The sequence below is a fragment of the Pseudomonas sp. GW821-FHT03C07 genome, from assembly GCF_059420925.1.
On sequence record NZ_JBWKUQ010000003.1, the window covers coordinates 229724 to 284629 of the forward strand.

At 61.8% G+C, this 54906-nt stretch carries 55 protein-coding genes, 1 tRNA gene and 1 pseudogene (1 of these 57 running past the window's edge); 20 read left to right on the forward strand and 37 right to left on the reverse strand.

Going from position 1 to position 54906, the window contains the following annotated elements; all coding sequences use genetic code 11:
- Both AC07VG_RS07235 and AC07VG_RS07240 read right to left on the reverse strand, forming a co-directional pair.
- Positions 1 to 532 carry the 5' portion of an FMN-dependent NADH-azoreductase gene (locus AC07VG_RS07235; protein ID WP_494999699.1) on the reverse strand. Its footprint begins 68 nt before the window's first position, so 532 of the gene's 600 nt are visible here — the first part of the coding sequence; it begins with the start codon at positions 530 to 532; its stop codon lies beyond the left edge, outside the window.
- 148 nt (positions 533 to 680) lie between these two features.
- Positions 681 to 995 carry a 3-phosphoglycerate kinase gene (locus AC07VG_RS07240; RefSeq protein WP_494999698.1) on the reverse strand — a complete coding sequence of 105 codons (315 nt, stop codon included), beginning with the start codon at positions 993 to 995 and terminating at the stop codon, positions 681 to 683.
- A 49-nt stretch (positions 996 to 1044) separates the two neighbouring features.
- Here AC07VG_RS07240 and AC07VG_RS07245 point away from each other — a divergent pair, with 49 nt between their 5' ends.
- The 4 genes from AC07VG_RS07245 (at position 1045) to AC07VG_RS07260 (ending at position 5274) form a co-directional block, all read left to right on the forward strand.
- On the forward strand, positions 1045 to 1968 hold the full coding sequence (locus AC07VG_RS07245; protein ID WP_040065166.1) for a PA3225 family LysR-type transcriptional regulator: 924 nt from the start codon (positions 1045 to 1047) through the stop codon (positions 1966 to 1968).
- Positions 1969 to 1982: 14 nt separating this feature from the next.
- Complete coding sequence (locus AC07VG_RS07250) at positions 1983 to 2786, forward strand: alpha/beta fold hydrolase (protein ID WP_494999697.1); 804 nt, start codon at positions 1983 to 1985, stop codon at positions 2784 to 2786.
- A gap of 3 nt (positions 2787 to 2789) precedes the next feature.
- Positions 2790 to 3356, forward strand: a complete 567-nt coding sequence (locus AC07VG_RS07255; protein WP_494999696.1) for a peptidylprolyl isomerase — start codon at positions 2790 to 2792, stop codon at positions 3354 to 3356.
- A gap of 85 nt (positions 3357 to 3441) precedes the next feature.
- A complete protein-coding gene (locus AC07VG_RS07260) occupies positions 3442 to 5274 on the forward strand; it encodes an ABC transporter ATP-binding protein (RefSeq protein WP_494999695.1) in 1833 nt (610 codons plus the stop codon).
- Between the two features lie 33 nt (positions 5275 to 5307).
- On the opposite strand, the gene AC07VG_RS07265 is transcribed toward AC07VG_RS07260, so the two are convergent.
- The 7 genes from AC07VG_RS07265 to aceK form a co-directional block, all read right to left on the reverse strand.
- The gene (locus tag AC07VG_RS07265; protein WP_494999694.1) at positions 5308 to 6432 is read right to left on the reverse strand and encodes a GNAT family N-acetyltransferase; all 1125 of its coding nucleotides are present in this window, start codon (positions 6430 to 6432) and stop codon (positions 5308 to 5310) included.
- A gap of 464 nt (positions 6433 to 6896) precedes the next feature.
- Positions 6897 to 8267 (reverse strand): OprD family porin, encoded by a 1371-nt coding sequence (locus AC07VG_RS07270; protein ID WP_494999693.1) that lies wholly within the window; start codon positions 8265 to 8267, stop codon positions 6897 to 6899.
- A gap of 246 nt (positions 8268 to 8513) precedes the next feature.
- Complete coding sequence (locus AC07VG_RS07275) at positions 8514 to 8753, reverse strand: anti-sigma factor family protein (protein ID WP_494999692.1); 240 nt, start codon at positions 8751 to 8753, stop codon at positions 8514 to 8516.
- Positions 8747 to 9358, reverse strand: coding sequence for an RNA polymerase sigma factor (locus tag AC07VG_RS07280; protein WP_494999691.1), 612 nt, complete (start codon positions 9356 to 9358; stop codon positions 8747 to 8749). Before AC07VG_RS07280 ends, AC07VG_RS07275 begins: the two co-directional genes overlap by 7 nt.
- A 207-nt stretch (positions 9359 to 9565) precedes the next feature.
- Positions 9566 to 10687: a beta-ketoacyl-ACP synthase III gene (locus tag AC07VG_RS07285; RefSeq protein WP_494999690.1), complete on the reverse strand. Its 1122-nt coding sequence runs from the start codon at positions 10685 to 10687 to the stop codon at positions 9566 to 9568.
- Positions 10688 to 10939: 252 nt separating this feature from the next.
- Positions 10940 to 14851 carry an ATP-dependent RNA helicase HrpA gene (hrpA, locus tag AC07VG_RS07290; protein WP_494999689.1) on the reverse strand — a complete coding sequence of 1304 codons (3912 nt, stop codon included), beginning with the start codon at positions 14849 to 14851 and terminating at the stop codon, positions 10940 to 10942.
- Between the two features lie 96 nt (positions 14852 to 14947).
- Positions 14948 to 16669, reverse strand: a complete 1722-nt coding sequence (aceK, locus tag AC07VG_RS07295) for a bifunctional isocitrate dehydrogenase kinase/phosphatase (protein WP_494999688.1) — start codon at positions 16667 to 16669, stop codon at positions 14948 to 14950.
- Between the two features lie 142 nt (positions 16670 to 16811).
- Between aceK and AC07VG_RS07300 the strand changes: the two genes are divergently transcribed.
- A complete protein-coding gene (locus tag AC07VG_RS07300; RefSeq protein ID WP_494999687.1) occupies positions 16812 to 17723 on the forward strand; it encodes a DMT family transporter in 912 nt (303 codons plus the stop codon).
- A gap of 166 nt (positions 17724 to 17889) precedes the next feature.
- On the opposite strand, the gene AC07VG_RS07305 is transcribed toward AC07VG_RS07300, so the two are convergent.
- The 3 genes from AC07VG_RS07305 to cysK all read right to left on the reverse strand — a co-directional run bounded on the left by AC07VG_RS07305 (position 17890) and on the right by cysK (position 21313).
- Positions 17890 to 18753 (reverse strand): DMT family transporter, encoded by an 864-nt coding sequence (locus AC07VG_RS07305; protein ID WP_495020748.1) that lies wholly within the window; start codon positions 18751 to 18753, stop codon positions 17890 to 17892.
- A 348-nt stretch (positions 18754 to 19101) separates the two neighbouring features.
- A complete protein-coding gene (locus AC07VG_RS07310; RefSeq protein WP_494999685.1) occupies positions 19102 to 20040 on the reverse strand; it encodes an aspartyl/asparaginyl beta-hydroxylase domain-containing protein in 939 nt (312 codons plus the stop codon).
- Between the two features lie 301 nt (positions 20041 to 20341).
- Positions 20342 to 21313, reverse strand: coding sequence for a cysteine synthase A (cysK, locus tag AC07VG_RS07315; RefSeq protein WP_494999684.1), 972 nt, complete (start codon positions 21311 to 21313; stop codon positions 20342 to 20344).
- A gap of 244 nt (positions 21314 to 21557) precedes the next feature.
- Between cysK and AC07VG_RS07320 the strand changes: the two genes are divergently transcribed.
- Positions 21558 to 22403, forward strand: a complete 846-nt coding sequence (locus AC07VG_RS07320) for an AAA family ATPase (RefSeq protein ID WP_494999683.1) — start codon at positions 21558 to 21560, stop codon at positions 22401 to 22403.
- A gap of 35 nt (positions 22404 to 22438) precedes the next feature.
- On the forward strand, positions 22439 to 23617 hold the full coding sequence (locus AC07VG_RS07325) for a vWA domain-containing protein (RefSeq protein ID WP_494999682.1): 1179 nt from the start codon (positions 22439 to 22441) through the stop codon (positions 23615 to 23617).
- A 144-nt stretch (positions 23618 to 23761) separates the two neighbouring features.
- On the opposite strand, the gene AC07VG_RS07330 is transcribed toward AC07VG_RS07325, so the two are convergent.
- From AC07VG_RS07330 to AC07VG_RS07345, 4 genes are all read right to left on the reverse strand, one after another.
- Positions 23762 to 24679 (reverse strand): 5-oxoprolinase subunit C family protein, encoded by a 918-nt coding sequence (locus AC07VG_RS07330; protein ID WP_494999681.1) that lies wholly within the window; start codon positions 24677 to 24679, stop codon positions 23762 to 23764.
- Positions 24676 to 25380, reverse strand: coding sequence for a 5-oxoprolinase subunit B family protein (locus AC07VG_RS07335; protein WP_495020749.1), 705 nt, complete (start codon positions 25378 to 25380; stop codon positions 24676 to 24678). The genes AC07VG_RS07330 and AC07VG_RS07335 overlap by 4 nt, the downstream gene beginning before the upstream one ends.
- Complete coding sequence (locus AC07VG_RS07340) at positions 25377 to 26129, reverse strand: 5-oxoprolinase subunit PxpA (protein WP_494999679.1); 753 nt, start codon at positions 26127 to 26129, stop codon at positions 25377 to 25379. Before AC07VG_RS07340 ends, AC07VG_RS07335 begins: the two co-directional genes overlap by 4 nt.
- 63 nt (positions 26130 to 26192) lie before the next feature.
- Positions 26193 to 27479 carry an MFS transporter gene (locus tag AC07VG_RS07345; protein WP_494999678.1) on the reverse strand — a complete coding sequence of 429 codons (1287 nt, stop codon included), beginning with the start codon at positions 27477 to 27479 and terminating at the stop codon, positions 26193 to 26195.
- A 157-nt stretch (positions 27480 to 27636) separates the two neighbouring features.
- On the opposite strand from AC07VG_RS07345, the gene AC07VG_RS07350 reads away from it, so the two are divergent.
- Positions 27637 to 28569 carry a LysR family transcriptional regulator gene (locus AC07VG_RS07350; RefSeq protein ID WP_494999677.1) on the forward strand — a complete coding sequence of 311 codons (933 nt, stop codon included), beginning with the start codon at positions 27637 to 27639 and terminating at the stop codon, positions 28567 to 28569.
- On the opposite strand, the gene AC07VG_RS07355 is transcribed toward AC07VG_RS07350, so the two are convergent.
- The 3 genes from AC07VG_RS07355 to AC07VG_RS07365 are packed head-to-tail and all read right to left on the reverse strand — an operon-like array spanning position 28563 to position 30489.
- Positions 28563 to 29096, reverse strand: a complete 534-nt coding sequence (locus AC07VG_RS07355; protein ID WP_494999676.1) for a DUF2937 family protein — start codon at positions 29094 to 29096, stop codon at positions 28563 to 28565. The genes AC07VG_RS07350 and AC07VG_RS07355 overlap by 7 nt on opposite strands.
- Before the next feature lie 11 nt (positions 29097 to 29107).
- A complete protein-coding gene (locus AC07VG_RS07360) occupies positions 29108 to 29884 on the reverse strand; it encodes a class II glutamine amidotransferase (protein WP_494999675.1) in 777 nt (258 codons plus the stop codon).
- A 32-nt stretch (positions 29885 to 29916) separates the two neighbouring features.
- Positions 29917 to 30489 carry an MFS transporter gene (locus AC07VG_RS07365; RefSeq protein ID WP_494999876.1) on the reverse strand — a complete coding sequence of 191 codons (573 nt, stop codon included), beginning with the start codon at positions 30487 to 30489 and terminating at the stop codon, positions 29917 to 29919.
- Positions 30490 to 30509: 20 nt separating this feature from the next.
- Between AC07VG_RS07365 and AC07VG_RS07370 the strand changes: the two genes are divergently transcribed.
- Complete coding sequence (locus AC07VG_RS07370) at positions 30510 to 32561, forward strand: S9 family peptidase (RefSeq protein ID WP_495020750.1); 2052 nt, start codon at positions 30510 to 30512, stop codon at positions 32559 to 32561.
- A gap of 91 nt (positions 32562 to 32652) precedes the next feature.
- Entirely contained in the window at positions 32653 to 33126 is a 474-nt protein-coding gene (locus tag AC07VG_RS07375) for a cyclic nucleotide-binding domain-containing protein (protein WP_495020751.1), read from the forward strand.
- Here AC07VG_RS07375 and AC07VG_RS07380 read toward each other — a convergent pair.
- On the reverse strand, positions 33123 to 33404 hold the full coding sequence (locus tag AC07VG_RS07380) for a hypothetical protein (protein WP_494999672.1): 282 nt from the start codon (positions 33402 to 33404) through the stop codon (positions 33123 to 33125). The genes AC07VG_RS07375 and AC07VG_RS07380 overlap by 4 nt on opposite strands.
- Positions 33405 to 33486: 82 nt before the next feature.
- Between AC07VG_RS07380 and AC07VG_RS07385 the strand changes: the two genes are divergently transcribed.
- Together AC07VG_RS07385 and AC07VG_RS07390 are read left to right on the forward strand one after the other, a co-directional pair.
- The gene (locus AC07VG_RS07385; protein WP_494999671.1) at positions 33487 to 34173 is read left to right on the forward strand and encodes a spermidine synthase; all 687 of its coding nucleotides are present in this window, start codon (positions 33487 to 33489) and stop codon (positions 34171 to 34173) included.
- A gap of 50 nt (positions 34174 to 34223) precedes the next feature.
- Positions 34224 to 34598 carry a YajD family HNH nuclease gene (locus tag AC07VG_RS07390; RefSeq protein ID WP_017124556.1) on the forward strand — a complete coding sequence of 125 codons (375 nt, stop codon included), beginning with the start codon at positions 34224 to 34226 and terminating at the stop codon, positions 34596 to 34598.
- Positions 34599 to 34601: 3 nt separating this feature from the next.
- Here AC07VG_RS07390 and AC07VG_RS07395 read toward each other — a convergent pair whose 3' ends face one another.
- Together AC07VG_RS07395 and AC07VG_RS07400 are read right to left on the reverse strand one after the other, a co-directional pair.
- Positions 34602 to 35483, reverse strand: a complete 882-nt coding sequence (locus AC07VG_RS07395) for a methyl-accepting chemotaxis protein (protein WP_495020902.1) — start codon at positions 35481 to 35483, stop codon at positions 34602 to 34604.
- Positions 35457 to 36605: pseudogene (locus tag AC07VG_RS07400) on the reverse strand (methyl-accepting chemotaxis protein); the annotation flags it as partial. The gene AC07VG_RS07395 and the pseudogene AC07VG_RS07400, both read right to left, overlap by 27 nt.
- Positions 36606 to 36739: 134 nt before the next feature.
- Here AC07VG_RS07400 and AC07VG_RS07405 point away from each other — a divergent pair.
- Complete coding sequence (locus AC07VG_RS07405; protein WP_495020752.1) at positions 36740 to 37657, forward strand: HD-GYP domain-containing protein; 918 nt, start codon at positions 36740 to 36742, stop codon at positions 37655 to 37657.
- Between the two features lie 39 nt (positions 37658 to 37696).
- Here AC07VG_RS07405 and AC07VG_RS07410 read toward each other — a convergent pair whose 3' ends face one another.
- Positions 37697 to 38278, reverse strand: a complete 582-nt coding sequence (locus AC07VG_RS07410) for a TetR/AcrR family transcriptional regulator (RefSeq protein WP_494999669.1) — start codon at positions 38276 to 38278, stop codon at positions 37697 to 37699.
- 125 nt (positions 38279 to 38403) lie between these two features.
- Here AC07VG_RS07410 and AC07VG_RS07415 point away from each other — a divergent pair, with 125 nt between their 5' ends.
- Together AC07VG_RS07415 and AC07VG_RS07420 are read left to right on the forward strand one after the other, a co-directional pair.
- A complete protein-coding gene (locus AC07VG_RS07415; protein ID WP_494999668.1) occupies positions 38404 to 39111 on the forward strand; it encodes a glutathione S-transferase family protein in 708 nt (235 codons plus the stop codon).
- A gap of 48 nt (positions 39112 to 39159) precedes the next feature.
- The gene (locus AC07VG_RS07420) at positions 39160 to 39627 is read left to right on the forward strand and encodes an RNA methyltransferase (protein ID WP_007926908.1); all 468 of its coding nucleotides are present in this window, start codon (positions 39160 to 39162) and stop codon (positions 39625 to 39627) included.
- A gap of 131 nt (positions 39628 to 39758) precedes the next feature.
- Here the strand turns inward: AC07VG_RS07420 and AC07VG_RS07425 are convergent, their stop codons facing one another.
- On the reverse strand, positions 39759 to 40997 hold the full coding sequence (locus AC07VG_RS07425) for a hypothetical protein (RefSeq protein WP_495020753.1): 1239 nt from the start codon (positions 40995 to 40997) through the stop codon (positions 39759 to 39761).
- A 24-nt stretch (positions 40998 to 41021) separates the two neighbouring features.
- Positions 41022 to 41471: a YcgN family cysteine cluster protein gene (locus AC07VG_RS07430; protein WP_494999666.1), complete on the reverse strand. Its 450-nt coding sequence runs from the start codon at positions 41469 to 41471 to the stop codon at positions 41022 to 41024.
- Between the two features lie 154 nt (positions 41472 to 41625).
- Between AC07VG_RS07430 and AC07VG_RS07435 the strand changes: the two genes are divergently transcribed.
- Complete coding sequence (locus AC07VG_RS07435) at positions 41626 to 42219, forward strand: nitroreductase family protein (RefSeq protein ID WP_494999665.1); 594 nt, start codon at positions 41626 to 41628, stop codon at positions 42217 to 42219.
- A 148-nt stretch (positions 42220 to 42367) separates the two neighbouring features.
- Here the strand turns inward: AC07VG_RS07435 and AC07VG_RS07440 are convergent, their stop codons facing one another.
- The 5 genes from AC07VG_RS07440 to cynR all read right to left on the reverse strand — a co-directional run bounded on the left by AC07VG_RS07440 (position 42368) and on the right by cynR (position 46769).
- Positions 42368 to 43300 (reverse strand): D-2-hydroxyacid dehydrogenase, encoded by a 933-nt coding sequence (locus tag AC07VG_RS07440; RefSeq protein ID WP_494999664.1) that lies wholly within the window; start codon positions 43298 to 43300, stop codon positions 42368 to 42370.
- A 126-nt stretch (positions 43301 to 43426) separates the two neighbouring features.
- Positions 43427 to 43720, reverse strand: a complete 294-nt coding sequence (locus AC07VG_RS07445; RefSeq protein ID WP_494999663.1) for a YcgL domain-containing protein — start codon at positions 43718 to 43720, stop codon at positions 43427 to 43429.
- Entirely contained in the window at positions 43717 to 44850 is a 1134-nt protein-coding gene (rnd, locus tag AC07VG_RS07450) for a ribonuclease D (protein ID WP_494999662.1), read from the reverse strand. Before rnd ends, AC07VG_RS07445 begins: the two co-directional genes overlap by 4 nt.
- A gap of 141 nt (positions 44851 to 44991) precedes the next feature.
- Positions 44992 to 45669 carry a class I SAM-dependent methyltransferase gene (locus AC07VG_RS07455; protein WP_494999661.1) on the reverse strand — a complete coding sequence of 226 codons (678 nt, stop codon included), beginning with the start codon at positions 45667 to 45669 and terminating at the stop codon, positions 44992 to 44994.
- A 221-nt stretch (positions 45670 to 45890) separates the two neighbouring features.
- Positions 45891 to 46769, reverse strand: coding sequence for a transcriptional regulator CynR (gene cynR, locus AC07VG_RS07460; protein WP_494999660.1), 879 nt, complete (start codon positions 46767 to 46769; stop codon positions 45891 to 45893).
- 111 nt (positions 46770 to 46880) lie between these two features.
- Between cynR and AC07VG_RS07465 the strand changes: the two genes are divergently transcribed.
- Complete coding sequence (locus AC07VG_RS07465; protein ID WP_494999659.1) at positions 46881 to 47540, forward strand: carbonic anhydrase; 660 nt, start codon at positions 46881 to 46883, stop codon at positions 47538 to 47540.
- 34 nt (positions 47541 to 47574) lie between these two features.
- Entirely contained in the window at positions 47575 to 48045 is a 471-nt protein-coding gene (gene cynS / locus AC07VG_RS07470) for a cyanase (protein ID WP_494999658.1), read from the forward strand.
- 152 nt (positions 48046 to 48197) lie between these two features.
- Here cynS and AC07VG_RS07475 read toward each other — a convergent pair whose 3' ends face one another.
- Positions 48198 to 48557 carry a 5-carboxymethyl-2-hydroxymuconate Delta-isomerase gene (locus AC07VG_RS07475; protein WP_495020754.1) on the reverse strand — a complete coding sequence of 120 codons (360 nt, stop codon included), beginning with the start codon at positions 48555 to 48557 and terminating at the stop codon, positions 48198 to 48200.
- Between the two features lie 271 nt (positions 48558 to 48828).
- On the opposite strand from AC07VG_RS07475, the gene AC07VG_RS07480 reads away from it, so the two are divergent.
- A complete protein-coding gene (locus tag AC07VG_RS07480) occupies positions 48829 to 49050 on the forward strand; it encodes a type II toxin-antitoxin system RelE/ParE family toxin (protein ID WP_494999656.1) in 222 nt (73 codons plus the stop codon).
- Positions 49047 to 49328, forward strand: a complete 282-nt coding sequence (locus AC07VG_RS07485) for an addiction module antidote protein (protein ID WP_100938869.1) — start codon at positions 49047 to 49049, stop codon at positions 49326 to 49328. The genes AC07VG_RS07480 and AC07VG_RS07485 overlap by 4 nt, the downstream gene beginning before the upstream one ends.
- Before the next feature lie 34 nt (positions 49329 to 49362).
- Here the strand turns inward: AC07VG_RS07485 and AC07VG_RS07490 are convergent, their stop codons facing one another.
- The 6 genes from AC07VG_RS07490 to dapA form a co-directional block, all read right to left on the reverse strand.
- A complete protein-coding gene (locus AC07VG_RS07490) occupies positions 49363 to 50283 on the reverse strand; it encodes a LysR family transcriptional regulator (protein ID WP_494999655.1) in 921 nt (306 codons plus the stop codon).
- Positions 50284 to 51150: 867 nt separating this feature from the next.
- Positions 51151 to 51240: transfer RNA gene (locus AC07VG_RS07495), tRNA-Ser, on the reverse strand.
- Positions 51241 to 51324: 84 nt separating this feature from the next.
- The gene (gene purC / locus AC07VG_RS07500) at positions 51325 to 52035 is read right to left on the reverse strand and encodes a phosphoribosylaminoimidazolesuccinocarboxamide synthase (RefSeq protein WP_248745063.1); all 711 of its coding nucleotides are present in this window, start codon (positions 52033 to 52035) and stop codon (positions 51325 to 51327) included.
- Positions 52022 to 52822, reverse strand: a complete 801-nt coding sequence (locus tag AC07VG_RS07505) for an MBL fold metallo-hydrolase (protein ID WP_177099987.1) — start codon at positions 52820 to 52822, stop codon at positions 52022 to 52024. Before AC07VG_RS07505 ends, purC begins: the two co-directional genes overlap by 14 nt.
- 4 nt (positions 52823 to 52826) lie before the next feature.
- Positions 52827 to 53930 (reverse strand): NlpB/DapX family lipoprotein, encoded by a 1104-nt coding sequence (bamC, locus tag AC07VG_RS07510; RefSeq protein WP_494999654.1) that lies wholly within the window; start codon positions 53928 to 53930, stop codon positions 52827 to 52829.
- 17 nt (positions 53931 to 53947) lie between these two features.
- Entirely contained in the window at positions 53948 to 54826 is an 879-nt protein-coding gene (gene dapA / locus AC07VG_RS07515; RefSeq protein ID WP_494999653.1) for a 4-hydroxy-tetrahydrodipicolinate synthase, read from the reverse strand.
- Between the last annotated feature and the right edge of the window lie 80 nt (positions 54827 to 54906).

Sequence of the window (54906 nt, forward strand, 5' to 3'; positions counted from 1 at the left end):
TCAGGCCTTCGGCGTGAATGAAGGTGACGTCGTGGATACCGATAAACGCCAGCACCTGGCGCAGGTAGGGTTCCTGATGATCGTTGGTGCCACCGGCATACAACCCGCCCCGCGCGGTCAGGACATAGGCTCGCTTGCCAACCAGCAGACCTTGTGGGCCGGTGTCGGTGTACTTGAAGGTCAGGCCGGCCCGCAGCACATGGTCGAGCCAGGCCTTGAGGGTGCTCGGGATCGCGAAGTTGTACATCGGCGCGGCCAGCACCAGCACGTCCGCCGCCAGCAGCTCGTCGGTCAGGTGGTTGGAGCGCTCCAGCGCCGCCTTCTCGATGGCCGTGCGCTGCTCGGCAGGCTTCATCCAGCCGCCCAGCAAGTGGCTATCCAGATGCGGCACCGGATCGCTCGCCAGGTCACGGACGCTGATCGGATCGCTCGGGTGGGCGGCCTGCCATTGACCGATGAACTGCTGGGTCAACTGACGGGAAACCGAGTCTTGCTGGCGGGCGCTGCTTTCGATGATCAGTACGCGGGACATGGGATGTAGGCTCCATCGCTAAGGGTTGTAAGTCGATGGAGTGAAGATTAAACAGCACTTAGCCGATAAAAAAGCCGAAAAAATGACTACAACCTATCTATAAATTTGTTGATAGGCGGAGCATGCTTGGCAGAGTGCTCCTCCGGTTTCATTTCGCCGTGCAGGTCAGGTCCAGGCGCAGCCGGATAATGCTGCGGGTGAATTTGACGCTGGCATTCTTGCTCTGCCCGGCCGCCAGGTCGAGCTTACGGGTCCGCGGGGCTTCGGGCCCATTGCGGAAGACCACCGTGCACAGGGCATCGGTTTTCCCGTAGTTGTTCACCTCAATGGTGCCGATATCCGTATCGGTATCGAAGGTCTTGTAGTCGATAGCGAGACCGTTGAGTTGTTTTTCGACTTCGATGGGATAAGCCCATGCCGTCAAAGGCAGCATGGCCAGCAACACACAACAGATTTTTCTCATTCGGCAGTCTCCATTAAGGACCGCCAGCTTAGGACAAGAGGAGCCCAACTTGAAAGCGCCCCGCGTGACCCTTGATCAATGGCGAACGCTGCAGGCCGTGGTCGATCACGGTGGCTTCGCCCAGGCCGCCGAAGCCCTGCACCGTTCGCAGTCGTCCGTCAGCTACACCGTGGCCCGCATGCAGGATCAGCTCGGCGTGCCGCTGCTGCGCATCGACGGGCGCAAGGCCGTGCTCACCGAGGCCGGCGGCGTGCTGCTGCGACGCTCCCGGCAACTGGTGAAACAGGCCAGCCAGCTGGAAGACCTGGCCCACCATATGGAACAGGGCTGGGAAGCCGAAGTACGCCTGGTGGTGGACGCCGCCTACCCCAATGCCCGCCTGGTCCGGGCGCTGACCGCGTTCATGCCGCAGAGCCGTGGCTGCCGCGTGCGCTTGCGCGAAGAAGTGCTGTCGGGGGTGGAGGAAGTCCTGCTCGAAGGCGTCGCCGACCTGGCCATCAGCGGCTTCAATATCCCCGGCTACCTGGGCACCGAGATGAGCGCGGTGGAATTCGTCGCCGTCGCCCACCCGGAACATGCCCTGCATCGCCTGCAACGTACGCTGACCTTCCAGGACCTGGAAAGTCAGCTGCAGGTGGTAATCCGTGACTCCGGCCGCCAGCAACCGCGCGATGTCGGCTGGCTCGGCGCCGAGCAGCGCTGGACCGTCGGCAGCCTGGCCACCGCCGCCACCTTTATCGGCAACGGCCTGGGCTTCGCCTGGCTGCCCCGACACATGATCGAACGGGAAATCCGGGAAGGCCTGCTCAAGGTGCTACCGTTGGATCAGGGCGGCAGCCGCCACCCGACGTTCTATCTGTACTCGAACAAGGACAAACCCCTGGGGCCGGCCACGCAGATTCTTGTCGAACTGCTGCGCACCTTCGACACCGCGCCGCTGGACGCCCCCTTCGCCGCTCCCCAGCAAGCCTGACAGGACATTGACCGATGGCCTATTTCGAACATGAAGGTTGCACGCTGCATTATGAGGAGTACGGCCAGGGCACGCCGGTGCTGCTGATACATGGTCTCGGCTCCAGCACCGAGGACTGGGAAATGCAGGTGCCGGCACTGGCCGCGCAGCACCGGGTGATCGTCATGGACATGCGCGGCCACGGTCGCTCCGACAAGCCCCGCCAGCGCTACAGCATCGCCGGGTTCAGCGCTGATGTAATAGCCCTGATCGAACACCTGCAGCTGGATCATCCGCACTTGGTGGGCCTGTCCATGGGCGGAATGATCAGTTTCCAGCTGGCGGTGGATCAGCCGCACATGTTCAAGAGCTTGTGCGTGGTCAACAGCGCGCCCGAGGTCAAGGTCCGCAAGCCCGGCGACTACCTGCAATGGGCCAAGCGCTGGAGCCTGGCCCGGCTGCTGGGCCCGAAGCGCATCGGCAAGGCCTTGAGCGTGATGCTGTTTCCCAAGCCCGAACAGGCGCCATTGCGGCGCAAGATGACCGAGCGCTGGGCAAGAAACGACAAATGTGCTTATCTCGCCAGCTTCGATGCCATCGTCGGTTGGGGTGTCCAGGAACGACTTGCACGGATCCTCTGTCCAACCCTGATCGTCAGTGCAGACCATGACTACACACCGGTCGCCCTGAAGGAAAGCTATGTCAAACTGATGCCCGATGCGCGTCTGGTGGTGATCGCCGATTCACGCCACGCCACGCCACTGGATCAACCCCAGGTCTTCAACCAAACCCTGCTTGAGTTTCTAAGCGCAGTCGAAACCACCACCCAGGATCACTGAACCATGCTGAAAAAAATCGCCCTGTTCACCGGCTCCGTATTGTTCGCCGCCAACCTGATGGCCGCCACCGAAGCCGTCAAGGCGCCCCATGTGCAACTGGTGACCACCAACGGCACCATTGAGATCGAGCTGGACCCGGTGCATGCGCCGATCAGCACCAAGAACTTCCTCGCCTACGTGGACAGCGGTTTCTATAACAACACGATTTTCCACCGGGTGATTCCGGGCTTTATGGTCCAGGGTGGTGGCTTCACCGCGCAGATGGCGCAGAAGCCGACCCAGGCGCCGATCAAGAACGAAGCCAGCAACGGCCTGCACAACGTGCGCGGCAGCTTGTCGATGGCGCGGACCTCGGATCCGAACTCGGCCACCAGCCAATTCTTCATCAACGTGAAGGACAATGACTTCCTCGACCCGGGCCGCGATGCCGGTTATGCGGTATTCGCCAAGGTGGTCAAGGGCATGGATGTGGTGGATATCATCGTCAATTCGCCGACCACCACCAAGCAAGGCATGTCGGACGTGCCGTCGGACCCGGTGTATATCAAGTCGGCCAAACGGATCGACTAATGGCAGGCGCAAGCTTCAGGCCGGCTGCCTGTGGCTTGCGCCGCTTCATCTTCAAGGAGAGCCCGCCTGACGGGCGTCAGAACCCATGCTCTATCGTCGTTTTGAACAACTGATCGATATCTTTCGCGACGCCCCCACTGCCGCTCCGCCGAACACCGTTCTGCCCTTCTACCTGTATTACCTGCGCCAGGTCTGGCCGAGCTTCGCCGCGCTGTTGATCGTCGGCTTGTTCGCCGCGCTGATCGAAGTGGCGCTGTTCAGCTACCTGAGCCGGATCATCGACCTGGCCCAGGGCACGCCCAATACCGAATTCTTCCAGGTCCATGGCCGCGAGCTGCTGTGGATGGCCGTGGTCGCCCTGATCCTGCGGCCGATCTTCTTCGGCCTGCACGACCTGCTGGTGCACCAGACCATCAGCCCGGGCATGACCAGCCTGATTCGCTGGCAAAACCACAGCTATGTGCTCAGGCAGAGCCTGAACTTCTTCCAGAACGACTTCGCCGGGCGCATCGCCCAGCGCATCATGCAGACCGGCAACTCGCTGCGTGACTCCGCCGTCCAGGCCGTCGACGCGCTCTGGCATGTGCTGATCTACGTCATCAGTTCCCTGGTGCTGTTCGTCGAGGCGGACTGGCGTCTGATGATCCCGCTGCTGATCTGGATCGCCGGCTACATCGGCGCCTTGTACTACTTCGTGCCACGGGTGAAGGCACGCTCGGTGATCTCCTCCGAAGCCCGCTCGAAACTCATGGGCCGAATCGTTGATGGCTACACCAACATCACCACCCTGAAGCTGTTTGCCCACACCCGTTTCGAGCAGCAATACGCCCGTGAAGCGCTGGTCGAGCAGACCGAGAAAACCCAACTGGCAGCCCGCGTGGTGACCAGCATGGACGTCGCCATCACCAGCCTCAACGGCCTGCTGATCGTCACCACCACAGGGCTGGCGCTGTGGCTGTGGACCCAGTCGCTGATCTCGGTCGGCGCCATCGCCCTGGCCACCGGTCTGGTGATCCGTATCGTCAACATGTCCGGCTGGATCATGTGGGTGGTCAACGGCATTTTCGAAAACATCGGCATGGTCCAGGACGGCCTGCAGACCATCGCCCAACCGGTCAGCGTCACCGACCGCGAACAGGCCCCACACTTGGCGGTCAGCCAGGGCGAAGTGCGCTTCGAGCATGTGGACTTCCACTACGGCAAACGCAGCGGGGTGATCGGCGACCTCAACCTGACGATTCGTCCGGGGGAGAAAATCGGCTTGATCGGTCCATCGGGTGCCGGTAAGTCGACCCTGGTCAACCTATTGCTGCGGCTCTATGACCTGCAGGGCGGGCGGATCCTGGTGGATGGCCAGAACATCGCCGAAGTCACCCAGGAAAGCCTGCGCGAACGCATCGGCATGATCACCCAGGACACCTCGCTGCTGCACCGTTCGATTCGCGACAACCTGCTCTACGGCAAGCCCGACGCCAGCGACGCCGAACTCTGGGAAGCGGTGTGCAAGGCCCGCGCCGATGAGTTCGTCCCGCTGCTGTCGGATGCCGAGGGCCGCACCGGCTTCGATGCCCATGTCGGCGAACGCGGGGTGAAACTGTCCGGCGGCCAGCGCCAACGCATCGCCATTGCCCGGGTGCTACTCAAGGATGCACCGATCCTGATCATGGACGAAGCGACCTCGGCCCTCGACTCGGAGGTGGAAGCAGCGATCCAGGAGAGCCTGGAAACCCTGATGGAAGGCAAGACCGTGATCGCCATTGCCCACCGCCTGTCCACCATTGCCCGCATGGATCGACTGGTGGTCCTGGAAAATGGCCGGATCGCCGAAACCGGCAGTCATGCCGAGCTGCTGGCCCATGGCGGGCTGTATGCCCGCTTGTGGCAGCACCAGACCGGCGGGTTCGTCGGCATCGATTGAACCCTGGCCGGCCTGGAGAGGACGGGTGAGCGATCAGGCCTGCCGGTAAGGCAGCGCCGCCCTCGCCTCTTCGGCGTAGGCCAGAATCCCCAGCCGTTCCTGCGCGAGGAAGTCCTTCACCGCTGTCCGCAGCCCCGGATGACGCAGGTAGTGCCAGGAGTGGGTGATCACCGGCTCGAAGCCGCGAATCAGCTTATGCTCGCCCTGGGCACCGGCATCGAAACGTTGCAGGCCCTGGGCGATGGCGTAGTCCATGCCCTGGTAGAAGCAGGTCTCGAAATGCAGTCGGTCGAACTCCGCCAGGCAGCCCCAGTAACGCCCGTAGAAACTGCCGTCGCCGATCAGGCTGAAGGCCATGGCCACAGGCCGCCCGCCCTGCTTGGCCAGGACCACGCGAATCGACCCGGGCATACGCTCGGCCAGCAGGCTGAAGAACTCCCGGGTCAGGTAGGGCGCCTGGCGGCGCACGGCGTAGGTATTGGCATAGCAGGCATAGACAAAGTCCCACTGCGCCTCGCTCAACTCACGGCCTTCCAGCCATTGGAAATCGAAGCCCTGCCCGGCGACCTGCTCGCGCTCCTTGCGCATCTGCTTGCGCTTGCGCGAACTCAGGGTATCGAGGAAGTCCTGGAAATCGCGGTAGCCGCGGTTCTGCCAATGAAACTGGCAACCGTAACGCTGCAGCCAGCCGGGTTGTTCGCCCAGGGCCGCATCGGCCAGGGTATCGGTGAAGTTGATATGGGCGCTGGAGAGTTCTTCGATCTCCAGGTAACCCGGCAGGGCGGCCAGCAGTTCGAAACCATCCTCGGCCTTGGCCGCCAGCAACCGCGCGCCGCTGACCGGGCTGAATGGCACGGCGGTCAGGAGCTTGGGGTAGTAGGCGATGCCCGCCCGCTCACAGGCCTCGGCCCAGCCGTGGTCGAACACATACTCGCCATAGGAATGCCATTTGCGATAACTCGGCAAGGCCGCCAACAACCGACCGTCTTGCACATGCAGCAGATGCTCCGGCTGCCAACCCGAGTGCGGGCCGAGACTGCCGCTGTCCTCCAGGGCGCTGAGGAACCCATGGCTGAGAAATGGCTGGCCATCCGGCACCAGCGCATCCCATTGCTCGGCAGCGACCTCAGAGAGGCTTTGCAGACGTTGTAACGACATCGATATCCCCAGGCAGGTGCAACACGCAGAGCGAGTATCGCGCAAGTGAGGCAGGAAGGGCGACCGGTAGAACGGAAAACCGATATCGGCCGCGGAGGCTGTCGGGAAAGGAATATTAAAATCTATTTCATTGGACTTGAAAGTCGCCTGGGAACACCATTCCGGAAGGTTCCAGAACAGCGGCCGGGCTGTATTGCTGGGGCCTGGAGCCATACCAGTCAGTCAAGGTCGAGCACGGTTTCTGTAGGAGCTGGCTTGCCAGCGATGGCGGCGGCGAGTCTTGCATCGTCATCGCTGGCAAGCCAGCTCCTACAGGTTAGGTGGCGTTTTCAACAGGTGCAGTTTCTTATCCTGGCTATCGTTGGAAAATCGGAGAACGCAGAACCGCTGGGCGTGTCCAAAAGCCGGACAAAAAAAACGCCCCGCGCGACTGAACGTCGAGCGGGGCGCCAAAAGAGCGGAGCTTACAACAGTGGAATCGTGTAGCTGACGATCAGGCGGTTTTCGTCCTGGTCGGTGGAGGCAACGGCGGTGCTGGTACGCCACATGGCGTTTTTCCAGGCGAAGCCGAGGTTCTTGAAGGTGCCTTCAGGAATCACGTAGGACAGGCTGATATCGCGTTCCCACTCGCTCTGGTTGCCAGCGGTGTTCTGGATATTGTCGCCGTGCAGGTAGATGATACCGGCGGTCAGGCCAGGTACGCCGACCTTGGCGAAGTCGTAGGCGTAGCGAGCTTGCCAGGTACGCTCGCCGGCACGGGCGAACTTCTGGATCTGCATGTCGGTGATGGTGCTGTTCGACGAGCCGTCACCCTGGTTCAACCAAGGGAAGTCGCTATCGCCTTTGGTGTACTGATAACCACCACCGAAGGTGTGACCGGCAACCGAGTACAGGGCCAGGTAGCTGTACAGGTCGTTGTCGACCTTGCCAGCGGTTTTGGGGGTGTTGTCTGGGAAGTAGCCGGAGGTGAAGTAGCCGGAAGTGTTGCCGTTGGCACCGTTGTCGCGGCTACGGTAGTAGCGCAGGTCGCTTTTCAGCACGCCAGGACCGATCGCCCAGTTGTGTACCAGACCCAGGAAGTTCTGCGAGTAGAAGTCTTTCAACTCGCCGTAGTAGTACGAAGCGACCAGATCTTTGGTGATCTTGTAGTCGGCACCCGCGTACAGGAACTTGTTGCTGAACTTGCCAGTGTCGTAGTTGGAGCTTTTGTTGGCGCCAGCGATGGACAGGTCCGCGTCGTTACTCGAGTTACGGCCCTTGGCCTTCTCGACTTGGCCGAGAGTCAGGGTCAGGTCCTTGATCTCGTTCGAAGTGATCTGGCCACCGGTGAAGGTTTGTGGCAGCAGACGACCGTCGTTGTACTTGATTACCGGGTTGTTCGGCAGCAGCGTACCGATCTTCAGTTCGGTCTGCGAGACTCGGGCTTTACCGGTCAGACCCAGGCTACCGAAGTCATTGACCGCCTTGACAGGGTTTTTACCGCTGGTGGCTTCGGTCGGGAATACTGTACCGCCCGAGGAGCCCGTGGTCGCACCGTTGGAACCGCCACCGGTATCCAGTCGAATACCTTCCAGGGCGATCACATCAAGGCCGAAACCAACGGTGCCTTGGGTGTAACCGGAGTTGAAGCGCAGATCGAAACCTTGACCCCATTCCGAGGCCAGGCTCTGAGCGGGTTTATTGCTACGGTTATCGGTGTTGATGTAGAAGTTACGGATACCCAAAGTCGACGTAGCGCCGTCAATAAAGCCTTTCGCATCAGCTTGCCCGTCGGCATACGCCTGTTGGGACAAAACCCCTACGGCCACTGCCAGGGCCAAGGTGCACTTGTTCATTGTTTCGCTCCTCTTGGATTCAAACTTTTTCGGGTCTTTTCGTGGCGTCCGTTGCCATCACGCGGGTGCGCAGCCATTGCCGGGGCCTGACCTGCTTTGTTGGGAGGGAATCTTGGCGTGGGGTTATTTCAGCGCAGTTGCCAGGAGATTAAGGTTTTGTGACAGCGGAACTTTTTTCACCTCGCACAACCTCGTGCAAAGCCCCGGTCTAAGGGGCTTTGGCGAAAAAATAGTGGCTTTTTAGTACTAGGACTTTCCAGCATCCTGGCGCTGTGCGGCCAGTTGTGCGGACAAGGCTTCGAGATTTTCGACCGGCGGTTCGGGCATTTGCTTCAGGGTGGCCTGCATCAAACGCATCTGCCGGATAAAACGCCGGCAATTGGGGCAGAACATCAAGTGATGGCGCACCATCAGGCGCTCGCGAAAGCTCAACTGGCCATCGAGATAGTCGCTGGAACGCGCCACTTGTTCCTTGCAGGTCAGCATTCGCCGGTCTCCTCAAAATGCTCCACGGTCGCGAAAACCTTCAGGCGTGCCCGGTGTAGCAGCACCCTGACATTGGAGAGCGAGATCCCCAGAAGATTACAGATCTCCTCCAGCTCCAACCCTTGGCGTTCACGCAACAACAGGACACTGCTCTGCAGCTCGGACAAGCTCAACAGCGTATGTTCCAGGCACTGGCGCAGCTCATCCTCGCTGAGCAGGGCCTCTGGGGTGTCCTCGTGCCAGGCGTGTGGCGCCAGGGCCCAGTGGCCGTCAGCGGCAAAGCGTTCGTCGCCGATGGTGCCGTGGGGCGACGGCAGGTCATCCAGCAGCACTTCACGACGGTTCTGCTTATAGCGATTCTTCGCCGCATTGGCCGTGATGGTCAACAACCAGGTCTTGAGGCTGGAGCGCCCCTGGAAACCCGCCAGGTTGCGCACCACCGCCAGCCAGGCATCCTGGACCGCTTCATCGGCCTGGCGGCTGCCGACAATGGCATAGGCAACTGCCCGCATCGCACTCTGGTAGGTACTGACCAACTCCTTGTAGGCCCGTTGTTCGCCTGCCAGCAAGCGCTCAAGCAGTTGAGTATCGTCCATCGCCGCCATTCACAGCCTCGTTTTCAAGATCCACGTCAACTCAGTCATGCAGCAACGCACTCCTGCAGGAGCAGAGCCTGCCGGGGCGCCGGACCGTCGCGAAGGGGCCATTGAAGCCGCTAAAAGCTTCGCGGGCAAGCACCGCTCCCACAGTTAGGCGGCGTTCTCAATATTCCACGTCCAATTGGCCGGCATGGGCAAGCCCAGATCCTGCAATCAACGCTTGCGCAGGATCACGCTACCGATCGAATAACCGGCACCGAACGAGCTGAGCACGGCCAGCGAGCCCGCCGCCAGGTCGTCCTGGTTCTTGTGGAAGGCAATTACCGAACCGGCCGAGCTGGTGTTGGCGTAGGTATCGAGAATCACCGGCGCTTCTTCCTCCGTGGCCTCGCGTCCCAGCAGCTTCTTGACGATCAGGTGGTTCATGCTGAGGTTGGCCTGGTGCAGCCAGAAGCGCTTCACATCGGCGATGTTCAACTGCTTCTCTTGCAGGTGCGCGGCAATCAGTTCCGCCACCATCGGGCAGACGTCACGGAACACCTTGCGACCCTCCTGGACAAACAGCTTGTCCGGGGCACCGATACCCTCTTCCGCCGCGCGGTTGAGGAAGCCGAAGTTGTTGCGAATGTTATTGGAGAACTGGGTCAGCAGCTTGGTGCCGACAATGTCGAATTGATAGGGCGAAGTCGCCAGGTCAGCCCGTTCCAGGATCACTGCCGTCGCCGCATCACCGAAAATGAAATGGCTGTCGCGGTCGCGGAAGTTCAAGTGACCGGTGCAGATCTCCGGATTGACCATCAGGATCGCCCGGGCCTGGCCCAGTTGGATGCTGTTGCTGGCAGCCTGGATGCCGAAGGTCGCCGAGGAGCAGGCGACGTTCATGTCAAAGCCGAAGCCCTGGATACCGAGGGCTTCCTGGACCTCGATGGCCACCGCCGGATAGGCCCGTTGCAAGTTCGAGCAGGCAACGATAACACCGTCGATGTCCGCCGCAGTCTTGCCGGCGCGTTGCAGGGCCTGTTCGGCGGCCCCGACGGCCATCTGACAGAGGATCGACCACTCGTCATTGGGGCGCTCGGGCAGACGCGGACGCATGCGCCGCGGATCGAGAATGCCGTCCTTGTCCATGACGAAACGGCTCTTGATACCGGACGCTTTCTCGATGAACGCGACGCTCGACTCGGTCAGCGCCTGAACGTCGCCGCACTCTATGGCGGCGGCGTTTTCAAGGTTGAACTGCTGCACATAGCTGTTGAAAGACTGCACCAGCTCCTCGTTGGAAATGCTGTTGGCCGGGGTGTACAGGCCGGTGCCGCTGATGACGACGTTATGCACGCTCGTTCCTCTATTCTGTTCAGGCAGAAGGCATTGGCACATTCGTACCAATACATAAAAGGGCCAATCCCGTCAAAACGGCAAAGGGCCTGGAGTCGTTTTCTTCCGACCCGGTCGGGCAAGCAGCGCTCGAACCGTGGAATCGGCATTTATAGCCGTCAAGTGTGCCATAAACATTGGGATTTGGCCCCTAGGGCCGAGATCAATGAAATACAACCGAGCTCCCGCGAACCCGGTCGAAAAAACCGCGCGTCAAGCGTCGACCTGGCTCCATTGCTTGCCCAGGCGCTTGTCCGAAATCGGCGCCTTGGTTCCCAACTGCTGGGCAAACAGCGACACCCGATACTCCTCCAGCCACCAGCGATACAGCTCCAGTTGCGGGTCGCGCTTGCCTTCCTGGGCATGCTTGGCTGCGCGGGCCTGGTACTGGGCCCAAAGCCCTGCCAGTTCAGTGCTCCAGACCCGGTCCTTCTGCACTTGGGCCGGCAGTTTTTCCAGGCGCAACTCGATGGCCTTGAGGTAACGCGGCAACTCCTTGAGCCAGGCACCCGGCGTCTGCCGGACAAAACCGGGATAGACCAGTTGGCTCAACTGCTGCTTGATGTCATTGAGTGCCACGGCCTGGGCCAGGTCGATCTTGCCCTTGAAGCGTTTTTGCAGGCCGTGCCAGAGCTTGAGCGTCTCCAGGGTCAGGCGGGCCAGGCGCTCGGCATGCTCGGTCCAGGCGCCACGCTTGCGTTCAGCCAGCGACGCCAACCCAACGCCATCACGCGGCAGATTGTCTTCACCTTCCAGTACGCAACTGTCGAGACTCGCCAGCAGGATATCTTCGACCAGGGCCTCGACCCGACCCAGCTCGCGATAGAGCAAGCCCAGCTCGGTCAGCCCCGGCAACTTGCCACGCAGGAACTTCGCCGGTTCGGCCAACTGCTGCACCAGCAAGCGCTGCAGCGCCCGGCGATGCTGGAACTCGGCTTCGGCCGGCGTGGAGAAACGCCCTTCCTTGACCGTACCGCCCTCCTCCACCAGCGCCGGGTACACCGTCATCGACAGCCCGGCGATCTTCTGCTGGGTGCTCTGGGCCACCGCGGCGAATTCCTTGGCCTGTACCGGCTGCTGGCTTTTCGCGGTCAGCGGTACGGCCAGGGCCGCCTGGCTGGCTTCGGCAAACCGAGCGGTCAGTTCGACCAGGTCACGACCTTCGCCGAGGAACTTGCCCTGGGCGTCGACAATTTCCAGGTTCATCCGCAGATGGTTTTCCACCTGCTGGGCCGCCTCGGCCCAGGCTTCATCACTGACCCGCGCACCAGTCATGCGCAGCAGCTCACGGCCCAGCGCCTGGGGCAGCGAGCCGGCGGCAAATTCGATCCGTTGCAGCGCCGCCTTGACGAAATCCGGCACCGGTACGAAGTTCTTGCGCAAGGCCTTGGGCAGGTTGCGTACCAGGGCGATGCACTTGGCCTCGATCACCCCCGGCACCAACCACTCCAGGCGCTCGCCGGGCAGGGCCGGCAACAGCGGCGCCGGCACCCGCAGGGTCACGCCATCACGCGGGTGGTTGGGTTCGAAGTGATAACTCAAGGTCAGGGCCAGGTCGCCCAGATGCAGCGTGTCCGGATAGTGCGCGGCAGTGACTTCGCTGGCTTCGCGGGCGAGCACATCCTCTTCACGCATAATCAACAATTGCGGGTCTTTCTGGCTGTTGACCCGGTACCAGCTGTCGAAGGTCGCGGTCTGGTGAATTTCCGCTGGCAGGCGTGCGTCGTAGAAGGCGAACAGGGTTTCTTCGTCAGCCAGGATATCGCGACGGCGGGCCTTGGCCTCCAGTTCGTCGAGTTGTTCGAGCAATTGCTGGTTGGCGCTCAGGCACTTGGCTTTCGACTGAATCTCGCCGCGCACCAGCCCCTCGCGGATAAACAGCTCGCGGGAGGCGACCGGCTCGATGGGACCGAAGTGCACCGGACGGCGGCCGACCACGATCAGGCCGAACAGGGTGATCTGCTCGAAGGCCACCACCTGGCCACGCTTCTTCTCCCAATGCGGCTCGAAGTGGTTTTTCTTGATCAGGTGCCCGGCCAGGGGTTCGATCCAGTCCGGCTCGATCTTGGCGACCATCCGCGCATAGAGCTTGGTGGTTTCCACCAGTTCGGCGGCCATCAACCATTGTGGCCGCTTGCGCCCCAGGCCCGAAGACGGGTGGACCCAGAAACGCCGCTGACGTGCCCCCAGGTAGTCGCCGTCTTCGGTCTTCTGGCCGATCTGACTGAGCAGCCCGGACAATACCGCCTTGTGCAGCTTGGGATAGTCCGCCGGCTCCTTGTTGACGCTCAACTGCAGGTCGCGGCAGATCAGGCCCAATTGCCGGTGAGAATCACGCCACTCGCGCATCCGCAGGTAATTGAGGAAGTTCTTCCGGCACCAGTTGCGCAACGCACTGGCGCCCAGGGCCTGGCGCTGCTCCTCGAAACCACGCCAGACATTGATCAACCCGGCAAAATCCGAATCCACGTCCTTCCACTGTGCGTGGGCCTGGTCGGCGGCCTGCTGGCGCTCCGGCGGACGTTCACGCGGATCCTGCACCGACATGGCGCTGGCGACGATCAGTACTTCCTGCAGACTGCCGAGGGTGGCCGCCTCCAGCAACATGCGGCCCATGCGCGGGTCCACCGGCAGGCGCGCCAGTTGCCGGCCCAAGGGTGTCAGCTGGTTCTCGCGATTGACCGCCGAGAGTTCCTGCAACAGGTTGAAACCGTCGCTGATGGCCTTGCCATCCGGCGGCTCGATAAACGGAAACGCAGTGATTTCGCCGAGCCGCAGGTGCAGCATCTGCAGGATCACCGCCGCGAGGTTGGTGCGCAGGATCTCCGGGTCGGTAAATTCCGGACGGCCATTGAAGTCGTCCTCACTGTACAGACGGATGCAGATACCCGGCTCGACCCGCCCACAACGGCCCTTGCGCTGGTTGGCGCTGGCCTGGGATACCGCTTCGATCGGCAGGCGCTGGACCTTGGCGCGGTAGCTGTAGCGGCTGATCCGCGCCGTGCCGCTGTCGATCACGTAGCGGATCCCCGGTACGGTCAGCGAAGTTTCCGCGACGTTGGTCGCCAGCACCACGCGCCGCCCCGGATGGGACTGGAAAATCCGCTGCTGCTCGGCCGGCGACAGCCGTGCATATAAAGGAAGAATTTCGGTGTGCTTGAGCTGGGCCTTGCGCAGCATGTCCGCGGCATCGCGAATTTCCCGCTCGCCGGGCAGAAACACCAGCACATCCCCTGGGCTCTTGCGCTCGCTACGCTCGAACGCGGCGATCTCGTCGAGCGTGGCGATAATCGCCTGATCCACGCTCAGGTCTTCCTCGACGCTGTTGCCCTCTTCATCCTGTTGCGAGGTCAGTGGGCGATACCAGGTGTCCACCGGAAAGGTCCGTCCGGACACTTCGACAATCGGCGCATCGTTGAAGTGTTTGGAAAACCGCTCCAGGTCGATGGTCGCCGAGGTGATGATGACCTTCAGGTCCGGGCGCCGGGGCAACAGGGTTTTCAGGTAGCCGAGCAGGAAATCGATGTTCAGGCTGCGCTCGTGGGCTTCGTCGACGATGATCGTGTCGTAGCGTTCCAGGTAGCGGTCGTTCTGGGTTTCCGCCAGGAGGATACCGTCGGTCATCAGCTTGACCAGGGTATTGGCCTCGCTCTGGTCCTCGAAGCGCACCTGATAGCCAACCAGTGCACCGAGGGGAGTGGCCAACTCGTCGGCAACCCGGCTCGCGACACTGCGCGCAGCGATCCGGCGTGGCTGGGTGTGACCGATCAGGCCATGCTGGCCACGGCCGATTTCCAGGCAGATCTTCGGCAACTGGGTGGTTTTACCCGAACCGGTTTCGCCGGCGATGATCAGCACCTGGTGCTTGAGCAACGCCTCCTTGATCTCGTCGCGCTTGGCGGCGATCGGCAGGCTGTCGTCATAACGAATCAACGGCACGCTCTTGGCGCGGGCCGCGACCTGGGCACAGGACGCCTGCATCCGCTCGACCCACTGGGCCAACTTGCTTTCGTCGGGCTTTTTGCGCAACTCAAGCAACTGCCGCCGCAACCGGTGGCGGTCGGCAATCATGGCCTGGTCGAGGTTTTTCAGCAGCTGGTCGATAGCGGGCGATTCGTCAGTCATCAGGTACGCAAAGGTCGTCTATTTAGGCAGGCGCGGATTGTCGCAGATTTGCGCTGAAAAATGATGCCAACTGCGTTCCCGAACACTCCCGACGGCTTATTCGTTATCCCAGTCCTTGCGCCGGTACGGAAACACATCGATCACCTTGCCCGCCCGAATCGCCTCTTGCAGGCTTTTCCAGTAGTCGGCGTTGTACAACTCACCATGCAATTGGTCGAACAGCCGGCGTTGCGCCATGTCGGCGAACAGGAAGGGCGGGAACTCCTCGGGGAACACGTCCAGCGGCCCGATGGAGTACCAGGGCTCCGAGGCCATCTCATCCTCGGGCGTGCGCGGCGCGGGAATATGCCGGAAGTTGGCTTCGGTGAGAAAGCAGATCTCGTCGTAGTCGTAGAACACCACGCGGCCATGGCGGGTCACGCCGAAGTTCTTCAGCAGCATGTCGCCGGGAAAGATATTCGCCGCGGCCAGCTGCTTGATCGCCAGGCCATAATCCTCCAGCGCCTCGCGAACCTGGGCGGCATTGGCGTTTTCCAGATAGAGGTTCAGCGGGGTCATGCGCCGTTCGGTCCAGCAGTGGCGGATCAACACCGTGTCACCTTCGACCTGCACCGTGGACGCGGCCACCTCGAGCAATTCCTCCAGGCACGCCGGCTCGAACTTGCTCAGGGGAAAGCGGAAATCGGCGAACTCCTGGGTATCGGCCATGCGCCCGACCCGGTCGACGCTTTTCACCAGGCGGTACTTCTCGATCACCGTGGCGCGGTCGACGTTCTTCGACGGCGAGAAGCGGTCCTTGATGATCTTGAACACGGTGTTGAAGCCCGGCAGGGTAAACACGCTCATGACCATGCCGCGCACGCCCGGGGCCATGATGAAGCGGTCGTCGGTGTTGGCCAGGTGATTGATCAGCGCCCGGTAGAACTCCGACTTGCCGTGCTTGTAGAAACCAATCGAGGTGTACAGCTCGGCAATATGCTTGCCTGGCAGGATACGCTTGAGAAAGCCGACAAACTCCGCCGGCACCGGCACATCCACCATGAAATAGGAACGGGTGAAGGAAAAGATGATCGACACCTCGGCTTCGTCGGTGATCAACGCATCGATCTGGATACCACGCCCTTCACGGTGCAGCACCGGAATCACCAACGGCCATTGTTCATCATGGGTGTAGATGCGCCCCACCAGGTAGGCGCCCTTGTTGCGATAGAGCACAGAGGAGAACAGTTCGACGCTCAGTTCAGGATCCTTGCACACCCAGTCCGGCAGGTTTTCCCGGAGCTGCGCTTCCAGGCGCCGCAGGTCACCCGGCAAATCAGCATAGGCCTCGCTGAAGCGGTAGTCGGCGAAAATCTGTTCGAGCATGCCCGACAATTCGCCCTGGGGCCGGTAGGTCCGGGTCTGCGCCGCCCGCGCCCGATGCAGCGAGGGCCGGGTGGTGTGGATAAACATGCAACCGTCGCTGATCAGGTCGTGGCTGAACAACCCGCAAAAGGTCGAGTTGTACCAGGTCTCCGCCAGCTCATCGTCGAAACGCAGGTCGATCAGGCTGATATAGGCGCTTTTCACCAGGGGCCAGAGCGTGACATCGAGCAAGGTACTTTCATCGAAGCCGGCGCGTAGCCGCGCATTGACCTCGCCCACCTTCTCTTCGTACAGGCTGATGCGCGCCGCCGAAGCCACCTGCGCTTCCTGCCAGCGGGCGCCTTCGAAACGGCTGCGGGCACCGTCGGTGATCTGGCGAAAGTGCTCGCGGTAATCGTCGAAGCCATCGAGGATCATGTGGGCGATATCAGCGGCCGGCCATGGCTGCGGCATAGTGGAACCCCTGCGCTATTGTTCGAAATTGTTCTCTCGCGACGCGCTTGAGCTTAGAGGCCAACCCTCGGGCAACGCAACCATTGCCTTGCCAGTTACATGCGGTGACACTTGCCCGCCCAACCCTGCCAAGGAAGCCACCGTGAGACCCGTCGATATTCTGCGCATGTTCATGCTGGCCGCTGTCTGGGGCGCCAGTTTCCTGTTTATGCGAATCATTGCTCCGGTGCTCGGCGCCTTTCCCACCGCCTTTTTCCGTGTCTCGATTGCTGCTGTCGGACTGCTGGTGATCCTCACGCTGATGCGGGTCAATTGGGACTTCAAAGGCAAGTTCAAGGTCTGCCTGATGCTCGGCGTGATCAACTCCGGGCTGCCGGCGACGCTGTACTCGGTCGCGGCGCAAGTGCTGCCGGCCGGCTATTCCTCGATTTTTAACGCCACCACACCGCTAATGGGCGTGCTGATCGGCGGCTTGTTCTTCCATGAAAAACTGAGCCTGAACAAGCTGCTCGGAATTTTCCTCGGATTGTTCGGCGTGGCGGTACTGACCCGTGCGGGCCCGGTGACCTTCAACCTGGAATTGCTGATGGGCGCCGCGGCGTGCCTGCTGGCAACCACCAGTTACGGCTTCGCCGGGTTCCTCACCCGCCGCTGGCTCGACCATCAAGGTGGCCTCGATCCACGGCTTTCGGCCATGGGCAGCATGTTTGGCGCGACCTTGGTGATCTTGCCGTTCTTCGGTTACAGCGCCATCGCCCATCCGCCGGCGAGCTGGGGCGGGATGAGCGTGTGGCTGTCGCTGCTGGGCCTGGGCCTGGTGTGTACGGCGTTTGCCTACATCATGTATTTCAAGCTGATCAGCGATATCGGCCCGGTCAGGTCGATGACCGTGACCTTTATGATTCCGGCGTTCGGGGTGTTGTGGGGCGCGCTGTTTCTCGATGAGCCGCTGTCGATGGCTCATGTGTATGGTGGGGTGTTGATTGCGCTGGCGTTGTGGCTGGTGTTGAAGCCCGGGGCGGCGTTGAAGGCGGCCAGTGGGGCTGAGCGCTAGTCATCTGACGATCTCCAGGTCCCCTTCGCGGGCAAGCTCCGCTCCCACAGGATCGCGTCACGCCGCAAATTCTCGGTCAGACACGGACACTGTGGGAGCGGAGCTTGCCCGCGAAAGGGCAGGAACCGGCGCAGCAGCATCCGGCCACCGCACCCATTAGCGGCGTTTAGCCAGCCCTGCGGAACACAAACACCAACCCGACGATAATCAGCCCCATCCCGAGCATGCTCAGCAGCGCCAGGCGGTTGCCGAAGATCAGGTAATCCATCACCGCCGTCACCGCCGGCACCAGATAGAACAGGCTGGTGACATTGACCAGGTTACCCCGGGCAATCAGTCGATACAGCAACAAGGTCGCCAGCACCGAGACCACCAGCCCCATCCACAGCACTGGCAGGATAAAGCCGCTGCCGGTTTCGAAGTGGAACGGCTGGAACGGCACGAAAACCCCGCACAGCAACAGCCCGGCCAGATACTGCACCGGCAGCGTGCCCAAAGGGTTATCGGTGATGCGCTTCTGCATGATCGAGCCCAAGGTCATGCTGGCCAGGGCCAGCAGACCGAACAGCATCCCGGCCAGGGACATGCCGGCCAGACCGATCCCCTGGTAAACCACCAGGATCAGCCCGGCCAATCCCAGTCCCAGGCCGAACATCCGACTCCAGGAACGGCGACGCTCCATCAGCACCGCCGTGAGGATCGGTTGCACCCCCATGATCGTTGCCATGACCCCGGGCGTAACCTTCAGGTCCAGGGCCAGCAGATAGAAAATCTGATAGGCCCCCAGCAACACCATCCCGGTCGCCGCCGCATAGAGCAGCGGCTTGCCCCTGCGCGGCAACTTGAGTTTGAACAGCGGGACCAACAACACCAGCCCCAGCAGGGCGATGGAAAAACGGATCAACAGGAAAGCGAACGGCGAGGCGTGGGCCAGCCCCCATTTGGAGAAAATCGCCCCGCTACTCCAGAGCAGAACAAACAGACTCGTCGAGGCCGCCGCGGTTGCGGATTGTTTGGAAAAAGCCAACATGGATACCACCCGTGATTCAGGCAAAAGCCGATTCAGCGCAAGGCTGAACATTCAGTAGTTTTTTTCAGGCGGGCACAGGGGAACGGCAAATGCTGCCGATCAGCCCAAAAAGCCAACACCCGGCGGTGATACGACTGCGTACACCGGCGTGCTACTGACAGGTGGGGGGTAATGACTGATCTGCGCGGGCTGTTGGTTCCCACACGGCACGACCACAGCGTTGACCGCTGAATCGACTACCGCATTGACAAAGGAAACCGGCATGGGCTGATCTTTTGCTGAGGAAGGTGAATCGATTGAAACACCGAGCGCCGACTATAACCAGCGCTCGGCTGCCATTGCAACAGGTTAGCCGAACAACCAATAACCGAGGGCAGCGAACACCACCACCGCCAGCACGGGACGCATGACGCGATAGGCCTTGGGATTGGCGCGCTTGAAGCGCTTGACCACACCGCTGATGCGGTCACTGAAACGCTTGCTCCAGGCATAGGCCTGGTTGATCCCGCCGACCCGCTCGTCATCGAGGTTCTGCGGTGCCGTGGCACGACCGAGGAAGGCGCTGACCCGGCGGTTGACCGCGGTCATCAAGCGGCTGCTCAACGGGCGCTCGATATCGCAGAACAGAATGACGCGGGTCTGCTCGGTTTCATTCTTGACCCAGTGCACATAGGTTTCATCGAACATCACGTCTTCACCGTCGCGCCAGGCGTAGACCTGGCCATCGACGAAAATCCGGCAGTCGTCGGAGTTCGGCGTCGACAGGCCCAGGTGATAACGCAGGGAGCCGGCAAACGGGTCACGGTGCGGGTTGAGGTGACTGCCGCCGGGCAACAGGGCGAACATCGCGCCTTTGACGTTGGGGATCGCGTTCACCAGCTCCACGGTTTTCGGGCAGAGCAACTCGGCCGATGGCAGCGCCTTGTCGTACCACTTGAGGTAGAAACGCTTCCAGCCTTTCTTGAAGAACGAACCGAAACCGGCATCGTTGTTCTTTTCGGCGGCGCGGATATAGCCCTCATCAAACAGATGCATGGCTTCTTCGCGGATCACTTCCCAGTTGTCCTTGAGCACATCCAGCTCGGGAAACTTGCTGCGGTCCAGATAAGGCTTGGACGGTACGCTGGAAAACAGGTACATCAAGGCGTTGTACGGCGCGAACGCGGCGGAATGGTTGACGAACTGGCGCAGCAGCGGCAAGCGCGCCTTGCCGCGCAGATGCACGTAAAGCGTACTGCCCAGGAACAGCAGCAGGACTGCGGCCTTGGCGGCAAAGGAAAAGCTCATTCAACACTCCTCGAAAATGGGCAACGCGCGGGTGCGCCTGTAGCGCTCGACTCACCCGACGTGGCAGCCGACAATGATAAACATTACCGGCGCCGGGAAAAACCCATGACGTCACAGATTCAGCGTTACCGATGCGGCAATAAAGCCTCTGTTTAACAAGAAACGCCTGAACGGTAGCTGATCCAGGTCAGCGGATCTCGAACTCCGTGGGAGCAGCCGGTCGACGCTCGATTGCTCGCGATGAGCATTAACGCGGTCGATCTGAAACACCGCATCGCCTGCATCGCGAGCAAGCTTGCGCCTACAAAAGCTCCTGTTCGCTGAACAAGTCGCTGAACAACATGCTCGACAGATAACGCTCACCGGAGTCCGGCAACACCACGACGATAGTCTTGCCCTGCATTTCCGCAGTCTGCGCCAGTCGCACGGCAACCGCCATGGCGGCGCCGCAGGAAATCCCGCTGAGAATCCCCTCTTCCTGCATCAGCCGCAGGGCCATGGCCTTGGATTCTTCGTCGGTGACCAGTTCCACCCGGTCGACCATGGTCAGATCGAGGTTCTTCGGCACGAAACCGGCACCGATGCCCTGGATCTTGTGCGGGCTGGGCTTGACCTCGACCCCGGCCAGGGTCTGGCTGATGACCGGTGAAGTGGCCGGCTCCACCGCCACCGAGAGGATCGGCTTGTGCTTGGTCAGCTTGATATAGCGCGAAACCCCGGTAATGGTCCCGCCCGTGCCGACGCCGGCCACCAGTACGTCCACCGCGCCGTCGGTATCGTTCCAGATTTCCGGGCCGGTGGTCTTTTCATGAATGGCCGGGTTGGCCGGGTTCTCGAACTGCGCCGGCATGAAGTAAAGGGCCGGATCGCTGGCGACAATCTCCGTGGCCTTTTCGATGGCGCCTTTCATGCCCTTGGCCGGTTCGGTCAACACCAGCTCCGCGCCCAGTGCTTTAAGCACCTTGCGCCGCTCCAGGCTCATGGAAGAGGGCATGGTCAGCAGCAGCTTGTAGCCCCGGGCGGCCGCCACAAAGGCCAGGCCGATGCCGGTGTTGCCGGAGGTCGGTTCGACGATGGTCATGCCCGGCTTGAGCTTGCCGCTGCCTTCGGCGTCCCAGATCATGTTGGCGCCAATCCGGCATTTCACCGAGTACCCAGGGTTACGCCCTTCGATCTTGGCCAGAATCGTTACGCCACGGGGCGCGATACGATTGATCTGAACCAGCGGCGTGTTACCGATGGAGTGCGCGTTGTCTGCAAAAATACGGCTCATGACGGGGTCCTTTTATGCAGCGTTGACGGGAATCTTCAAGGTTATGCCTCAGGGTTGCAGGCGTCCAGTCATGACAAACGGCCGGCTGATGGCCCGCGACGGACCGGGTCAGGATCTGACGCCCCATTCAGAGACTGAATAAGCCGTCTGCGTTCACACTCGACCGGGCGCCGCGTTATAGTCAGGCATGATTTTTTTCCGCCCGCCCTCAAACCGGCCGGCGTTATCGTCCGAGGAATTGCAGATGAAGTTCGAAGGCACCCAGGCCTACGTTGCCACCGATGACCTGAAGCTGGCCGTGAATGCCGCCATCACCCTGGAGCGTCCGCTGCTGGTCAAGGGCGAACCCGGCACCGGCAAGACCATGCTGGCCGAGCAACTGGCCGAATCCTTTGGCGCCCAGCTGATCACCTGGCACATCAAATCCACCACCAAGGCCCACCAGGGTCTCTACGAGTACGACGCGGTCAGCCGCCTGCGCGACTCGCAGCTGGGCAACGAGAAGGTCCACGACGTTCGCAACTACCTGAAAAAGGGCAAACTCTGGGAAGCCTTCGAATCCGACGAGCGGGTGATCCTGCTGATCGACGAAATCGACAAGGCCGATATCGAGTTCCCCAACGACCTGCTGCAAGAACTCGACAAGATGGAGTTCTACGTCTACGAGATCGATGAAACCATCAAGGCGAAGAAACGCCCGATCATCATCATTACCTCCAACAATGAGAAAGAGCTGCCGGACGCCTTCCTGCGTCGCTGCTTCTTCCACTACATCGCCTTCCCGGACCGCGTCACCCTGCAAAAGATCGTCGATGTGCACTACCCGAACATCAAGAAGGACCTGGTCAGCGAAGCCCTCGACGTGTTCTTCGACGTGCGCAAGGTTCCGGGGCTGAAGAAAAAACCCTCGACCTCGGAACTGGTGGACTGGCTGAAACTGCTGATGGCCGACAATATCGGCGAAGCGGTACTGCGCGAGCGCGATCCGACCAAGGCCATTCCGCCCCTGGCCGGCGCCCTGGTGAAGAACGAACAAGATGTTCAACTGCTTGAGCGCCTGGCGTTCATGAGCCGTCGCGGCAGCCGTTAAGCACGCTTTTTTTAACAAAAGCGGGGGCAATTGCCATGCTGCTCAACCTGTTCAATGAAATGCGCGCCGCCAAGGTACCGGTGTCGGTGCGCGAGCTGCTCGACCTGATCAACGCGCTGAAACAACGCGTGACCTTCGCCGACATGGACGAGTTCTACTACCTCGCCCGGGCGATCCTGGTGAAGGACGAGCGGCATTTCGACAAATTCGACCGGGCTTTCGGCGCTTATTTCAATGGCCTGGAAAAACTCGACGAGCACCTTCAGGCGCTGATTCCCGAGGACTGGCTGCGCAAGGAGTTCGAGCGTTCGCTGAGCGCCGAGGAGCGCGCGCAGATCCAGTCCCTCGGTGGCCTCGACAAGCTGATCGAAGAGTTCAAGAAACGCCTGGAAGAACAGAAGGAGCGTCACGCTGGCGGTAACAAATGGATTGGCACCGGCGGCACCAGCCCGTTCGGCTCGGGCGGCTTCAATCCTGAGGGCATTCGCGTTGGCGATGCCGGCAAGCGCCAGGGCAAGGCGGTCAAGGTCTGGGACCAGCGCGAGTACAAGAACCTCGACGACCAGGTCGAACTGGGTACGCGCAACATCAAGGTGGCCTTGCGCCGCCTGCGCAAGTTCGCGCGCCAGGGCGCGGCGGAAGAGCTGGATATAGACGGCACCATCGACCACACCGCTCGCGATGCCGGCCTGCTGAATATCCAAATGCGCCCGGAGCGGCGCAACACCATCAAATTGCTGCTGTTGTTCGACATCGGCGGCTCGATGGACGCCCACGTGAAGATCTGCGAGGAGCTGTTCTCGGCCTGCAAGACCGAGTTCAAGCACCTGGAGTACTTCTACTTCCACAACTTCATCTATGAGTCGATGTGGAAGAACAACCTGCGCCGGGGCTCGGAACGCACCTCGACCCAGGATCTGCTGAACAAGTACGGGGCCGACTACAAAGTGATTTTCGTCGGCGATGCAGCCATGGCGCCGTATGAAATCACCCAGGCCGGCGGCAGTGTCGAGCACTGGAACGAAGAAGCCGGTTATGTGTGGATGCAGCGCTTCATGGCCAAGTACAAGAAGCTGATCTGGATCAACCCATATCCGAAGGACACCTGGAACTACACCGCGTCGACCGGGATTGTTCGCGATCTGGTCGAGGACCAGATGTATCCGCTGACGTTGCGTGGGTTGGAGGAAGGGATGCGGTTTTTATCCAAGTAGAACGGTGTCGGCTGGACCGACGCATGCCCCACTGTAGGAGCGAGCTTGCTCGCGATGATAGCCCAGGTACCGCGGGGTATCAGGTGCCCCGCGTCATCGTTAACGACAATCGCGAGCAAGCTCGCTCCTACAGGGGGAGCGGTGTCAGGCGAACCTGCGCATGAACTCGACCTGCTGCCGATGCGCCGCCTCCTGCGCTACCGGCGCCAGCCTGACCGGGGTCCCCGGCAGGCATTGCGCCAAGCGGGCCAGCGACAATGGCGTCAGTGCCCCCAGGCGTGGATAACCGCCAATGGTCTGCCGGTCGTTGAGCAACACGATCGGCTGGCCGTCCGGCGGTACCTGGATCGCCCCCAGGGGAATGCCCTCGGAAATCATCGGCTCACCCTGGTACTTCAACGCCGGCCCCAACAGCCGAATCCCCATGCGATCCGCACGGCTGTCCAGGGTCCAGACACTGTTGAACGCATCGAACAGACTTTGCCCGCTGAACTCACCGATCTGCGCCCCAAGCACCACCTGCAACGGCGCACTGGTGCTGAAATCCGGCACCTGCGCACCTGACAAACCTCTGGGCGTCGACGCCTCCCCGCGATATTCCAGCCGCCCACCCTTGGCCAAAGGCCGTCCCATACCATCCAGTCCACCGAGCTCCTCGCGGACCACACAGGCGGCACTGCCAAGGACTTTAGGCGCGATAAAACCGCCCGGCGCCGCCAGATAAGCCCGCGCCCCCGACAGCGGCTGCGTCAATTGCAGGCGCTGGCCCTTCCTCAAGACAAAACTGCACCAGGGCGCCAGCGCCTGACCATCCACCCGCGCCCCCAGATCGGCGCCGGTCAGAGCCAGGCAGCAATCCTCTTCAGCCATCAGCGTCAACCCGCCGAGAGTCACCTCCACCACGACAGCATCCGGCGCATTACCCAGCAAATGGTTGGCCCAGAACATCGATACCCAATCCAGCGCGCCGCCCTGAGTCACGCCCAGATGACGCACGCCGAACCGCCCCGCATCCTGCAACAGGCACAGAGGCGTACTCGCCTCGATCGACAGATGGCTCATGCCAAGCCCTCCAGCGGCGTGTCATCGCCGCCCAACGTAATGAATTCAGCGTGGTCGATCGCGGCAAAACGCACCGTATCGCCCGGCTGCATCAAGCTATAGCCGTCGCGCTCACGGTCGAACAACTTGCTCGGTGTCCGTCCGATCAGGTTCCACCCCCCCGGGGAAACCACCGGGTAAGCCGCGGTCTGGCGCTCGGCAATCCCCACGCTCCCCGCCGCCACCCGCTTGCGCGGGGTACTGATACGTGGTGCGGCCAGCCGTTCGTCGACCAATCCCATAAAGGCGAACCCCGGGGCGAAGCCCAGGGCAAACACCTGGTACTCGCGCTCGCTGTGACAGCGGATCACCTCGCTGACCGACCAACCGCCGCGCTCGGCCAACAAGCCCAACTCCGGACCGACACTCGGGTCGTACCACACCGGCAACACATGACATTGGCCGCCAGCACCGCTGCTCGGCGCCAGGTCGGTCAAGGCCTCGGCAATCAGCTCCCGGGCCTGGGAAGGACTCAACGCCAGCAGGTCGTAATGCACCATCAAGGTGGTATAGGACGGCACCAGGTCGATCAGGTGCCCGGCAAACCCAGCTCGCAAACGCTCGCCGGCGGCAAGCATCCAGGGCATGTTTTCCTCGGCGATCACCTCGAACAGCCGCACCATCAGACAGTCGATCCCGACCACTTCGATCCGTGGCTTCATACGGCGGACTGCCGGTCCAGGGCCTCTCGGATACGCTGCACCGCAGCCACCGAACTGGCGTTGTCGCCGTGCACGCACAGGGTATTGGCCTGCAGGCGCAGCGCGCTGCCATCACTGGCGATAAGGTTGTCACCACGGGCAATGGTCAGTGCCTGTTCGACGATCAGCGCAGGCTCGTGATGCACGGCACCGGGCAACTGGCGCGACACCAGGCGCCCCGCGCTGTCGTAGGCGCGGTCGGCAAACGCTTCGAACCACAGCTCAACGCCGTACTCATCACCCAGGGCCTGGGCCGCGCTGTTGTCGCGCATGGCCAGCAGCATCAACGGCAGTTCCCGGTCATAGGCGGCAAGCGCCTGGATCACCGCCCGCAGTTGCTCGGGGTTGGCCATCATGTCGTTGTACATTGCGCCGTGCGGCTTGACGTAACTCACCCGGGCACCTTGCGCCCGGCAGATACCGTCCAGCGCGCCGATCTGGTAATGCAGCAGGTCCTGGATTTCCTGGGGGGTGCAGGCCATGGAGCGGCGACCGAAACCCACCAGATCGGGATAGGCCGGATGGGCCCCGATACGCACGTCGTTGGCCAGGGCCAAGGTCACCGTCTTGCGCATGATGCTCGGATCGCCCGCGTGATAACCGCAGGCCACATTGGCGCAATCGATAAACGGCATGACCTGCGCATCCAGACCCATGGTCCAGTTGCCATAGCTTTCGCCGATATCGCAATTCAATAACAAGCGGCTCACGGTGGTTGCTCCTGTGGGCTTTTAACTTTTCTTAATGTGGGACTTGTCGCAAGTACCCACAGATTACTGCGCTTCGAGTGCCTTGCCACGGGTTTCCGGCAGGCTCAGGGCCGCGAGGATCACCACGCCGTAGGACACAGCGGCAAAAGCGCCAATCCCCAGGCTCAGGGAAACTTTCTGGCTGAGCAGGCCGATCAGCAGCGGAAAAAACGCCGCCAGGGCCCGGCCGATGTTGTAGCAGAAACCCTGGCCGGAACCACGAATGCGCGTGGGAAACAGCTCGGTGAGAAACGCGCCCATGCCGCTGAAAATCCCCGAGGCGAAAAAGCCCAGGGGCAAGCCCAGCCAGAGCATGACCTCGTTGCTGACCTGCAGCTGGGTGTACAACAGCACAATGATGAAAGAGCCGACGGCGAACAGAATGAAGTTCTTCTTGCGCCCCAGCAGATCGGTCAGGTAGGCGCTGATCACGTAACCGATGTAGGAACCCGCGATAACCATCGCCAGGTAACCGCCAGTGCCGAGCACGCTCAAGCCGCGCTCGGTCTTCAGATAGGTCGGCAACCAGGCGGTGATCGCGTAGTAACCGCCCAGCGCACCCGTGGTCAGCAAGGAGGCCCGCAAAGTGGTGCTGAGCATGCCCGGGGCAAAAATCTCGTAGAAGTGCGCCGGGTTGCTCGGCGCTTCCTGGCTCTTGGCCTGGCGATAGACCTCGGGGTCCTTGACCAGGCGGCGAACGAAAATCACAAAGATCGCGGGCACGATGCCCAACACGAACAGCGCGCGCCAGGCGTCTTCCGGCGGCAACAGCGAAAACAGCAATGCATAGAGGATCGCCGTCAGCCCCCAGCCCAGGGCCCAACCCGACTGCACCATGCCGACCGCCTTGCCGCGGTCCTTGGCGCGGATCACCTCGCCCATCAACACCGCGCCGGCGGTCCACTCGCCACCGAAACCGAAGCCCATCAAGGTCCGGGCCACCAGCAATTGGTGGTAGTTCTGGGCGAAGCCGCAGAGGAAGGTGAACACGGCGAACCAGAGCACCGTCAGTTGCAGGGTCCGTACCCGGCCGATGCGGTCGGAGAGAATCCCGGCAATCCAGCCGCCAAGGGCCGAGGCAATCAGGGTGCTGGTGGAAATCAGCCCGGCCTGACCGGTGGTGAGGCCCCAGAGGGCGATCAGCGTCGGAATGACGAAACTGAGCATCTGGGTGTCCATGCCATCCAGGCCATAACCGATCTTGCAACTCCAGAACGTACGACGCTCCTGCTGATCGAGGTTGCGATACCAGGTAAACGGCCCGGGTGGGCCCTCGGCGTGGGTGACATCCAGCGAGCCGGGCGTAGTCATGGGGGAAATCTCCGCATAAAGCTTATTGGTATTGTTCTGGCGACCAGCGGGGCTTAGGCTTAGCGTGCCTGACCGGTCGAAGGCCATTTTTGGTTGACCGTGCCCTCTGCGTCCAACTAATTAAAGTCCTGCCCTGGCATAAGAAAAAGTTGATTGCATGAACCTCAAATTTCTCGAAACCTTCGTCTGGGTAGCACGATTGAAAAGTTTTCGCCTGACGGCGGACAAGCTCTTCACCACTCAGGCGTCCATTTCCAGTCGTATCGCGGTGCTTGAAGGCGAGCTCGGGGTGAAGTTGTTCCTGCGCGATTCGCGCGGCGTCAGCCTGACCCCCGAAGGACTCAAGGTGCTCGACTATGCCGAGCAGATGATGGACACCATGCAGGCCCTCAAGCATGCCATCGAAATCAGTTCGACCAAGGTCGGGCGCCTGCGCATCGGTGTGATGGACACGGTCATCCATACTTGGCTCAGCCCGCTGGTGGCGCAGATGTCGGACCGTTTTCCGCTGGTGGAAATCGAGCTGGTGGCGGATACCGCGCTGAACCTCTGCGATCAGCTGCAAAAAGGCTTTCTCGATCTGGTGCTGCAAACCGACCTGCTGCGCCAGGAATCGATTCGCAGCCTGAAGCTGATCAGCCACCCGATGGGCTGGGTGGTGGCCAGCAACTCGATCTATAACCGTGAATACGCAAGCCTGGCCGAGATTGCCCGGGAGCGCATCGTGACCTTCTCGAAAAACTCGCGGCCGCACCAGGAAATTCTCGGTCTGATGCAAGTCCATGGCGTCCCGACGCCGCGGCTGAACTGCGTCAACTCGGTGTCGGCGATTACCCGGCTGCTGCGCGACGGCTTCGGTATCGGCGCCCTGCCGTCGGTGTTGGTCAGGGAAGAGTTGATGCGCGGCGAGTTGACCTTGCTGGCCCTCGACGTACGCCCGCCGAACCTGGAAGTGGTGGTGTCCTGGCGGGTCGGCGTGGAGCTGGTGGAGGAGATTGTCGCGCTGTGCCAGGAGGTATTGCGCAGCTATGCGGACAAGCTGGGCGAGGAGTATGTGGTCCTGAGCAAGCCCACCCTCCCCGGTCAATAACCCCGTTCGCGCCGGGCCAGGCGTTCGCGCTGGCGCTTGCCACCCAGCACCACCCAGTCCACCAGGCGGAAGAAGCCTTCGATCACGAACGAGAACAGCAGCGCCGCGCCCATCGCCCAGCCGATCGCCTCGGGCGACAGCAGGACCTGGTAGGTGTAGCCCTGCAAGGTTTCCTGACGGATCGCCGGATCGGCCGCATACGCCACCTGCAACGCCCGCTTGTACCAGGGGCCTTGCATCGCCTGAAACTGGTCATCCAGCAGACGCTGGCGGTTGAGCAAGGTGCCGAGGCTGTCGGCATCGCTGCGAAACACCGGATCGTCACTGGCGCGGTAATGCGCCACCAAGGCCTGCAGGTCGCCGTTGAAGAACTGCTCGGCGGTTTTCTGGAAGCCCTGCAGGCCGGCCTGCGCCTCAATCAGGTGCGCTTCGACCCGCTTGGCGTAGTCGTTGATAAAGCCCGGCACCTGGACGCCGATCAACAGACCCAGGGTAAACAGAATCAGCCGCAGGTAACTCAACCACATAACGGACTTCCTTATTCGGTCTGGCCCTGGCTGACGCATTCGCCGCGCCGCCACAGGCTCCATTGGCCCGGTTCGTAGCGGGTCCAGGTTTCGTTTTCAGTCAAAGGCTCGGTGGCGATCACCGTCACCACGTCATTGGGCGTGGTTTCGGCCTGGAAGTCGACGATCACATCGACATCCTTCAAGCGTGCCGGGCCGAACGGCGCGCGTCGGGTGATCTGCGCCAACTTGGTCGAGCAATAGCAGAACAGCCAGTCGCCATCGCTGAGCAGGCCGTTGAACACGCCCTTGCCCCGGTACTCGGCACAGGCCTGGACCAGGGACGGCAGCAACGCCTCGATGTCCACCGGTTCGGGAAAGGCCTGGCGCACGCGGTTGAGCAGGTCGCAGAACGCCGCTTCGCTGTCGGTATCGCCCACCGGACGGTAAAAGCCGGTCGGCGGCCGGAAATCCGCCAACTGGCCGTTATGCGCGAAACACCAGTTGCGCCCCCACAGCTCACGGACAAAGGGATGGGTATTGGACAAGCAGACCTTGCCGACATTGGCCTGACGGATATGCCCGATCACCACTTCGCTCTTGATCGGGTAACGCTGCACCAGCTGCGCGACCTCGGACTCGCAGCTCGCCGCCGGGTCCTGGAACAGGCGCAAACCACGGCCTTCGTAGAACGCGATGCCCCAGCCGTCACGATGGGGGCCGGTACGCCCCCCACGCTGCATCAGGCCGGTAAAGCTGAAAACGATATCGGTCGGTACATTGGCGCTCATGCCCAACAATTCACACATGCTCGGACTCTCGCTTCAATGCAGGGACGCGGTTACAGACGCGGCTCGACCCGTGAACGGCCATTGCCACCGGTCGGCGGCTGACGGCCATAACGCTCGTTGCGCTCGGCCGCGGTGAACGGTTGATCGTCCTCCTCCTCGGGCTCGGCCGCCGGGGCGGTGCCGGCCGCTACGGACTGCGGACGACGGGCCTTGATGGAGCGTTCGATGGGCCAGCGGATCAACGCGAAGAGCAGATAGACGCCCACGGCGATCATCAGGTACATGAACAGATCGGAAACCGCGCGCCAGGCGTTGTTGCCGACCTTGAACATCAGGTCCAGGGCCGTAATGGCCACCGCCGGGGCGAATTTTCCCTTCACCGGGTCGATAATGGTCGGGCTGAACAGCAGCACCGCCATCACCACGCGCAGCGGCTCGCGCAGCCAGCGCCAGATCCAGCGGGTCAGGCGAAACCACACCAACAAGCAGCCCAAGGCGGCGAAGGCGTAGCAGCCCCAGGCGATCAGATAGTCGTTCTCGGTCATGGTGTCCATGGCAAGGCTGGCAAATAGATGCTTATGATAACGGCTTTTCGCCGGTCCGGCTGCCCCGCCGTCAGCGATCCGCCCACAGAGAGTTGCCCATGCCCCTCGATAACCGCGTCAACAGCGCCCCGATTGCCCGCCACGACGCGGGCGCGGACCCTTACGCCTGGTTGCAGGAACGCGACAGCGATGCCGTGCTCGACTACCTCAAGGCCGAAAACAGCTACCAGGAGGCGCAACTGGCCGGGCAAGGCAAGCTGCGCGAAAGCCTGTTCGAGGAGATCAAGGCACGGATTCTCGAAACCGACCTGTCCCTGCCCTCGCCCTGGGGACCGTTCCTGTATTACACCCGCACCACCGCCGGCGACGAATACCCGCGGCACTACCGCTGCCCGCGTCCGGCCGATGACAGTCTGACGGTGGACGAAAGCGCCGAAGCCCTGTTGCTCGACCCCAACATGCTGGCCGACGGCGGCTTCTTCTCCCTCGGGGCCTTCAGCATCAGCCCGGATCACCAGCGCCTGGCCTACAGCCTCGACACCAGCGGCGAAGAGGTCTATCGCCTGTACATCAAGGAGCTCGACAGTGGCGCGGTCAGCGAGCTGCCGTTCGACGACTGCGACGGCAGCATGACCTGGGCCAACGACAGCCAGACGCTGTTTTTCGCCGAACTGGACGACACCCATCGCCCCCACAAGCTGTACCGCCATCGCCTCGGCGACAACGCCGCCGAGGAAGTCCTGCACGAAGCCGACGGACGTTTCTTCCTGCACTGCTACCGCAGCAGTTCCGAACGCCAATTGGTGGTACTGCTCAACAGCAAGACCACCAGCGAAGCCTGGGCCCTGGATGCCGATACCCCGGCCCAGGCCTTTACCTGCCTGGCGCCACGGGTCGAAGGCCACGAGTACTTCGTCGACCACGGCCAGTACCAGGCGCAGTGGAGCTGGTTTATCCGCAGCAACCAGGACGGCATCAACTTCGCCCTGTTTCACGTCCCGGACCACGGCGTACCGAGTCGCGGCGACTGGCAATTGCTGGTGCCCCACGACGATCAGGTGATGCTCGAAGGCCTGACCCTGAACGCCTCGGCCCTGTGCCTGAGCCTGCGTGAAGGTGGCCTGCCGATCATCGAAGTGCGCCCCCAGGGCCTGCCGAGCTATCGCGTGCAACTGCCGGATGCCGCCTACAGCCTCTACGTGCAGGACAGCCTGGAGTTCACCAGCCAGACCATCCGTCTGCGCTACGAAGCACTCAATCGTCCGGCCCAGATCCGCCAGTTGACTCTGGCCAGCGGTGAGCAGAGCGTGCTCAAGCAAACCCCGGTGCTGGGCGACTTCGACCCCGATGCCTACGTCAGCCAGCGGCTCTGGGCCACGGCCGCGGACGGCACGCGAGTGCCCATCAGCCTGGTGGTCAAGCGCGAACTGCAGGGCCAGGCCACGCCGCTCTATCTCTACGGCTACGGCGCCTACGGCGAAAGCCTCGATCCGTGGTTCTCCCACGCCCGCCTGAGCCTGCTGGAGCGCGGCATGGCCTTCGCCATCGCCCATGTGCGTGGCGGTGGCGAACTGGGCGAAGCCTGGTACCGCGCCGGCAAGCAGGCGCACAAGCAGAACAGCTTCGACGACTTTATCGCCTGCGCCGAGCACCTGATCGCCGAGGGTCTGACCACGTCCAAGCAACTGGCTATCAGCGGCGGCAGTGCCGGCGGCCTATTGATCGGTGCCGTGCTCAACCAGCGCCCGGAACTGTTCCAGGTCGCCATCGCCGAAGTGCCGTTCGTCGACGTACTGAACACCATGCTCGACCCCGACCTGCCGCTGACCGTCACCGAATACGACGAATGGGGCAACCCCGAGGAGCCCGAGGTGTACGCGCGGATCAAGGCCTACGCACCGTATGAAAACGTCCGCGCCCAGGCCTACCCGGCGACCCTGGTGATCGCCGGCTACAACGACAGTCGCGTGCAGTACTGGGAGGCGGCCAAGTGGGTGGCGAAACTGCGCGCCACGAAAACCGACGAGCATCTACTCTTGCTCAAGACCGAACTGGGTGCCGGCCATGGCGGCATGAGCGGTCGTTACCAGGGATTACGTGACGTAGCCCTCGAATACGCCTTCGTGTTCAAGGTTCTCGACCTGGTCTGAGGAACTCTGCCCGGCGCCCTTGTCTTAACTCTGGGCCGCCGGGCTTCAATGTCCGCACAGAACAACAGGCAACAAGGAAAGACCGTGAGCCATGTCAGAACCGACCTTACTGAATAACGAAATCCGCGACATGCTGATGGACTGCGGTTTGTTCGCCAGCTTGCTGCCAGCGGATTTCCTCGCCGCTGCCGGCTACTTCAGCATCAGCAGCGTTGCCAAAGGCGCAGCCATCTTCAACGAGGGGGATGCCGGGACCTTCATGTGCATCATTCATCACGGCAGCGTGAACGTGCAGAAGAGCAACGCCGAGGGTCAAGCGGTGGTGATCGCCACCTTGCGCGCCGGCCGGGCCTTCGGCGAGATGGCGGTGCTCGATGGCGAGCGGCGCTCGGCCAGTTGCGTGGCCGCCAGCGATTGCCAGTTGCTGAACCTGGGCAAGGATTCCCTGGAAAAGATGCTCAACGATGCGCCAAAGATCGCCGCCAAGATCATTCGCGCCATCGCCATTGCGCTGTCCAAGCGACTGCGCATGGCGGACGGCCAACTGCTCTCGCAACAGATCTAGCTGGAGGTTTCCTTCGCCTTATCGGCTTTGTCGGTCTTGTCGTTCTGCTCCGGGCCCGGCAGGGTCTGGTCCTTGGGTGGCTGCGGCAATTCGATGCTCGGCAGCGGCTCGCCAGGCTTGGGCGGCGTGCGCGGGGTGATCTGCGGGGACGGCGTGGGGGTGGCCGTGCTCGGCGCTCCCGGTTTCGGCGTGAGCGGTACCGGCGAGAGATCCTCGGCCCGTACCGTGGTAATGGTGAGCGCGGTCAAGGCAATGACCGCTACAATAGCGCGTTTCATCAATGGCTCCGTTGCCAGACTTCTCTGTCTGCCATCAGGCTACTCGCAACGCGGCTATTTTGCCCCTCCCAATGAGATTTCCATGAAACGTTTCGTTCTGCTGGACACCACTCCGATTCCCGAAAACGGCGGTGCCCTGTGCCTGTTCGAGTATGGCGAAGACTTCGTGATCAAGATCCAGGGCGGTGACGGCGGGCAGTTGATGAACACCCGCATGCACGGCTCCGAGGATGCCCTGGCGGAAATCCCCTGCCGCAAAGTCGCCGGGCGGCCGCAATCGCGGGTGCTGATCGGTGGCCTCGGGATGGGCTTCACCCTGGCCGCGGCCCTCAAGCACCTGGGCAAGACCGCCGAGGTGGTGGTCGCCGAACTGGTACCGGGCGTCGTCGAATGGAACCGCGGCGCGCTGGGGGAAAAAGCCGGCCGACCACTGGATGACCCGCGCACGCTGATTCGCCTGGAAGACGTGGCCAAGGTCCTGCAAGCCGAGCCCAACGGCTTCGATGCGATCATGCTCGATGTCGACAACGGCCCCGAAGGCCTGACCCAGAAAGCCAACAGCTGGCTCTACTCAACCGGCGGCCTGAGCGCCTGCGCCAAGGCTCTGCGGCCCAAGGGCGTGCTGGCGGTGTGGTCGGCCAGTGCCGACAGCCATTTCTCCGACAAGCTGCGCAAGGCCGGCTTCAAGGCCGAGGAAGTCCAGGTCTACGCCCACGGCAACAAGGGCACGCGCCACACCATCTGGATCGCCGAGAAGCTCAAGAACTGAGCTAGACTTTGCCACATAACCGTCAATAACCCATTCGACAAGGTGACCCCATGAGTTCGGCCAACCCTCCCTCCCATACCGCCAAGCTGGACCGTATCCTGGCCGACGCGAAACGCGATAAAGAGATGGGCTATCGTGACAAGGCGCTGAAAATGTACCCGCACGTCTGCGGTCGCTGCGCCCGGGAGTTTTCCGGCAAGCGCCTGAGCGAGCTCACCGTGCATCACCGCGACCACAACCATGACAACAACCCACAGGACGGTTCCAACTGGGAACTGCTGTGCCTGTTCTGCCATGACAACGAGCACTCGCGCTACACCGACCAGCAATACTTCGGTGACAGTTCCCTGAGCAGCCCGAAGATCGCCAAGGCCACCCACAACCCGTTCGCGGCGCTGGCTGGGTTGATGAAAAAAGACGAGTAACGGCTACACCGTGAATCGCTGGACCAGCACGTTCAGATCGCCGCCCAGGCGCGATAGCTCCAGACTCGCCGATGCTGTGCGCGCACTCGACTGCGCCGACTCGTCGGCAATATCGCGCACGCGCGCCAGATTGCCGCTGATCTGTTCGCAAGCGCGGGTTTGCTGGTCGGCCGCCGTGGCAATCTGCGAATTCATCGACTGGATCAACGACGCCGACTGACGAATTTCGCTGAGCACACCGCCGGCCTCGCGTGCCAGGGCCACACTGGACAGGCTCATGTCCTGGCTCTGGCGCATGATCGCCGTGGCCTGCTCGGTGCCGCCATGCAGGGCCGCGATCAGCCCCTCGATTTCCTCGGTGGAGCGCTGGGTGCGCTGGGCCAGCGCGCGCACTTCATCGGCCACCACCGCAAAGCCGCGCCCTGCTTCGCCGGCACGCGCCGCTTCGATGGCCGCGTTAAGGGCCAGTAGATTGGTCTGTTCCGCCACCTCGCGAATCACCCCGAACACCCCGCCGATCCGTTCGCCATCTTCACGCAGACGCTCCATCGCCAGGGCGGAGCGATCGACATTGAGTACCAGGGCTTCAAAGTGCTCGATCGCCCGGGTCACCACGCGGTTGCCCTCGACACTGCGCTGCTCGGCCGCCTGTGCCGCCTCCGAGGCCTGCTGGGCATTACGGGCGATATGCTGGGCGCTGTCGACCATCTCGGCCATGGCGCCGGCGACCTCTTCGGTCTGCTGGCGCTGTTGCGAGACTCCCGCACTGCTGTGGGCCGTGACCGTCGATAAACCTTCGGCCGCCAGGGTCAGTTGACGCGTGCCATCGCCGATGCTGCCGATCAGTTGACGCAGATGCCCGGCCATTTCCCGCATGGCGGTCATCATCTGCCCCAGTTCGTCACGCCGATGGCTTTCCAGGTTACCGGTCAGGTCGCCCGAAGCGATCTGCCGGGCCAGGGTCAAGGTCCGCTTGAGCGGCGGAACGATCTGCCGGGTCATGGCCCAGGCCGACAGCAAGCCCAACAACAGCGCCAGCCCTCCCGCCAGCAACAACTCGCCACGGGCCATCCGCACATCATGACCACGCCCTTGCAGTTGCAGTTGGTAGACCGCCGCACTCAGTTGCTGCAAGTCCCCCGCCTGCGCCAGCATTGCCTGCTTCGCCTGCTGGCTCTTGAGCACGCTGTCGCGAAAGTCCACGACCCGATCCTGGTAGGTCACCGCCGCCTGCAACGCTCCGAGCAACGGCGTCTGCAAGGCGTCACCCGGCAGTTGCCCGTACAAGTCGTTGCCCTGCACGCGAATCCGGTCGGCCATCTGCGAAACGCGCAACTGCGCCTCGGGCTGGGGATCGGCGATATACAAACGCACCTGATCGCGCAATTGCGCCATCAGCCATTGCAGCTCGGCGACCGACTGTGCCTGATCAATGCTGACCGCCGGATCGCTGCGCATTTGCTGGAAGAGTTGAGTACGCAACCGCGTCAGCTGCTCGGCGATATTCTCCATCACCGGCACCATGGCCTTTTCCGCATCCCGGGCCTGGCGCCGGGCCGCGACAAACTCGGCAAAACTCTGTTGATAAGCCCGGGCCACCTCGCGGATACGCACGAGGGTCGTCTGTGCGTCGGTGTCCAGACTCATCTGCAGCTTGTCGACACCGGCATACAACGCCTGCATCTGCCCGGCATAGGCGTCGACCGCCGCGCTTTGCCCGGTGCGATCGAATTCGTTTTCCTGCAAGCGCACGGCGGCGATCTGCGTGTCCAGCGAGACACTGTCCACCAGCGCTTCGCTGCGCATCGTCAGTTGCCCGATGCTGTACCAGGCGATGCCGCTCAACAGCGCCGTGAGCAGCAGCACGATGCCAAACCCCAGCGTCAACTTGCGACGTACCGAAGCGCCCATCAACCAGTCGGCGACCATAACGAACTCTCCTGTGAGGCCGTCAGCCGGCCGAGGCAATGCGCCAAAAGCCTTGAGGCACGTTGAGATGACTGGCATTCTAAATCGATCGATCTAAAACACAAGGTCAAGATTTTTTCCAACAGCTGTAATTTAAAGCCCTATACCTTCTCAACAAGGCAAAGTGCCAGTGTGTGCGCCCCCTCCTTCTTCCTGTACCGAGAACGCCATCGATGAAGCTGAACCAATTGATTCAAAACCTGCTGGGCGCCCGTCAACCGGCACAGGTTTCGCGCCCGGAGCAGGAACTGCTGTCGAGCCTGCTGGTGATGGCCTGGGTGGTAGAGGCACGGGATCCCTACACCGGCGGGCATCTGTGGCGGGTGGCGCAGTTCTGCGAGTTGCTGGCGCAGAAGGCCGGCTTCGCGGTGGAGGAAGTGGCACGGATTGCCCTGGGCGGCTTTGTCCATGACCTGGGCAAGGTCGGCATTCCCGACGCGGTGCTGCGCAAGGCCGGGCCCTTGAGCGACGAGGAGTACGCCGTGATCAAGACCCACCCCGACATCGGTTTTCGGTTGCTGCATGCCCACCCGCTGGCCGCGCTGGTGGAGGACGCCGTGCGCCAGCACCACGAGATGCCCGATGGTCGGGGTTATCCCCTGGGGCTCAAGGCCGGTGAGATTTCGCACCTGGCGAGCATCGTCGGCATTTGCGATGCCTTTGATGCCATGACCAGCACCCGCCCTTATCGTGCGGGCATGCCACAGGCGCAGGCACTGCAGATCATCGGCAAGAACCTGGGAACCCAGTTCGACGCGCACTTCGGCGCCTTGTTTATCCAACTGGGGGAGTCGGGGGTCTTGAGCCCGATCATCGGCCATACCGACCAGGGCATTCCCTTGCGGCATTGCGGTATGTGCGGGCCGACGGTGGTACTCAAGCGCGCGCACCGCGCGGGCGATCATGTGTTCTGCGGCAATTGCGGCGCCGACTATCTGCTGCAGCAGAAGGCGCCGGACAGCCCGCTGGAACTGCAAGCCACCGGCGCCGCCGGCAGCGCAAAAGACCTCAGCCCCGAGGCCGATGTCGAGTTGATCGAGCGCCTGGTGCAGCGCCAATTCGCCCAGGTCCTGCAGGTGCGAGCCAGCTAATACATACAGCCATCCAGCGACGTCCCTCGTCAGGACAGACTATTTCAACAACCCAAAGACGGGTCGTACCAGCCCTTCCAACAATTCCCGTTCAGGCCTTGAACGGGCCAGCACCCGCAGCCCCATCAACACCCCCAGGCACAGGCGCGCCAGATCGTCCGCCGACTGCGAGGCATCGATACTGCCCTGGACCTGGCCGGCACTGATACAGCGCCGGAAAAACCCCTCCATCCCCTCTTGGACCGTGGCCAATACCGCCTTGAACTCCGGATCGTGGGGCGCCATCTCAAGGGCCGCGTTGACGATAAAGCAGCCCTTGTGCTCAGGGTCGCCCAGCGACAGTTCGATGATCTCGTTGAAGAACGTCAGGATGGCTTCGCGGGGGGGCAACTGCTGCTCCAGGCGCGTGGAGCGTTCGCAGAAGCCGCGCTTGATGTAGTGATCGAGGGCCAGGCCGAAGAGTGCGCGCTTGCCACCGAAAGCGTTGTACAGGCTGGCCCCGGTGATCCCCATGGCCAGCGCCAGATCCCGAACGGAAGTGGCCTCGTAGCCGCGCGCCCAGAAGCAGCGGATCGCCGCCTCTACTGCACTGGCCTCGTCAAATTCTCTGGGTCGCGCCATAACTCACACTGGGTTTCAAATTGAAGTGGCGGCGATACTCCTTGAAACAAACGAGAATTGCCACGCCACCGGGCTTGGCCTATTTTATAACACTCGATCCAAAACATCAGCCAGGACCTTTCGACATGATCCGTTTCTTTTTCCACCCGACGCCCAATCCGGCCAAAGTCGCCCTGTTTCTTGAAGAAGCGGCGCTGCCCTATGAACTGGTTCCGGTCGATACCAGCAAGGGCGAACAGCACAGCCCGGAGTTCCTGGCGATCAATCCCAACGGCAAGGTTCCGGCGATCCTCGATACCGAGGGCGCGGACGGTCGCGAAGTCCGAGTGTTCGACTCGAACGCGATCCTGCTGTACCTGAGTGAAAAGACCGGGCTGCTCGGCGGCGAGCCCGGCGATCGGGGCGAACTGTTGTCGTGGCTGATGTTTATCGGCACGGGCCTGGGGCCATTTTCCGGTCAGGCGGTGCACTTCCAGCATTCGGCCCCGGAAAGCCTTCCCTACGCAATCAACCGCTATCGCCGTGAAGCCGAGCGGCACTACCGGGTACTGGACCGGCATCTGGCCGGGCGCAGCTATATCGTCGGCGACAGCTATACGATTGCCGATATCTCGGCCTGGGGCTGGATCGACCGGGCTGCGCGTGTAATGAAAGGCGAAGAATCGCCATTGGCCGCCTACCCCCACCTGTCGGCCTGGTTCCAGCGCATCGACGCGCGTCCGGCCGTGGTCCGCGCCCGTCAAGTGGGCAAGAGCCACGCCTTCAAGCAGGTCAACGACGAGCAAACCCGCCGCGCGCTGTTCCCTTCGAACTATCCCGACACCACGAGCTGACGGAGATGCCGGTATAATCGCGTCTTTTTCCTGGAAGGCACCCGGCTCGTGGCAAACAAAAGGTACAGCTGCATTGGTTTGTATAACCCCAAGTCACCGGAGAACGTCGGCTCGGTGATGCGTGCGGCTGGCTGCTACGGCGTGGCCTCGGTGTTCTACACCGGCAAGCGCTACGAGCGGGCGCGGGACTTCGTCACCGACACCAAAAAAGTCCACCAGGACATTCCGCTGATCGGCATCGACGACCTGAAGAAAATCCTGCCCCTGGGCTGCGTGCCGGTGGCCGTCGAACTGGTGGAGGGTGCGCGCTCGTTGCCCGAATACACTCACCCGGATCGAGCGCTGTATATCTTCGGTCCGGAAGATGGCTCGCTGGACAAGGACATCCGCGACTGGTGCGAGGACGTGGTGTATATCCCGACCACCGGCTGCATGAACCTGGCGGCAACGGTCAACGTGGTGCTCTACGATCGCCTGGCCAAGGGTAATAACACCCGTTCCGGTCCAAAATTCTAGTCTTGCAGCGCCGGCAAGATCGCATCGCCAGCAAGCCGGCTCCCACAGGTGTGATGCCGTACGATAGATTGGAGTACGGCGAAATACTGTGGGAGCCAGCTTGCTGGCGATGGCGGCCTGACAGACGCCCCTTACTTCAGCAGATTGCTCGCCAGCACCTTCGACGGCTCAGCCATCACGCTCTCGCATAGCTGGATAAATTCCTCGGTGCTGACGGTATCCAGGCGCATCGCCGCCCGGCTGACATCGTCCAGGGAACGCTTGCCATGGGTCTGCTGGCGAATCTCGCGGTCCAGCGCCTGCAACAGCAACACCGCCCGTGCCACCGTCGCCCTATCCACCTGCTCACCTCGCAATGTGCTGACCTTGCCACTGACCCGGGTCAAGTGCACCTGCAACGCCTCGTAGCGCTCCTCGCTCATGCCGCCGGCGCGCCGCAGCAATTCGATCGCGTAGTACTGCGCCAGGCCTTCGCCAATCCAGTCACTGCGCTGGCGGTCATTGATCCGCCCGAACACGTGAACCAGTTCGCGCACCAGGGCACTTTCCCCGGACTCGCCGATCAGTGGGGCGGTACTGTGCAGGTAGATCGAATCCCGTGCCGCCCGGCTGCCATGGGCCATCGACTCAGCAGCACCGACCACCAGCAATTTGCCGGGATTACGCGGAAACACTTCCTGCAGCTTGGGCCAGACGAACGTCAGCAGCGTCAGCACATCCATGCGCCGCATACCCTCGCCCCGAGGCGCCGTGACCGTGACATAGGTTTCACCCAAGCGGGTCCGCCGGCTGCCCAGGTCGCCGGCCAGTATCCATCCCACAGGCCGGTCGAACAGGCGTGAGACGTTGTCGATACGAAAGCGCTGCTTGCCGATGCGCGGCCAGGCCGTCTCGACACTTTTCCAACCGGTGGGTAATTCGAATGCCAGGCGCGAGACCAGGTCAGTGCCATCCTGCTGATCCAGATGGGCCGGCGGCACCAGGTCCTCGCCACGCAACAGCGCCCAGGTCGGCGTCATGCGGGTCTCGAACGTGCCGTTGCCGCGAGGATGGTTGAGGCTGACCCGATAGCTCAGGCTGGCCTTTCCCGGCGCCGGGCGCCAGACACCGCGGCGGCTGTCCGGCGTCGAGCCGGGGCTCAGCTGCCATTGCCCGTCGGCCATGAAGTCACTGTAATAACCCTGGCTGCCGAGATCGAAATCCAGGCTGCGCACCGCCGAACCCTGGGCCAGGGTCAGACGCACCTCGGCCTGCTCGCTCTGGGGCAACAGGCGCACCTGATAGTCCAGGTCGACCTTCTTTCCGGCCCAACCCAGGCCGCTGAACAACATCAGCAACAGGAACACCGGCAGCCTGCAACGTAACGACATGGAGCTCCTTGGGATTTGCGGAAATCAGCCGGCGCGGAAAATCAGATGATCTTCCCAGTCCTCTTCCGGCACGCTGCCTTCGGCGAGCATGCGCCCGGACTGGGAAATCCGCTCGTGGTGCACCGCATCGCGGTCACCGCAAACCAGATGATGCCAAAGCGGCAGGTCCTTGCCTTCGCTGACCAGGCGATAGCCGCAGGTCGGCGGCAACCATTTGAACTGGTCGGCCTGGCCCGGGGTGAGCTGGATGCAGTCCGGCACCGTGTCGCGACGCTTGGCGTAGTCGGTGCACTGGCAGGTTTTCAGGTCCAGGAGTTTGCAGGCAATGCGTGTGTAATACACGCTGTTGTCGTCTTCGTCCTCGAGCTTTTGCAGACAGCACAGGCCACAACCGTCGCACAGCGACTCCCACTCCTCCTGATCGAGTTGCTCGAGGGTCTTGCGTATCCAGAAGGGTTCGACTTTCGCGGCCATGGTTCAGACATCTGCATCGGGGAGTGAAAAGGCCGCCAGTCTAGTGCCCCGCGCCGTTGCGGCCAAGCGTCGGCGACTGTCGGTTGAACAAGACTTGTCAGACCGCCTGCGGCGCAGTAGCTTTCTCGCTAATTTCCCCAGTCAGGACCGCGCCATGAGCAGCAACCCACGCATCGCCGATCACCCGATCGATCCCCAGTTCACCCAGCGCTGGTCGCCGCGCGCCTTTACCGGCGAGAGCATCCCGGAACAAACCCTGTTGAGCTTTTTCGAAGCGGCCCGCTGGGCACCTTCGGCCTATAACTCGCAACCCTGGCGCTTTCTCTATGCCCGTCGTGATACGCCGAACTGGGAACGCTTCCTTGGCTTGCTGAACGAATTCAACCGTGGTTGGGCGCAGCACGCCTCGGCCCTGGTGATCGTGATTTCGAAAACCAGCTTCACCGCTCCCGGTGCCAGCGAAGAAACCCCGGCTTTGTGGCACACCTTTGACACCGGCTCGGCCTGGGGCCACCTGGCGCTGCAAGCCAGCAACAGCGGCTGGCACAGCCACGGCATGGCCGGCTTCGATCAGGAACTGACCCGCCGCGAGCTGAAGATTCCAGAAGGTTATGCACTACATGCGGCAGTGGCCATCGGCAAGCTGGGCGACAAGGCCAGTCTGCCGGATTACCTGCAGGCCCGTGAAACCCCGAGCCCACGCCAGCCGCTGAGCGCGCTGGTGGCCGAGGGTGATTTCAGCCTGTAACCCAGAGGCTGTTCACTGTCACAAAGAAAATGAACAGCCCCTACTGTGGGAGCGGAGCTTGCCCGCGAAGGGCGCGCCGCGGTTTTCCTGACAAACCGCAGTGTCCCATTCGCGGGCAAGCTCCGCTCCCACAACGATCTCGCCCGACTCAATAGCCGCGTTCGAAATCCACTTCCCCGCGCAACGCTTCCCCGGCCTGATAGGCCCGCAGGTTCTCGACAAACAGCTGCACCATCATCGCTGGCGACGTCGGTGCCGAACTGTGGCCGGTCAACAACAGCCCCCAGGCCGTCCAGAATGGATGACGCTGTGGCAACGGCTCCTGCCGGCAGACATCGATCACCGCCCCCGCCAGATGCCCTTCCTTCAAGGCTTCCACCAGGTCCGCATCGACCACCGCCACACCGCGCCCGACGTTGATAAACAGGCCAGTAGGTTTGAAGCGCTTGAACAGCGCCGCGTCATACAAGTCATGGGTATTGGCCGTGTTCGGCAACAGGTTGATCACATAATCCACCTTGCCGACCCACTCACCCAGCGCTTCGAGCGCCGCCACCTCGATAAACGGCGCCTGCTCCCGCGCAGTGCTGGCAATGCCATACAACTCGACACCAAAGGGTTGCAGGAACTGCGCAACGCTCTGGCCGATATCTCCGGCACCGACAATCAACACCTTGCGCCCCGCCAGGCTCTGGCCCGCACGGTTATCCCACTTGCGCTCGACCTGGCTGACCAACCGGGCCAGGACCTCGCGCTCATGCCCCAGCATATAGGTCAGCACATACTCAGCCATCACCTGGCCAAAAATCCCCACCGCCCGGGTCAGGCGATAGTCACGGGGCAAGCCCTCGGCCAGCAGCGGCGTAACACCGGCCCAGGTCGATTGCAGCCACTGGGGTCGGTGCCCCTGACGCAGCAGGGTCGCCAGTAGATCCGGCTGCCCCAGCCAGACCGGACAGTCGGCGGCCATGCTCGACAGCGTGGCCGAATCGCCACTGGTCATGACTTCAAGTTCAGGGACCACCTGGCCCAGTAGGCGGGCATAGACAGCGTGGTCGTGTTCGGCAATCAGAACGCGCATGGTTCAAACCTTTCAAAAACAGTGCAGGCAGCCGCCGACGGAGTTCGCTCCATCGTCATCGGCCACTGCCAGAAAATACAGTCCATTTGAATCGAGCACTCCGGTCAGAGCACTCAGGGGTAGCCATTACATCGGATCATTGCGCCGCAACAGTTCTTCGGGCAAATGTTCGATGTATTCGTCTTCGGCCGGCGGCATCTGCAGGTGATAGCCCTGCTTCTCGAGGTTCTCCAGCACCTGGTGGATATCTTCGCGCGACAGCGTGCGCTCAGGTGTCAGGACCAGGTCGAAGGCATGGTGCGGTTTACCGAAGGCCAGCAGCAGATTCTCCGGAACACGCTCAAGGGCATCGCTCTTGAGCACGTAGAGGTACATTTCGTTCCGGCGCGGGCTTCTGTAGATGGAGCAAATACGTTTCAAGGCTGTTCTCCGGCAGTCGCCAGGCTGTCGAGCAACGCCTGGCCCATCAACTCGCGGCGCCAGCCACGCAGCGAATCGGGCAATTGGTAAGGTCCAGCGGGGAAGCCACTCTTGATCAGCGCTTCCAGGGTTTTCTTGCGCAACATCAACTCCGGCGCGACGTCCAGGCGCTCGGCTTCGGCCTGGCCGAGGGCACGCAGGCGCTTGACCAGTGCCGAGGCTTCGATCGGCAACGGCTCGGGCACCGCCGGCGGCCATTGGTCCATCGACGCACTGCCGGCCCGCTTGATCAGCTCCAGCAGGAACTCGCCGTCCTGGCGCACGGTACGCGGGTGCATATCCTCGATGCGGGCCAGTGCCACCAGGTTGTCCGGCTGGCTCTTGGCCAACGGCCACAAGGAGTGTTCACGGACGATCCGGTTGCGTGGCAGATCGCGGGCGCGGGCTTCGCGCTCACGCCAGGCGCACAGCTCGCGCAGCACCACCAATTGCGCGCGGGACAGCTTCCAGGCCAGCTTCGCCTCGCGGTAAACCTCGTAGGGGTCGACCTCGCGACGCAGATTGGCCACCAGTTCCGCGCCGTCTTCCAGGACCCAGGCGTACTTGTCGTCCGACAGCTTCGGACGCACGCGGGTGTAGACCTCGGCCAGATGCACGGCATCTTCGGCGGCGTAGCTGACCTGGGTTTCCGACAGGGGGCGCTGCAACCAGTCCGAACGGGTCTCGCCCTTGGGCAGCTCGATACCGAGAACTTCCTGCACCAGGCGCGAATAGCCCATGGAGAAACCCAGGTTCAGGTACGCGGCGGCGAGCTGGGTGTCGAACAGCGGCACCGGCAGGCTGCCGGTCAGGCGCAACAGCACTTCGAGGTCTTCACTGCAGGCGTGCACGACCTTGACCACCGCGGAATCTTCGAGCAATGCCGCCAGAGGCTGCCACTGGTCGATGGTCAGGGGATCGATCAGGTAGGCGCGTTCGCCGTCACCGATCTGAATCAGGCCGGCAATCGGATAAAAAGTGTCGACCCGCATGAATTCGGTGTCGAGGGCAACAAAGGGTAGCTGTTGCCATTGGGCGCAATGCCGACCGAGGCTATCGTTGTCGCGAATCCAGTGAATATCGATGGCCACACGGCTCTCCCTTGAAGAATGGCACGCAGTATATCTCGCCACCGGGCTTTGCGAGCACTCACTCTGCAAGTGCCATAGCGAAAGAACTGACTAAGCAACAAGAATAGTCCCACTCAAGGTCTTGAAGTGCTCAGGCCAGGATCAGCTGTTCTTGCGCAGCACATAGAGGCGTCGCATGGCGTAACCCGGAAAGAAATCGCGGTGACCGACGATGTCGAAACCGGCCTCGCGAAACTCGCCTTCGACCAGTGCCTTGCCGAACAGCATGCGCTGCGAGTCCTGGCCGCGTGCCTGAGCCTGGCGCCGCCGATGCCAGGCCATGACTTTGCCGTCCATCCATAACGAGAGGATCAGCGTGTCGCGGCTGACCCGATGGAATTCACGCAGGATCGCCAGCCGGTGCTCGCGGTCGCCAAGGTGCTGGAACAATGGCATGCAAAAAATGCAGTCCACCGCATTCTCCGGCAAGCCAATGGCAAACACCGAGCTCTGAAAGGTCCTGACCCGCTGGAACAGATCGGCAGGATGATGGAGCGCGCATTGATCCAGTATCTCTTGCGAGGGATCGGCTGCGAGGATCACCCGGTTACCGCGCTCGGCCAGTACCGGCCAGAAACGCCCGACACCGCAGGGCAGGTCAAGGACCAGGCCGGGCTCGCCGGCCAGCTTCAGCGCCTGGCGCACCCACTGCTTTTCTCGCGCCAACCCCAGGCGCCGGACCAGGCTGTCGGGAGCCTGCTCCAGCCGAGCCCGGGCACGCTCGCGCGCGCGCTGGCGGGCAAGTTCAAGCTCAACGGTTGAAGGTGGTTGCGCAGGCATGACTCGCGAACTCTCGACGGGGAACCTGTGTCGGGTGGATCGAACACACGGAATCGGTTTGAGGGATTGCCGGGAGCCCAAAAGCTCCACTCGGCAACGTTTCAAACCTTAGTCAGGCGCACATCAATATTTTGTGAAAAATTCCCGCCCAAGTTGTTCAACAGGTTACCGGGCGTTCAGGCGATTGCATTCAGTTTTGAAGAAGCGTGCATACGCACGGGCTAAACACTCCGCCACTCTCCCACCAGCGCCGCGAACGCCTCGCAGGCGGCGCTGCGCCAGGCGCCCTTGCGACTGAGCAGGGCCACCGTGCGCTGCGGTAGCGCCGGTGTCAGCTCCAGCGCGACCAGCCCCGGCTGCTCGCGGGCAATGGCCGCGGGCAGGATTGTCGCCAACTGACCACGGCGGACCAGCTCGACAATCGCACTGATGGAATTGGCCTCGACAGCGATACGCGGCACGATACCGTGCTGGCGGCAGTAGAGGTCGATGTGTTGGCGGGTGGCGAAATCCTGGCTGAGCAGGACCAGCGACTGCCGCTCCAGATCATGGCCAGTGAGAACCTTGTCAGCCGCCTGCGAATGGCTCGCCCCCACCATCAGGCTCAAGGTTTCACTGAACAGCACCTCACTCTGGATATCCACCAGGTGCATCCCGGTAAAGGCAATGCCGATATCCAGCAGGTCCTCGGCCAAGGCGGCCTCCAGGCGATCCTGGGTCATTTCCTGAACACTCAGGGTGATGCCCGGATAGAGGCTGTTGAAGCGATGCAACAACGGCGCGATGAGATAGGCGGTAAAGGTCGGTGTCATGGCCAGACGCAGGCCACCGCGACTCAGGTCCCGCACATCGTGCATCGCCCGCTTGCCCGCTTCCAGGTCCTGCAGGGCCAAGCGGGCAAACCGCACATAAGCCTCGCCAGCATCGGTCAGGCGGATGCTGCGTCCCGAACGATCGAACAGCGTCGCCCCCAGGCGCTCTTCCAGTTGCCTGATCTGCTGGGACAGCGTCGGCTGCGAGACATGCAAGGCCTCGGCGGCCCGGGTGAAATTGCGCTGTTCGGCGACGGCCAGCAGATAACGGATATGACGCAGCAGCATCGGGCACTCAACTATAGGCAGGACTTATGGCTTTCATAATAAGCCGGTCTTGGACGCTATGCCTGAAAACTTCCATCCTTGCCCCATCAGCCACACGCAAGGAGAAGCCCCATGCAAGCCATCATCGACGGATTCCTGAAGTTCCAACGCGAAGCCTTTCCGACCCGCAGCGCCCTGTTCAAGCAACTGGCAACCACCCAGAACCCCGGCACCCTGTTCGTCACCTGCTCGGACAGCCGGGTGGTGCCGGAACTGCTGACCCAGCAAGAGCCCGGCGATCTGTTCGTAATTCGCAATGCCGGCAACATCGTGCCCTCCTACGGCCCGGAGCCGGGCGGCGTCTCGGCCACGGTGGAGTATGCGGTGGCGGTGCTCGGGGTGCGCGATATCGTGATCTGCGGCCATTCCGACTGCGGTGCGATGACCGCCATTTCCACCTGCAAATGCCTCGACCACCTACCGGCGGTGGCCAACTGGCTGCGCCACGCCGAATCGGCCAAGGTCATCAATGCCGCCCGCAACCATGCCTCGACCGAGGCCCGGCTGGACGCCCTGGTCCGAGAAAACGTGATCGCCCAGTTGGCTAACCTGAAGACTCACCCCTCGGTTGCCCTGGCGCTGGAACAAGGTCGGCTGAACCTGCATGGCTGGGTGTACGACATCGAGAGCGGTTCCATCGCCGCCCTCGACGGCAGCACCGGTCGCTTTGTCTCACTTACCGAACAGCCGCAGGCCTGCGCGCTGTCGACACAATTTTCACAGGTCGCCTGACCTGAATCCTACTGACGAAAACGAGGAAATCACCATGTTGCAGTCCCAATTCGCACAAGCTCCACGCCTGGCCCTGGCTGATACCATCATCGACGCCAAGCAACGCCTGAACCTGTCCTGGCAGGACCTGACCGACGGCACCGGCCTGAGCCTGGCCTTCGTCACCGCCGCCCTGCTCGGCCAGCACCCGCTGCCGGCCAGCGCCGCCAACGTGGTCTGTGAAAAGCTCGGCCTGGACCAGGACGCCAGCCGCCTGCTGCAAAGCGTGCCATTGCGCGGCAGCATTGGCTCCGGCATCCCGACCGACCCGACGATCTATCGTTTCTACGAAATGATCCAGGTCTACGGCACCACCCTGAAGGCCCTGGTCCACGAACAGTTCGGCGACGGCATCATCAGTGCCATCAACTTCAAGCTGGACATCAAGAAGGTCGAGGACCCGGATGGTGGTTCACGCGCGGTCATCACCCTGGATGGCAAATACCTGCCGACCAAACCGTTCTGATCAAGGTCTTTCCCGCTGAAACACCGCACCTGCAGGAGCCAGCTTGCTGGCGATGAGGTCCTTGCGCCTTGCAGCGTCCTTGCGCACGCCATCGCCGGCAAGCCGGCTCCTACAGGGTTTGCGGTGTTGTCAGGAACGGGTTTGCTGCCGGATCAGAGCGTCACCTTGGCGTAAGACTCGCGATCCAGGTCCACCACTTCCACCGACAGTTGTACTTCGATACCTTCCGGCCAGTCACCGAGATCCTTCAATCCCGCCAGCAGGCTCTCGGAAAGTTGTGTCTTGATCTGTGCCGAGCGCCCGCTCAACAGCGCCAGCTTTACATGCACAAACCCCCGCTCGCCCAACCCCGTCCCCACACGAAACGCCCCCAGTTGCGTGGCCCGGCTCTTGATATCGAACTCGGCACCAAACTGACCGGAGGCCACCAGCGCATGGTTGATACGCAACAACGCCTTGTCGGCGTCGAAGTCAGTCAGGTTGGGGGTGTACTCCAGGAAAACGTGAGGCATTGGCAGGCTCCGAAACAGCGGAATGGGAAGGCGCACAGATATAGCACGCGGCCTTCGGGAAAGATCATGAAACGATAACGCATTGGCGCAATGGCCGCTCCTGGACCAAATACAAAGAGGTCTAGGTAAAAAAATAGCGTGGCCACTTTGAAAATCGTATCCGAACTACTACACTCAAAACCAACACACACCCTCATCACTACCGAGGTGTTTGACCATTGGCTGCGGCGACTGAAGGCCCCCCATCGCCAAGGCACGCATTCTCTCCCGCTTGATCTCGGCACAATTTGGTGCCCTGGGGGATACGAGGAGAGTCACCGACGGGGTGAGTGAGATGCGTATTCATACAGGCCCCGGCTATCGCGTCTATTTCGCTCGCCGGGGTGAGATTCTGATTTTGCTGCTGTGTGCGGGCGACAAGTCATCGCAAAAACGTGATATCCAACACGCCAGGCTGATCCTGAGCGAGATCGAACGAGGTGATCGAACATGACCACGCTGAAACCCTTTGAAGCCAGTGACTATCTGAGCGACGAGGCGACCATTGCCGAGCTGCTCAACGTGGCCCTGAAAGACAAGAATCCCGACGTATTTCTCGCGGCACTGGCCGCCGTCGCCAAGGCCCGTGGCATGACCCGGGTTGCCCGCGACTCCGGCATGGGTCGCGAGAGTCTCTACAAAGCCCTGGCTCCCGGAGCCAAACCCCGCTACGACACCCTGCTGAAGCTGGTTGACGCCCTGGGCGTGGAACTGGTGGTGCAGCCCACCTGAGCCAACCCCGTCAGGGCGCCTCACACCGCCACCATCAAGGCGCCAGGGGTTGCCGATCACTCATGAAATGCTCAAGCCGCGAGCGCAACCACCGTTCGGCCGGATCGGTATCGACGATACCGAGCCAGACCATCGACAAGTCCAGGTTGGGCACCTTGAACGGCAGCGGTTCATCAAACAGCAGTCCCGACGCGGCCATGGCCTTGGCCGTGTAATCCGGTAGGCTGGCGACCAGATCGGTGCCCGCGAGCAAGGCCGGCAAGGCGCTGTATTGCGGCACCGAGAGCACCACATGGCGCTTGCGGCCGATTTCCGCCAGCCACTCGTCGGCCAGGCTGCTGATATTGGCGGTGTGGGACACCAGGACATGCGGCCGCGCGCAGTACTCATCGAGGGTCAAGGGCGTCGTCGAGGCGTCGGCGCGCAGGATCATCGGCTGGATATGACGCAATAGCTTGCGCTTGGCATTGGCCGGCAGGCCCCGGGTCTGGCTGATGCCCACGGTAATATCGCCGGAGGCCAGCAGGTCGGGAATGCGCCAGTAGTCAACATGCTGAACCACGATCACCACATTCGGCGCTTCCTGGCGCAAGGCTCGCAGCAGCGTCGGCAACAAGCCGAACTCGACATCGTCCGACAGGCCGATGCGAAAGGTCATGGTGCTGCTGGCCGGGTCGAAGTCGTGGGTCAGGCTCAAGGCATTCGACAGCGAATCCAGCGCCGGCGACAGGTGCAGGATAATCTCCTCGGCCCGCGCAGTGGGCTCCATGCGGTGCCCGACGCGGATAAACAGCGGGTCATTGAACATTGCCCGCAGGCGATTGAGCGCCGAACTGATGGTCGGCTGACCCAGAAACAGCTTCTCCGCCACCCGCGTCACATTGCGTTCGAGCATCAGTGTTTCGAACACCACCATCAGATTGATGTCGGCTTTACGCAGTTCGTTGCGGTTCATCTATGGCCCCAGCTCCTCGATTGCGCCTCAGTGTAGGAAGGCAAGAACGGACGTGTCCAGACGACGAAGGGACGGGTTGTGCGGACAAACAACGGTACCCACGAAATAGCTGAGCATTGTAGCGTCGTTACCCTCTATTGGCTGATTAACAAACAAGCCCGATACAAGGACCGGGCTTGTTTGACGGCACCGCACCGAAACGACTAAGTGCCCAGCCATGACGGCAGACTCATCCAAAGTGTTTCTCAGCACCGGGGAACCCCAGGCTCCACGGTTGCGCCCGGGATATCGCAGTGGTAGTTGAATTCTTCATTGGGGAGCGCTTGACCGTTGGGGCGGTCAAGAACACACCTTACCGAACGTTCCCTTTCCGAGGCATCAAGCGGGGGGAATTTCTCTCCGGCTATCCGCACAGCCGTCGGCCGATATTCCTCGGCCTTGCGGCCAATAATATCCTGGGTAAGACCTTCCGGGCTGAACAGACCGTGAGTGTATTGAAATATACGCCCAGTCATCACTCGACTCGGCTGACCGTCACCACCTATGTACCTCATGGTGCACAGCCACTGAAAACCTATACCCGCAGGCAGCTCAGCAGAAGCCACTATCGGCCAAAGAGAGAGCACTGAAACGATAATTGCCATTTTGACAAGCGGCCTGGTCAATCCATAAATTGCAGACATGGGGTTTATCTCCGTTTATTCCTATAAACGCATCCACCGTCAGTAACGGTCATGCGTGTATGAATCGCGGAAGATAACCCACGGCTTGGCGACAGCCCTCAGGCGACAGGGTGAGTATAGATTAGCCTTTGGCGGAAACGGAAAAGCCCCTGAAATCTCGCGACTTCAGGGGCTTTTCTATGTATGGCGGAGAGATAGGGATTCGAACCCTAGGTACCGGTGAAGGTACAACGGATTTCGAATCCGTCCCATTCGGCCACTCTGGCATCTCTCCAACGGCGCGCATCATAACAACACTTTTGCCGGAAGCGAAGCCCCAATTGCAAAAAAATTACGTGCTATCAGATGCTTGCGTCGATTACAGCGGTACGCCCAGACGCTTGGCGACTTCTTCGTAGGCTTCGATAACATCACCGAGGCCCTGGCGGAAGCGGTCCTTGTCCATCTTCTTGCGTGTTTCCTTGTCCCACAGGCGGCAGCCGTCCGGGCTGAACTCGTCGCCCAGCACGATCTGGCCGTGGAATACGCCGAACTCCAGCTTGAAGTCCACCAGCAGCAAGCCGGCTTCGTCGAACAGCTGGCTCAGCACTTCGTTGACCTTGAGCGACAGCTCTTTCATCTTCGCCAATTGCTCGGCAGTGCCCCAACCGAATGCCACGACATGGGATTCGTTGATGAACGGGTCGCCCTTGGCGTCGTCCTTGAGGAACAGTTCGAAGGTGTAGGGATTGAGCTTCAGGCCCTCTTCCACGCCCAGGCGCTTGACCAGGCTGCCGGCCGCGTAGTTACGCACCACGCATTCCACCGGGATCATGTCGAGCTTCTTCACCAGGCATTCGTTGTCGCCCAGCAGCTTGTCGAACTGGGTCGGAATACCGGCCGCTTCGAGCTTCTGCATGATGAAGGCGTTGAACTTGTTGTTCACCATGCCCTTGCGGTCCAGCTGTTCGATGCGCTTGCCGTCGAACGCCGAAGTGTCGTTGCGAAACAGCAGGATCAAACGGTCGGCGTCGTCGGTCTTGTACACCGACTTGGCTTTGCCGCGGTAGAGTTCTTCACGTTTTTCCATGATGGGCTCCGCTTGTTAAGTTGTTGGGCCAGGCGATATGTCGCCAGTCGAGCCCTGAATCTTGATCGGCCAATTGCAGCCAGTCCGGGTCGCACCCAAGGGTGTCGACAAAACATTGCCGGGCCAGCCGCGGCAGGTTGTTCTTGCTGCTCAGGTGGGCCAGTACCAGGTGTTGCAGGTCTTGCCAGCCCAACTCGGCCACCAGGCTCGCGGCCTGGTGGTTGTTCAAATGTCCCAGTTCACCACCGACCCGTTGCTTGAGAAAGGCCGGGTAATGCCCACGCCCCAGCAGGTCGCGACAATGGTTGGACTCGATCATCAAGGCATCGAGACCGCTGTAGCTGTCCATGACCCGGCCACAATAGGAACCCAGGTCGGTCAGCAGGCCGAAACGCCGCCGACCGTCACTGAATACGTACTGCGTCGGCTCAAGGGCATCGTGAGCCACCGACACCACCTCGATGCTCAAGCCGCCAATCCGCAAGGTCTCGCCGCCAGCCACGAAACCCGCCGGCTCGATGGGCTTGCGCAAGCCGCGCAAGGTGCCACGGCTCAGATACACCGGTAGATTGTAGCGCCGAGACAGCAAACCCACGCCATGCACGTGGTCGGCATGTTCGTGAGTGACCAGAATCGCGCTCAACTGCGTCGGACTCACCCCGAGGCGGGCCAGACGTCGCTCGGTTTCCCGCAGCGAGAAACCACAATCGACCAGGATCAGCGTGTCTTCACTGGCGATCAGCGTGCCGTTCCCTTGGCTACCACTGCCGAGAACGGCAAACCGCACCGGATCAGCCCAGGTTGTCTTGAATCACGCCCAACACCCGACGGGCCACATCGGCCGGTGCCACGGTGTTGATGTCCTTCTCGACGGTCACCTGGACGTTGTCGCCGACCTTGCTCAGGCGAACCTGATAACGCACGGCACGGGTTTCGATCTCTTCCTTGCTCGGCTTGCTGCCGAACAGACGACCGAAGAAGCCAGGCTCGTCGTTCTTCTTCTCGGCTTTTTCCGCCAGGTTGATGTAGTACAGGCCCAGGCTGCGGTTGATGTCTTCCACGCGCCACTCACCCTGCTCCAGCGCACGGCCGACACTCGACCAGGCACGGTCGAGGTCTTCACCGACGTTGAGCACCGGGTTGCCGCTACCGTCCTGGCTCAGGCTGACACGGCTTGGGGTATCGAAATCACGCGCGGCCAGCAACGACACCGAACCGCCCTTCTCGGCGCTGCGACTCATGCTCGAGAGCATTTCGTCGACCAGCGCCGAATCCAGGCCGAGATTGACCGAACGCGGGGTGAAATCGACGTTGGCGGTGCTGCCGGCCGGGCGCTGGGCACTGACCACATAGACTTCACTGGTATTGCGTTGCACGCCCGGCTCGATCCGGACCCGCACGCGGGTTTCGTTGTCACCCGCCGCCAGGCGCTTGCCCATCACCGCCGAGAGCTCATCGGAGCGCTGCCAGGCCGTGGTGAACTCACCGGTCTGCGGGCGTTGCGCGTCGATCCGGAAACCGTTGTCCTGGAAGAACTGCAAGGCCACTGGCCAGACTTCGGCCGGGGTATGCTGGGCCATTACCCAACGCGAATCGCCGCTTTTCTGCAGGCTGTAGTCGCTGGCGCTGGCCGCGACCTGCAAAGGCAGCGGACGCGGCACTTCGTACGGGCCCTTGGCGGTGTCGTCAGCGACGTTGCGCGGAATCGGCAGCAAGGGGTCAAGACGCTTGCTGGTGGTGACATCCGCCGGCAACTGCATGGCCGGTGTCTGTTTCGAATCCAGGTAATCGCTGCCGCGGTCGCGGAAATATCCTTCCGGGCCCCACAGCCAGGCGCAGCCACTGGTGCTGGAGATAATCAAGGCAAGTGCAGAAAGTCCGGCCAATCGCTTCATGCGGGGTATTTCCTCAATTAAACCAGGACGCCGGACTGGCGCATGGCCTGCCGCAGCGGTTCGTGACAGGGCGCACTGAGCCAGGTGAGCGGCAGACGGATACCGTCCGGCATCAAGCCCATCTCATGCAGTGCCCATTTCACGGGGATAGGGTTGGATTCGATGAACAGGGTCTTGTTCAGCGGCATCAGTTTTTCGTGAATCGCCCGCGCCTCGTCGGCCTTGCCGGCCATGGCGGCGGCGCACAGGTCGCTCATTTCACGGGGCGCGACGTTGGCGGTCACCGAGATATTGCCCTTGCCGCCGAGCAGCATCAGCTCGACCGCGGTGGCGTCATCACCGGAGTACACCAGGAAATCGCTGCTCACACCGGCCAGGATCGCCTTGGCTCGCTCCAGGTCGCCGGTGGCTTCCTTGATACCGATGATGTTCGGTACGCTCGACAGGCGAATCACGGTCTCGGCCTGCATGTCGCACGCGGTACGACCCGGAACGTTGTAGAGGATCTGCGGGATATCGACCGCTTCGGCGATGGTGCGGAAATGCTGGTACAGGCCTTCCTGGGTCGGCTTGTTGTAATAAGGGGTCACCAGCAGGCACGCATCGGCGCCAGCGTTTTTCGCGTTGGTGGTCAGTTCGATCGCTTCACGGGTCGAATTGGCGCCCGTACCGGCAATCACCGGGATACGCCCCGCCACCTGGTCAACCACGCGACGAATCACTTCGATATGTTCGTTCACATCGAGAGTGGCCGACTCACCAGTGGTGCCGACCGCGACAATGGCGTTGGTGCCGTTTTGCAGGTGGAAGTCCACCAGTTTGCTCAGGCTGTCCCAGTCAAGACGACCCTGTGCATCCATGGGTGTGACCAGTGCCACCATACTGCCCGCAATCATGCAACCGCTCCTGCCGGAAAAAGAGAGCGGTAATGGTACTGGCGCCATCAGGCTTGTACAAGCGAAGTACTGTCTATGAG

Bases quoted from the DNA above. Each gene is read 5' to 3' on its own strand.
- AC07VG_RS07310 (WP_494999685.1), bottom strand. From the start codon at position 20,040: ATGAGCTTTTCCTTTGCCGCCAAGGCCGCAGTCCTGCTGCTGTTCCTG.
- AC07VG_RS07270 (WP_494999693.1), bottom strand. From the start codon at position 8,267: ATGAACAAGTGCACCTTGGCCCTGGCAGTGGCCGTAGGGGTTTTGTCC.
- AC07VG_RS07425 (WP_495020753.1), bottom strand. From the start codon at position 40,997: ATGTCGTTACGTTGCAGGCTGCCGGTGTTCCTGTTGCTGATGTTGTTC.
- AC07VG_RS07485 (WP_100938869.1), top strand. From the start codon at position 49,047: ATGACCACGCTGAAACCCTTTGAAGCCAGTGACTATCTGAGCGACGAG.
- AC07VG_RS07350 (WP_494999677.1), top strand. From the start codon at position 27,637: ATGAACCTCAAATTTCTCGAAACCTTCGTCTGGGTAGCACGATTGAAA.
- AC07VG_RS07415 (WP_494999668.1), top strand. From the start codon at position 38,404: ATGATCCGTTTCTTTTTCCACCCGACGCCCAATCCGGCCAAAGTCGCC.
- AC07VG_RS07355 (WP_494999676.1), bottom strand. From the start codon at position 29,096: ATGTGGTTGAGTTACCTGCGGCTGATTCTGTTTACCCTGGGTCTGTTG.
- AC07VG_RS07455 (WP_494999661.1), bottom strand. From the start codon at position 45,669: ATGCCTGCGCAACCACCTTCAACCGTTGAGCTTGAACTTGCCCGCCAG.
- cynS (WP_494999658.1), top strand. From the start codon at position 47,575: ATGTTGCAGTCCCAATTCGCACAAGCTCCACGCCTGGCCCTGGCTGAT.
- AC07VG_RS07385 (WP_494999671.1), top strand. From the start codon at position 33,487: ATGAAACGTTTCGTTCTGCTGGACACCACTCCGATTCCCGAAAACGGC.
- AC07VG_RS07275 (WP_494999692.1), bottom strand. From the start codon at position 8,753: ATGCTGACCTGCAAGGAACAAGTGGCGCGTTCCAGCGACTATCTCGAT.
- AC07VG_RS07395 (WP_495020902.1), bottom strand. From the start codon at position 35,483: ATGACCGCCATGCGGGAAATGGCCGGGCATCTGCGTCAACTGATCGGC.
- AC07VG_RS07405 (WP_495020752.1), top strand. From the start codon at position 36,740: ATGAAGCTGAACCAATTGATTCAAAACCTGCTGGGCGCCCGTCAACCG.
- AC07VG_RS07380 (WP_494999672.1), bottom strand. From the start codon at position 33,404: ATGAAACGCGCTATTGTAGCGGTCATTGCCTTGACCGCGCTCACCATT.
- cysK (WP_494999684.1), bottom strand. From the start codon at position 21,313: ATGAGCCGTATTTTTGCAGACAACGCGCACTCCATCGGTAACACGCCG.
- AC07VG_RS07345 (WP_494999678.1), bottom strand. From the start codon at position 27,479: ATGACTACGCCCGGCTCGCTGGATGTCACCCACGCCGAGGGCCCACCC.
- AC07VG_RS07255 (WP_494999696.1), top strand. From the start codon at position 2,790: ATGCTGAAAAAAATCGCCCTGTTCACCGGCTCCGTATTGTTCGCCGCC.
- hrpA (WP_494999689.1), bottom strand. From the start codon at position 14,851: ATGACTGACGAATCGCCCGCTATCGACCAGCTGCTGAAAAACCTCGAC.
- AC07VG_RS07280 (WP_494999691.1), bottom strand. From the start codon at position 9,358: ATGGCGGCGATGGACGATACTCAACTGCTTGAGCGCTTGCTGGCAGGC.
- cynR (WP_494999660.1), bottom strand. From the start codon at position 46,769: ATGCTGCTGCGTCATATCCGTTATCTGCTGGCCGTCGCCGAACAGCGC.
- AC07VG_RS07475 (WP_495020754.1), bottom strand. From the start codon at position 48,557: ATGCCTCACGTTTTCCTGGAGTACACCCCCAACCTGACTGACTTCGAC.
- bamC (WP_494999654.1), bottom strand. From the start codon at position 53,930: ATGAAGCGATTGGCCGGACTTTCTGCACTTGCCTTGATTATCTCCAGC.
- AC07VG_RS07360 (WP_494999675.1), bottom strand. From the start codon at position 29,884: ATGTGTGAATTGTTGGGCATGAGCGCCAATGTACCGACCGATATCGTT.
- AC07VG_RS07410 (WP_494999669.1), bottom strand. From the start codon at position 38,278: ATGGCGCGACCCAGAGAATTTGACGAGGCCAGTGCAGTAGAGGCGGCG.
- AC07VG_RS07370 (WP_495020750.1), top strand. From the start codon at position 30,510: ATGCCCCTCGATAACCGCGTCAACAGCGCCCCGATTGCCCGCCACGAC.
- AC07VG_RS07335 (WP_495020749.1), bottom strand. From the start codon at position 25,380: ATGAAGCCACGGATCGAAGTGGTCGGGATCGACTGTCTGATGGTGCGG.
- AC07VG_RS07305 (WP_495020748.1), bottom strand. From the start codon at position 18,753: ATGTTGGCTTTTTCCAAACAATCCGCAACCGCGGCGGCCTCGACGAGT.
- AC07VG_RS07265 (WP_494999694.1), bottom strand. From the start codon at position 6,432: ATGTCGTTACAACGTCTGCAAAGCCTCTCTGAGGTCGCTGCCGAGCAA.
- AC07VG_RS07390 (WP_017124556.1), top strand. From the start codon at position 34,224: ATGAGTTCGGCCAACCCTCCCTCCCATACCGCCAAGCTGGACCGTATC.
- AC07VG_RS07240 (WP_494999698.1), bottom strand. From the start codon at position 995: ATGAGAAAAATCTGTTGTGTGTTGCTGGCCATGCTGCCTTTGACGGCA.
- AC07VG_RS07465 (WP_494999659.1), top strand. From the start codon at position 46,881: ATGCAAGCCATCATCGACGGATTCCTGAAGTTCCAACGCGAAGCCTTT.
- purC (WP_248745063.1), bottom strand. From the start codon at position 52,035: ATGGAAAAACGTGAAGAACTCTACCGCGGCAAAGCCAAGTCGGTGTAC.
- AC07VG_RS07320 (WP_494999683.1), top strand. From the start codon at position 21,558: ATGAAGTTCGAAGGCACCCAGGCCTACGTTGCCACCGATGACCTGAAG.
- AC07VG_RS07490 (WP_494999655.1), bottom strand. From the start codon at position 50,283: ATGAACCGCAACGAACTGCGTAAAGCCGACATCAATCTGATGGTGGTG.
- aceK (WP_494999688.1), bottom strand. From the start codon at position 16,669: ATGCCGCAGCCATGGCCGGCCGCTGATATCGCCCACATGATCCTCGAT.
- AC07VG_RS07440 (WP_494999664.1), bottom strand. From the start codon at position 43,300: ATGCGCGTTCTGATTGCCGAACACGACCACGCTGTCTATGCCCGCCTA.
- dapA (WP_494999653.1), bottom strand. From the start codon at position 54,826: ATGATTGCGGGCAGTATGGTGGCACTGGTCACACCCATGGATGCACAG.
- AC07VG_RS07330 (WP_494999681.1), bottom strand. From the start codon at position 24,679: ATGAGCCATCTGTCGATCGAGGCGAGTACGCCTCTGTGCCTGTTGCAG.
- AC07VG_RS07325 (WP_494999682.1), top strand. From the start codon at position 22,439: ATGCTGCTCAACCTGTTCAATGAAATGCGCGCCGCCAAGGTACCGGTG.
- AC07VG_RS07430 (WP_494999666.1), bottom strand. From the start codon at position 41,471: ATGGCCGCGAAAGTCGAACCCTTCTGGATACGCAAGACCCTCGAGCAA.
- AC07VG_RS07260 (WP_494999695.1), top strand. From the start codon at position 3,442: ATGCTCTATCGTCGTTTTGAACAACTGATCGATATCTTTCGCGACGCC.
- AC07VG_RS07250 (WP_494999697.1), top strand. From the start codon at position 1,983: ATGGCCTATTTCGAACATGAAGGTTGCACGCTGCATTATGAGGAGTAC.
- AC07VG_RS07435 (WP_494999665.1), top strand. From the start codon at position 41,626: ATGAGCAGCAACCCACGCATCGCCGATCACCCGATCGATCCCCAGTTC.
- AC07VG_RS07375 (WP_495020751.1), top strand. From the start codon at position 32,653: ATGTCAGAACCGACCTTACTGAATAACGAAATCCGCGACATGCTGATG.